Origin of the sequence: Gordonia sp. SMJS1, assembly GCF_029866425.1 — a bacterium.
GTDB lineage: Bacteria > Actinomycetota > Actinomycetes > Mycobacteriales > Mycobacteriaceae > Gordonia > Gordonia hongkongensis.
The window spans coordinates 285,876-343,546 of the sequence record NZ_CP123381.1; the positions used below are offsets into that span (position 1 = coordinate 285,876).

The 57,671-nt window shown below is 68.0% G+C and carries 33 protein-coding genes and 1 pseudogene (2 of these 34 cut by a window edge); 19 read left to right on the forward strand and 15 right to left on the reverse strand.

Going from position 1 to position 57,671, the window contains the following annotated elements:
* The 10 genes from QAD21_RS01340 to QAD21_RS01385 form a co-directional block, all read left to right on the forward strand.
* Nucleotides 1–310 carry the end of a decaprenyl-phosphate phosphoribosyltransferase gene (locus QAD21_RS01340; RefSeq protein WP_165629204.1) on the forward strand. It extends 602 nt beyond the left edge of the window, so 310 of the gene's 912 nt are visible here — the last part of the coding sequence; its start codon lies beyond the left edge, outside the window; its stop codon occupies nucleotides 308–310.
* Nucleotides 297–2,384 carry a flagellar motor control protein ZomB gene (gene zomB, locus QAD21_RS01345; RefSeq protein ID WP_165629203.1) on the forward strand — a complete coding sequence of 696 codons (2,088 nt, stop codon included), beginning with the start codon at nucleotides 297–299 and terminating at the stop codon, nucleotides 2,382–2,384. Before QAD21_RS01340 ends, zomB begins: the two co-directional genes overlap by 14 nt.
* Before the next feature lie 381 nt (nucleotides 2,385–2,765).
* Nucleotides 2,766–3,755, forward strand: a complete 990-nt coding sequence (locus QAD21_RS01350) for an alpha/beta hydrolase family protein (protein ID WP_165629202.1) — start codon at nucleotides 2,766–2,768, stop codon at nucleotides 3,753–3,755.
* Nucleotides 3,756–4,115: 360 nt separating this feature from the next.
* Entirely contained in the window at nucleotides 4,116–5,621 is a 1,506-nt protein-coding gene (locus QAD21_RS01355) for an alpha/beta hydrolase-fold protein (protein ID WP_280360404.1), read from the forward strand.
* Nucleotides 5,622–5,891: 270 nt separating this feature from the next.
* The gene (locus tag QAD21_RS01360; protein ID WP_065631375.1) at nucleotides 5,892–6,428 is read left to right on the forward strand and encodes a DUF732 domain-containing protein; all 537 of its coding nucleotides are present in this window, start codon (nucleotides 5,892–5,894) and stop codon (nucleotides 6,426–6,428) included.
* Nucleotide 6,429: 1 nt separating this feature from the next.
* Nucleotides 6,430–7,443 carry a cutinase family protein gene (locus QAD21_RS01365; RefSeq protein WP_058250936.1) on the forward strand — a complete coding sequence of 338 codons (1,014 nt, stop codon included), beginning with the start codon at nucleotides 6,430–6,432 and terminating at the stop codon, nucleotides 7,441–7,443.
* A gap of 233 nt (nucleotides 7,444–7,676) precedes the next feature.
* On the forward strand, nucleotides 7,677–8,687 hold the full coding sequence (locus tag QAD21_RS01370; protein WP_165629200.1) for an LLM class F420-dependent oxidoreductase: 1,011 nt from the start codon (nucleotides 7,677–7,679) through the stop codon (nucleotides 8,685–8,687).
* 258 nt (nucleotides 8,688–8,945) lie between these two features.
* The gene (gene fadD32, locus QAD21_RS01375) at nucleotides 8,946–10,847 is read left to right on the forward strand and encodes a long-chain-fatty-acid--AMP ligase FadD32 (protein ID WP_280360405.1); all 1,902 of its coding nucleotides are present in this window, start codon (nucleotides 8,946–8,948) and stop codon (nucleotides 10,845–10,847) included.
* A gap of 116 nt (nucleotides 10,848–10,963) precedes the next feature.
* A complete protein-coding gene (gene pks13 / locus QAD21_RS01380; RefSeq protein ID WP_280360406.1) occupies nucleotides 10,964–16,294 on the forward strand; it encodes a polyketide synthase Pks13 in 5,331 nt (1,776 codons plus the stop codon).
* A 50-nt stretch (nucleotides 16,295–16,344) separates the two neighbouring features.
* Nucleotides 16,345–17,895, forward strand: coding sequence for an acyl-CoA carboxylase subunit beta (locus QAD21_RS01385; RefSeq protein WP_058250940.1), 1,551 nt, complete (start codon nucleotides 16,345–16,347; stop codon nucleotides 17,893–17,895).
* 346 nt (nucleotides 17,896–18,241) lie between these two features.
* Here the strand turns inward: QAD21_RS01385 and QAD21_RS01390 are convergent, their stop codons facing one another.
* The 7 genes from QAD21_RS01390 to QAD21_RS01420 form a co-directional block, all read right to left on the reverse strand.
* Nucleotides 18,242–19,630 (reverse strand): IS1380 family transposase, encoded by a 1,389-nt coding sequence (locus QAD21_RS01390; protein WP_205333600.1) that lies wholly within the window; start codon nucleotides 19,628–19,630, stop codon nucleotides 18,242–18,244.
* A 199-nt stretch (nucleotides 19,631–19,829) separates the two neighbouring features.
* A complete protein-coding gene (locus tag QAD21_RS01395; RefSeq protein WP_277244294.1) occupies nucleotides 19,830–23,312 on the reverse strand; it encodes an arabinosyltransferase domain-containing protein in 3,483 nt (1,160 codons plus the stop codon).
* On the reverse strand, nucleotides 23,305–26,715 hold the full coding sequence (locus QAD21_RS01400; protein WP_277244295.1) for an arabinosyltransferase domain-containing protein: 3,411 nt from the start codon (nucleotides 26,713–26,715) through the stop codon (nucleotides 23,305–23,307). Before QAD21_RS01400 ends, QAD21_RS01395 begins: the two co-directional genes overlap by 8 nt.
* A gap of 303 nt (nucleotides 26,716–27,018) precedes the next feature.
* On the reverse strand, nucleotides 27,019–28,227 hold the full coding sequence (locus QAD21_RS01405) for a DICT sensory domain-containing protein (RefSeq protein WP_068970989.1): 1,209 nt from the start codon (nucleotides 28,225–28,227) through the stop codon (nucleotides 27,019–27,021).
* 323 nt (nucleotides 28,228–28,550) lie between these two features.
* A complete protein-coding gene (locus tag QAD21_RS01410; protein ID WP_058250943.1) occupies nucleotides 28,551–29,090 on the reverse strand; it encodes a DNA starvation/stationary phase protection protein in 540 nt (179 codons plus the stop codon).
* 165 nt (nucleotides 29,091–29,255) lie between these two features.
* A complete protein-coding gene (locus QAD21_RS01415; RefSeq protein ID WP_280360407.1) occupies nucleotides 29,256–32,567 on the reverse strand; it encodes an arabinosyltransferase domain-containing protein in 3,312 nt (1,103 codons plus the stop codon).
* Nucleotides 32,560–35,940, reverse strand: a complete 3,381-nt coding sequence (locus QAD21_RS01420; RefSeq protein ID WP_189340083.1) for an arabinosyltransferase domain-containing protein — start codon at nucleotides 35,938–35,940, stop codon at nucleotides 32,560–32,562. Before QAD21_RS01420 ends, QAD21_RS01415 begins: the two co-directional genes overlap by 8 nt.
* Nucleotides 35,941–36,382: 442 nt before the next feature.
* Between QAD21_RS01420 and QAD21_RS01425 the strand changes: the two genes are divergently transcribed.
* Nucleotides 36,383–38,086, forward strand: a complete 1,704-nt coding sequence (locus QAD21_RS01425) for an HNH endonuclease signature motif containing protein (RefSeq protein ID WP_205333294.1) — start codon at nucleotides 36,383–36,385, stop codon at nucleotides 38,084–38,086.
* A 55-nt stretch (nucleotides 38,087–38,141) separates the two neighbouring features.
* Here the strand turns inward: QAD21_RS01425 and QAD21_RS01430 are convergent, their stop codons facing one another.
* Nucleotides 38,142–41,570: an arabinosyltransferase domain-containing protein gene (locus QAD21_RS01430; RefSeq protein WP_277244299.1), complete on the reverse strand. Its 3,429-nt coding sequence runs from the start codon at nucleotides 41,568–41,570 to the stop codon at nucleotides 38,142–38,144.
* 134 nt (nucleotides 41,571–41,704) lie between these two features.
* On the opposite strand from QAD21_RS01430, the gene aroQ reads away from it, so the two are divergent.
* From aroQ to QAD21_RS01450, 4 genes are all read left to right on the forward strand, one after another.
* Complete coding sequence (gene aroQ / locus QAD21_RS01435; RefSeq protein ID WP_165629192.1) at nucleotides 41,705–42,163, forward strand: type II 3-dehydroquinate dehydratase; 459 nt, start codon at nucleotides 41,705–41,707, stop codon at nucleotides 42,161–42,163.
* 77 nt (nucleotides 42,164–42,240) lie between these two features.
* The gene (locus tag QAD21_RS01440) at nucleotides 42,241–43,494 is read left to right on the forward strand and encodes a DUF3500 domain-containing protein (protein ID WP_165629191.1); all 1,254 of its coding nucleotides are present in this window, start codon (nucleotides 42,241–42,243) and stop codon (nucleotides 43,492–43,494) included.
* Nucleotides 43,495–43,630: 136 nt separating this feature from the next.
* Nucleotides 43,631–44,113 carry an SRPBCC domain-containing protein gene (locus tag QAD21_RS01445; RefSeq protein ID WP_165629190.1) on the forward strand — a complete coding sequence of 161 codons (483 nt, stop codon included), beginning with the start codon at nucleotides 43,631–43,633 and terminating at the stop codon, nucleotides 44,111–44,113.
* Complete coding sequence (locus QAD21_RS01450) at nucleotides 44,106–44,423, forward strand: metalloregulator ArsR/SmtB family transcription factor (protein ID WP_065631241.1); 318 nt, start codon at nucleotides 44,106–44,108, stop codon at nucleotides 44,421–44,423. Before QAD21_RS01445 ends, QAD21_RS01450 begins: the two co-directional genes overlap by 8 nt.
* A gap of 194 nt (nucleotides 44,424–44,617) precedes the next feature.
* On the opposite strand, the gene QAD21_RS01455 is transcribed toward QAD21_RS01450, so the two are convergent.
* On the reverse strand, nucleotides 44,618–47,218 hold the full coding sequence (locus QAD21_RS01455) for an alpha/beta fold hydrolase (RefSeq protein ID WP_165629189.1): 2,601 nt from the start codon (nucleotides 47,216–47,218) through the stop codon (nucleotides 44,618–44,620).
* A gap of 331 nt (nucleotides 47,219–47,549) precedes the next feature.
* Between QAD21_RS01455 and QAD21_RS01460 the strand changes: the two genes are divergently transcribed.
* Nucleotides 47,550–48,227, forward strand: a complete 678-nt coding sequence (locus tag QAD21_RS01460; RefSeq protein WP_065631369.1) for a nitroreductase — start codon at nucleotides 47,550–47,552, stop codon at nucleotides 48,225–48,227.
* 24 nt (nucleotides 48,228–48,251) lie between these two features.
* On the opposite strand, the gene QAD21_RS01465 is transcribed toward QAD21_RS01460, so the two are convergent.
* The 4 genes and pseudogenes from QAD21_RS01465 to QAD21_RS01480 all read right to left on the reverse strand — a co-directional run bounded on the left by QAD21_RS01465 (nucleotide 48,252) and on the right by QAD21_RS01480 (nucleotide 53,508).
* A complete protein-coding gene (locus QAD21_RS01465; protein WP_137810779.1) occupies nucleotides 48,252–49,031 on the reverse strand; it encodes an MBL fold metallo-hydrolase in 780 nt (259 codons plus the stop codon).
* Nucleotides 49,032–49,036: 5 nt separating this feature from the next.
* The gene (locus tag QAD21_RS01470; RefSeq protein WP_275892281.1) at nucleotides 49,037–50,941 is read right to left on the reverse strand and encodes a galactan 5-O-arabinofuranosyltransferase; all 1,905 of its coding nucleotides are present in this window, start codon (nucleotides 50,939–50,941) and stop codon (nucleotides 49,037–49,039) included.
* Between the two features lie 316 nt (nucleotides 50,942–51,257).
* Nucleotides 51,258–52,018 (reverse strand): annotated as a pseudogene (locus QAD21_RS01475) (decaprenylphospho-beta-D-erythro-pentofuranosid-2-ulose 2-reductase).
* Between the two features lie 65 nt (nucleotides 52,019–52,083).
* Nucleotides 52,084–53,508, reverse strand: coding sequence for an FAD-binding oxidoreductase (locus QAD21_RS01480; protein WP_058250950.1), 1,425 nt, complete (start codon nucleotides 53,506–53,508; stop codon nucleotides 52,084–52,086).
* A gap of 178 nt (nucleotides 53,509–53,686) precedes the next feature.
* Between QAD21_RS01480 and QAD21_RS01485 the strand changes: the two genes are divergently transcribed.
* The gene (locus tag QAD21_RS01485; RefSeq protein WP_058250951.1) at nucleotides 53,687–54,595 is read left to right on the forward strand and encodes a diiron oxygenase; all 909 of its coding nucleotides are present in this window, start codon (nucleotides 53,687–53,689) and stop codon (nucleotides 54,593–54,595) included.
* Nucleotides 54,596–54,623: 28 nt separating this feature from the next.
* Here QAD21_RS01485 and QAD21_RS01490 read toward each other — a convergent pair whose 3' ends face one another.
* Entirely contained in the window at nucleotides 54,624–55,250 is a 627-nt protein-coding gene (locus tag QAD21_RS01490; protein ID WP_058250952.1) for a TetR/AcrR family transcriptional regulator, read from the reverse strand.
* A 196-nt stretch (nucleotides 55,251–55,446) separates the two neighbouring features.
* Here QAD21_RS01490 and QAD21_RS01495 point away from each other — a divergent pair, with 196 nt between their 5' ends.
* Complete coding sequence (locus tag QAD21_RS01495) at nucleotides 55,447–56,346, forward strand: arginase family protein (RefSeq protein ID WP_058250953.1); 900 nt, start codon at nucleotides 55,447–55,449, stop codon at nucleotides 56,344–56,346.
* Between the two features lie 76 nt (nucleotides 56,347–56,422).
* Here QAD21_RS01495 and QAD21_RS01500 read toward each other — a convergent pair whose 3' ends face one another.
* Entirely contained in the window at nucleotides 56,423–56,983 is a 561-nt protein-coding gene (locus tag QAD21_RS01500; protein WP_058250954.1) for a peroxidase-related enzyme, read from the reverse strand.
* A 264-nt stretch (nucleotides 56,984–57,247) separates the two neighbouring features.
* Here QAD21_RS01500 and QAD21_RS01505 point away from each other — a divergent pair, with 264 nt between their 5' ends.
* Nucleotides 57,248–57,671 carry the 5' portion of an MmpS family transport accessory protein gene (locus QAD21_RS01505; protein ID WP_223259011.1) on the forward strand. Its footprint extends 44 nt past the window's final position, so the window shows 424 of its 468 coding nt (coding positions 1–424); the start codon lies at nucleotides 57,248–57,250; its stop codon lies beyond the right edge, outside the window.

A 57,671-nucleotide genomic window follows, 5' to 3' on the forward strand; every position in this document is an offset into this window, starting at 1 on the left:
ACGCACGGGCGCCAAGATCCGCAAGGCCCTCGAGTACTACACGACCACCTACCTGCGCTTCGTGTGGACCCTGTCGGCCACCGCGGTCGTGATCTTCTACGGCCTGTGGGCCTTCGACAAGGGCGACACCAACGTCGCGTACGCCATCTCGATGGTGCCGTTCACCGTGGCGATCCTGCGCTACGCCGTCGACGTCGACGGGGGTGCCGCGGGCGAGCCCGAGGAGATCGCGCTCGGCGATCGTGTCCTGCAGCTGCTCGCCGTGGCGTGGCTGGTGTGTGTGGGTGTCGCGGTCTATGCAGTCAATTGACGGATCGCCAACCGGATTCCGGGCGCTGACGACCGGCCGCACCAAGGTCGCGGCCGTCAGTTTCGTCGTCGGGGCCGCCGTCGTCACGACGTTCTTCGCGATCGGTGCGTGGCAGCGCCGGTGGATCGCCGACGACGGACTCATCGTCCTGCGGACGTTGCGCAACCTCTTCGCCGGCAACGGTCCGGTCTTCAACGCCGGGGAGCGGGTCGAGGCGAACACCTCGACCGCCTGGACCTACCTGCTGTGGTTCTGGGCGTGGCTCACCGACGGTCAACTCGAGTACGTCGCGCTCTGGGTGGCGCTGGTGTGCTCGGTCGCCGCGATCCCGATCGCGATGTACGGCAGCGCGCGACTGTTCGGGACACGCATCGGCGGGCTCACCGGCGACGGCTGGACCCTGCTGCTGCCGTTCGGCGCGGTCATCTACATCGCCATTCCGCCCGCGCGCGACTTCGCCACGAGCGGGCTCGAGAACGGACTCTGCATCTTCTGGGCGGCCGTCCTGTGGTGCCAGCTCGTCGCCTGGGCGCGGCGCGGCGCGCCCACGAGCCGCAGGAGCGCGGCGGCCACGCTCGTACTCGCCTTCACCGCCGGTCTGGCGCCGCTGATCCGGCCCGAACTGACGATCCTCGGCGGCCTCGTGCTGCTGCTGGTGTTCTTCGCGCCCCTCGGCTGGAAGATGCGTCTGGGCGTCGTCGTGGTCGCGGGGACCCTGCCGGTCGGCTACCAGATCTTCCGCATGGGCTATTACGCCCTGCTGGTTCCCAATCCCGCGGTCGCGAAGGACGCCAGCGGTGCCAAGTGGGATCAGGGCTTCGCCTATCTGACCAATCTCTTCGGCCCCTACGTGCTCGTGCTGCCGGTCGTCCTGGCGGCGGTGGCCGGGGTGCTGCTGGTCGTCGGCGGCCGCATGCGGTCGAAGAGGGCCGATGCCACGGGTGCCGACGCGACCGCGGACTCGGTTGAGGCAACGGCCGACTCGACGACGGACACCCGGTCGTCGCGCCTCGCCGGATGGTCGCGCCGACTGCAGTCCTCGACCGCGGTCGTGACCGTCATGGTCCTCGCCGGCATCGTGCTGATCGTCTACTGGATGCGTCAGGGCGGCGACTTCATGCACGGCCGGGTGCTGCTCGTTCCGATCTTCATCACCCTGTTGCCCTTGATGGTCGTGCCGGTGACGATTCCCGCCCACGTCGGTGCGGCATTCCGTCGCCGGCCGTCGACGGACTCCGAGTCCGTGATCTCCGACCCGGTGGACGACGCCGCTCCACCGGTGACCGCACCCGTCCCCGCCGACCGCCGGCGCGCGCGGGCCCAACTGGTCGGCGCGGTCGCCATGAGCGCCATGTGGATCACCGTCGTCGTGTGGGCGGTCTCCACCCACGCCAACGTGCTGCCGAACGCGGGAATCGACATCGGCCGCAGCGGCATCGTCGACGAGCGCCGCTTCTACGTCACCAACATGGGCAACGAGAATCCCGTGACCGCCGAGGATTACCTCGACTACCCGCGCATGAGTGCGATGGTCGAGAAGATCGACGAGTACCGCGAGGACGGCGGCGTCATCCTGCCGTCGTTCAACTACGACGAGTGGTACGTGGCGCAACTTCCCGGCGTGATGCCGAAGGGCGCCGAGCGGCAGGTGACCGTCTACTTCCTCAACCTCGGCATGACGAGCATGAACGCCCCGCTGGATGTGCGCGTCATCGACCAGATGGGTCTGGCGTACCCGCTCGCCGCGCACACCGAGCGTCTCGAGGACGGCCGCATCGGCCACGACAAGATCCTGCCGAGCGAGTGGGTCGTCGCCGAGGCCGGGGCATACCCGCGCCGCCCCGTGCTGCCCGGTTATCTCGACGAGGACCTGGTCCGTCAGGCCCAGGTGGCGCTGCAGTGCCCGGAGACCAAGGACCGGTTCGCCTCGTTCGAGGCACCGTGGTCCTTCGACCGCTTCAAGCACAACCTGCGGCAGGCGTTCACCTTCAACAGCTACCGCATCCAGCGTGAGCCGGAGTACGAGATCCAGCGCTGCGGCCTGGAGATGCCACCGCCGGTGAACCCGCGCTAGGGACGCGCGCCCGGGCGCTGCACCCAACCACACGACACCAAGAGAATCCCGAGAAAACGCGGGGTCGAACCTGTGGAGTTGCCGTCGAACATCTCGGATCGGTAACGTCCCCGTGGGCGCGGCCGATAGAAAGGTCGTGACTGAGGCGTTCTGAACTGCTGGGACGCCGAAGTGACGGGGTTGTGATCGCGATCACATGGTTTGTCACGTTCGGGGGCATCGAATAGGCTCGCCGACGGTGAATCGCATGCGAGAACGACTCGTGAACGACGTCGCGCCGCGCAATGAGCCGGGGGACGAAAAATGTGTGACGCACAAGGACCGGTCGGCCACCGGGGACCAAGAGTTCCGGCCGATCGGCTGAAGAGGGAGATTCTGTACATGCGTGAAGCTGCCACCGAGGCGCCGAGGCCTGCGCGCAACCGGATGAGCAACCGGTTGATCGCCGCTGTCGTCGCCATCCTGACAGTTGTGGGACTGACCGGTGTCGTCGCCGGCCAGGCCAACGCCCGGATCGGCGGAACGCAGGTCGGCAAGCAGGAGTTCTGGGTCAACGGCTGCGGGATGCCGAACGTCAAGGTCCGCGCCTGGAAGAAGCCCGGCAACTACAAGACCGTCATCCTCCTCGATGGCATGCGCGCCCAGTACGACTACAGCGGCTGGGAGATCAACACCAACGTCCAGGAGATGGTGAAGTCCGGCGTCAACGTCGTCGAGCCCATCGGTGGACCGGCAAGCTTCTACACGGACTGGGACGCACCCAGCAACTTCAACCGGCAGCCCTACCGGTACCGCTGGAACTGCGTCATCAGCCGGACCCTGATCAGCGCGCTCGACGCCCGCGGCTTCCGCGTCGGACCGTCGAAGCGCTACGCCATCATGGGCCTGTCCATGGGTGGTAACGCCGCACTGGTCCTCGGTGCCCAGAACCGTCAGCACTTCGACCGCGCCGGCTCGCTTTCGGGCTACAACTTCCTGAGCGCTCCCGGCATGCGTACCGCGCTGCGCCTGGCGATGCTCGACGTCGACCCGAAGCCGTGGAACATCGACGCGATGTGGGGCCCGCCGTGGAGCATCCGCTGGTTCCAGAACGATCCCTTCTGGAACATCGGCCTGATGCGCGGAATGAAGGTGTTCGTCGGTTCCGGTAACGGTCTGTTCGGCCGATACAACGCACTGCCCAACGTGTTCGACGACCTGTTCAAGGGTTCGACCCTCGAGCTGCTCGCCTTCACACAGTCCAAGGCCTTCGAGGCCGCGGCCTTCGTCCAGGGCGTCCCGCTGATGACCTATTACGCCAACGGCACCCACGCCTGGGGCTACTGGCAGGACATGATCTGGAACGCCAAGAACCGCGGGTTCTTCCGCTGATCTGACATCGCCGGTCCGCCGGCCACACGACGCCCCGCCCGGGTTTCCGGGCGGGGCGTCGTCGTGCGTGGGCGCACCCTGCTCTGAGGTCCACGCTGAAAACCACCCTCCAGAGGGGCCCCAACGCCCTACGGTCCGCCGCCGCTGTATGGAGGGTGGTTTCCAGCGGACGACCGACCCCACAGATATCAACTGTCACACAAATCCCACGTGTCACAGCGTGGCGTGCGGACACGCCTCGCTGCGGCGTGTAAGAAACTCCTGAGGCGTTTGATACTCATGATGCACGTGTGACTGACGGGGAATCGGTCACGACGCTGCGGGCGCCGGCGTACAGGGGCGAAGGAGTTCTGGAGAGTGATGCGGCGAAACAGTGGTACAGGCAGGGTCGACGCGCGACCGGCTGACGCAGGACAGGGTGACGCGCGCCCGGCCGGTCGTCGGGCGACTCTTTGCCCGGTGACGGCGGCCGTGGTCGCGCTGGCGACCGCCGCGGTGCTCGTCATCGGCAACGGTCTCGCCGGCGCCGAGCCCGCTCCGGCCCCGCCCGCGCCCCCGGCGTCGCCGAGCGCTCCGGCGCCCGCGCCACCGAGCTCGCGCGCCCCGGTCGCTCCGGCGTCGGTGCCGGCCGCCCAGCCGGCGAGGGTGACGAACACCTACTGGTACACCGACCGGCGCGTGGCCCTGTGGGTCTACTCGCCGGCGATGAACACCAACATCCAGGTGCAGATCCTGCTGGCCCGTGACTGGCACGCGAAGCCGAAGGAGAAGTTCCCGCAGCTGACGATGCTCGACGGTCTGCGCGCGCAGGACGATCAGAGCGGCTGGATCATCAACACCAAGATCGTCGACTTCTACAAGGACAAGAACGTCAACGTCATCCTGCCGATCGGTGGTGAGTCGAGCTTCTACACCGACTGGAAGGAACCCGACCGCGGCAAGAACTACAAGTGGGAGACGTTCCTCATGCGGGAACTGCCGCCCATCTTGGAGAACGACTGGCGCTCCACGGACGTCCGCGGCATCGAGGGACTCTCGATGGGTGGATCCGCGGCGATGATGCTGGCCGCGCGCAATCCCGGCTTCTACAAGTTCGCGGCGTCGTTCTCGGGGATCCTGCAGCTGAGTTCGTTCGGCATGCCGCAGGCCATCCAGTTCGCGGTGCGCGACGGTGGCGGCTACGACTCGATGAAGATGTTCGGTCCGCCGTCCGATCCGGCGTGGAAAGAGCACGACCCCTATCTGATGGTCGACAAACTGCAGGGCACGAGCCTGTACGTCTCCTCGGGCAACGGCATGGTCGGGCCGCACGACAAGCCGTCGGACATCCCGATGCTCGCGACCAACTATTCCGGCGTCGGACTCGAGATGCTGAGCCGCGTGACCTCGCAACAGTTCGCGATCCAGTTGAATCGCAAAGGGATTCCGGGCCAGGCGAACTACCGGCCGTCGGGCACCCACACCTGGCCGTACTGGGAGTTCGAGATGATGCAGGCGTGGCCGCAGGCCGCCGCGGCCCTCGGACTGTCGCGCGACGCGGTCGCATGCCGCGTCGACGGCGCCTTCCGCAAGGTCTGGGACGCCAACAAGGCGACGCTCGGGGGCTGCCTCACCCCGTCGTACCCGGTTGCCGGTGGCAAGGCACAGGACTTCGCCGGCGGACGCATGTTCACCGGCCCGAAGGGTCCGAAGATCGTCACCGGCGCGATCGGTGGCGCCTACGTCGCTGCCGGTGGACCGAGCGGACGTCTCGGCAAGCCGACGACCGACGAACTCCCGACCCGCGACGGCAAGGGCCGCGTCAACCACTTCGAGCACGGCCGGATCACCTGGACGGCGAAGGACGGCACCAAGGTCCTGAAGTGACGGTCAGAAGGAGGGGACGGGGCGCCGACGGTGCCCCAACCTCGACCCCACGTGTGTACGGCCTGAAACTTCGCTGAGGAATCGGACCGTTACCGCAGGTGGTGCTGGTGCGGCGGCCGGAACGGCCTCGCGCGGACGGTAGCCTGACGTGGTGTGCGACGCAGGGTGCCCCTGCGTTGCGATCGGCCGCAGGCCGGACGTGAGTGTCGCCGGACGAGACCGTCCGGCGGTGCGTTGATCTCGACCCGAAAGGTTCGGCAGGAAGTGGCGATGACAACGAAGTGTGTGCGGCTGGTGCTGGCCGTGACGGGCCTCGCTCTCGCGCTCGGGTCCGTGTCGGCCTGCGCCGATGACTCGACGGCCAGTGCGCCGATCACCAACAACCCGGTCACGACGACGTCGCTGTATTCGGCCGCTCCCTCGACGAGCGCGTCGCAGGGTTCCACATCCGAGGAGACCACCCCGTCCACGCCCGGCGGCACGTCGGAGCTGCCGGCGACCGAACCGAACCCCAGCACGAAGGTCCCGGCCAGCTTCCCCGGACCCAGCGGCCAGCCGCTCGACGACAAGGCCCGCGCGTATCTCGCCGCGTTGAAGCAGCAGGACGTCACGTTCATGGGTGACAACGACAATTCAGTGGCCCTGACGATGGCGAAGTACGTCTGTGGTGCCAAGCAGAAGGGCACCGACCCGAGCATGGTGAAGGCCTTCGTCACCGCCTCTGTGGGTCCGGGGGCGGACAACGTCGAGGAAGCGAACTCGAAGGCCGACAAGGTCATCCGCGCGGCCGAACAGCACTACTGCTGACGTGGCCGCTCGACGCAACGCCGCGGGCCGCACCCGGAAGGGTCCCGTCCGGCGGCTCGGCGCTTTCGCGCTGCTCCTCCTCGCGCTCGCGGTCATCGCGATCGTGCTCATCGTCGTGCTGGTCCTGGTGTGGCTGGCTCCGGGACCCGCGCCGATCGGCCCCGGCGGGCCGTCGACGACCCCGCCGTCGAAAGAACGGCCGGATGCACAGCCTGCGGACTGCCCGGACGTTCTGACCGTCGTCGTGCCCGGCACCTGGGAGTCGAGCGCCGACGACGATCCGTACGCGCCGTCGGCGAATCCGAACTCGTTGATGCTGCGCGTGTCGCGTGCCCTCTCGAATGACTTCGACTCGTCCCGCAGCGAGATCTACACCGTTCCCTACACGGCGCAGTTCCGGAATCCGACCAACCTCGCCGACCGGCAGGCCGATTACAACGTGTCACGCACGCAGGGATACAAGCGCGCGGCGGGCAAGATCATCTCCACCAACGAACGCTGCCCGCTGACGAGCTACGTGATCATGGGATTCAGTCAGGGTGCGGTCATCGCCGGCGATCTGGCCAGCAACATCGGCAACGGCCGGGGCGTGCTCGAGGACGGTGACCAGGATCTCGTGCTGGGCGTCGGGCTGATCGCCGACGGTCGGCGCCAACCGGGTGAGCAGAACGACATCGAGCCGAGCCCGAACGGCGTGGGCGCCGAGATCGCGCTCGGCGGCATGGGCAACCTCGTTCCCGGCATCTCCATGACCGGCCCGCGCACCGGCGGTTTCGGCGATCTCCGCGACCGGGTTCAATCCATCTGCGCCCCGGGCGATCTCATCTGTGACTCGCCGACGATCGTCAACCCGCTGGCGGCGGTGTCGAAGCTGGCGAACGCGGCGTCGAATCCCGTCCACGCGATGTACGCGACCACCCGCTACTGGGAGAACGACGGTCAGACCGCGACCCAGTGGATGTACGACTGGTCCAAGGATCTCATCGAGGACGCACCCCAGCCGAAGCACAACTGACCGGCAATCTGCCGGTCACGGCTGACCGGATGGAAGCGTCTCGGACGCGACTCACCCGACCGGGCGCATCGTCGAACTAACCGGCCGGTAACCTCTTGTCGCGGCTGCGGCCGATTCGTTTGGCGGCGCCGTCACGCTGCATTAACGTGTTGGGCTGGCCCGAGGAACACCGCAGTGCGCCGCAGACGCCGCACGCGACCTCACCAGCCGGCGATCACGATGAGAGGACAGCGATGACGCAACCCCCGAGCGATGCCGGTGCCACCTCGGCCGGATTGCGGAAGTTCCGCTTCGGCGCGGGTGGTGAGGGCAACAAGGACGAGGGCGGCGCCCGCAAGTTCGTCAAGCTCGCGCAGACCGCCGAGGAGTACGGTTACGACACCTTCGCGGTGCCCGACCACCTCGGCAACCAGGTCGGTCCGCTCGCGGCGCTCGGCGCGTTGACGCAGGCCACCAGCACGATCCGCCTCGCGACATCGGTGCTGGCCAACGGCTGGCGTCATCCCGCCCTCCTCGCCAAGGAGGCCAACACCATCGACGTCCTGAGCAAGGGACGACTCGAGCTGGGCATCGGCGCCGGGTGGATGAAAGAGGAGTTCGACAAGGCCGGGATCGAATTCGAGTCGCCCGGCGTCCGCATCCGTCGCCTCGACGAGGCGCTGACCGTCCTCGACGGCCTGATGCGCGGGGAGACGGTGAACTTCGACGGCGAGTTCTACCAGATCAAGGGCCTCGAGGGCAGTCCGCGGCCGCGGCAGGGACCGCGTCCGCCGATCGCCGTCGGCGGCGGCGGACCCAAGATGCTCGCCCTGGCCGCCAAGCACGCCGACATCATCTCCGTCGCGCCCGGCACCACCACCGACGGCAAGATGAAGCTGTCCGACATGACCATCGAGAAGACCGCCGAGCGTGTCGACCGGATCCGGCAGGTCGCCGGCGACCGGTTCGACGAGCTCGAACTGAACTGGACGATCGCTGTCATCGTCATCACCGACGATCGGGTCGCCACCGCCGAGATGGCGCTGAAGGCGCTCGAACAGGGCTATCCGCCCAACATCGCGCACGACACCGAGTTCACCGTCGACGACGTGCTGACCTCGCCGTACATCGCGATCGGGAGCTTCGACGAGATCGCCGACCAGATCCGGGAGGTGCGCCGCCGCACCACCATGTCCTACGTAGGGGTGTTCCCCACGCAGATGGATGCTTTTGCGCCCGTGCTGGCGCAATTGAAGGGGGAGTAGGATGGCCGACGGTCTCGCGAGTCAACAGCGAGGTGACGGGTCGGTGAACCCGGCGGCGCGCGTCGAAGGGCGACGCGCGCTCATGCGAAGCCGAGCATGACGAACGCGAGTTTTTTCGTTGGGTAACTGGACGTGCGCTACCGTATCCCGCGGTCGGCACAGGACGTGGACAGCAGGACTGCGTGGTGGTGTCGCCAAGACCTCGCCGGAGAACTGCGCCCGCGTGGGGGAGTCCACGAGGGGGCACAGGAGTAATGAATGCTGAGTACTGAACTCGAAGACTTTCTCGATGAGACCGGGAACATCTCTTTCACCGAGGAAGCGACCCTGGTCGACTACGTCGAGCAGAACGTCCGCGAACAGGCCGACACACTGGCCTACCGGTTCATCGACTACAGCCGCGAACGCGATGGCGAGCCCCAGGATCTGACGTGGGCGCAGTTCGGCAAGCGACTCCGTGCCGTCGCAGCACGTCTGCAGCAGGTCACCAAGCCGGGCGACCGCGTGGCGATCCTCGCGCCCCAGTCGCTGGAGTACGTGATCGGGTTCTTCGCGGCGCTCTACGCCAGCAACGTCGCCGTCCCGCTGTTCTCCCCGGACGAGCCCGGACACACCGACCGACTGCACGCGGTCCTCGACGACTGCAAGCCGACCGCGATCCTCACCTCGACGAAGTCCGCCGAGGCGGTGCGTGACTTCTTCGCGCCGCTGCCGGCCAAGGAGCGTCCGCGCGTCATCGCCGTCGACGCCGTCCCGGATTCGGTCGGGTCGAGCTGGGTGGCACCGGTCGCCGGTCAGGACCACAACAAGGACACCGTCGCCTACCTGCAGTACACCTCGGGTTCGACGCGCGTCCCGGCCGGTGTGGAGATCACCTATCAGGCGGTCGCCGCGAACGTGCTGCAGATCTCCGACACCATCGGCATCGATCGCAAGGCCCGCGGCGTCACCTGGCTGCCGATGTTCCACGACATGGGTCTGCTCACCGTGATCCTGCCCGCGCTCGGCGGCCGCTACATCACGATCATGAGCCCGCAGGCGTTCGTTCGCCGTCCCGGTCGCTGGATCAAGGAGCTCGCCGCCGCCGCCGACGGCGCGGAGACCTTCGCCGCGGCTCCCAACTTCGCCTTCGAGCACGCCGCCGCGCGCGGTCTGCCGAAGGAGGGCGAGGAGCTCGACCTCTCCAACGTCATCGGTCTGATCAACGGGTCGGAGCCGGTCACGGTCAGCTCGATGAAGAAGTTCAACGAGGCGTTCGCGCCGTACGGGCTGCCGAAGACGGCGATCAAGCCCTGTTACGGCATGGCCGAGGCCACGCTGTTCGTGTCCGCGACGCAGCGCGAGAACGAGGCGAAGGTCGTCTATGTCGACCGCGACGACCTCAACGCCGGCACTTTCACCCTCGTCGACTCCGACGCGCCCAACGCGGTCGCGCAGGTGTCGTGTGGTCAGGTCGCGGTGAGCCAGTGGGCCACCATCGTCGACACCGAGACGGCGACCGAACAGCCCGACGGCCATGTCGGGGAGATCTGGTTGCATGGTCTGAACATCGGCGCCGGCTACTGGAACAAGCCGGAGGAGACCGAGGAGACATTCCACAACAAGCTGGTCACCCCGCTCCCGGAGAACAGTCACGCCGAGGGTGCGCCCGCGGACGCGATCTGGATGCGCACCGGCGACTTCGGGGTCTGGCTCGACGGTGAGCTCTACATCACCGGGCGAGTCAAGGACCTGGTGATCGTCGACGGCCGCAACCACTACCCGCAGGACCTCGAGTACAGCGCGCAGGAAGCCAGCGACGCGCTGCGCCCCGGCTTCGTCGCCGCGTTCTCGGTGCCGGCCAATCAGTTGCCGGGCGAGGTGTTCGAGTTCGCCGGCAGCGGTTTGAAGCCCGACGCCGACGACGCGTCCGAGCAACTGGTCATCGTCGCCGAGCGCGGACCCGGCCGCAAGGCCGACCCGCAGGAGGTCGCCGACACCGTGCGTGCCGCGGTGGCCCAGCGTCATGGCGTGATGGTCCGCGACGTCCTGCTGGTTCCGGCCGGCTCGATCCCGCGCACGTCGTCGGGCAAGATCGCGCGGCGCGCGACCCGTGCGGCCTACATCGACGGCAGTCTCCGGGGCGGCTACAAGCAGACGGCGTTCCCGGACGCCGAGTAGCGAATCTGCGGACCCGGGCGGGGTGAGTGCGTCGAGTTGCCGCGCCCGGACACCCCGCGGGCTGATAATGCACCCGGCACCAGTTCAGGTGCCCCGAGATCAGTAGTCTGGAAGCGATGTCTGAACTGAATACCGACGAGGCCCGCAGTATCGATTCCGCCGCGGCCGGCACCGACGGCGAGACCGCCGGTGACCTCACTGTCGACCAGCTTCGTGATTGGCTGCGCGAGTGGGTGTCACAGGCGACCGGGCTCCCCGTCGAGCAGATCGCCGTCGACCGTCCCATGGAGGAGCTCGGTCTCTCGTCTCGCGACGCCGTGGCGCTCGCCGCCGACGTCGAGGACAAGACCGGGGTGATCCTCACCGCGACGGTCGTCTACAACCATCCGACGATCGCCACGCTCGCGCAGCGCATCATCGAGGGCGATCCCGACGAGGGCGCCGACGGCGATGCGGACACCTTCTGGCGGCGCGAGCGCACCGCGGACGACGACATCGCGATCGTCGGGCTCTCGACCCGGTTCCCGAAGTCGGGCACGACGCCCGAGTCGACGTGGGACGCGCTCATCGCCGGCGTCGACGGTGTCTCGGACCTGCCCGCGGATCGGTGGTCGGAGTTCCGGTCCGATCCCCGGCTCGTCGAGATCCTCGACGCGGCCAACACCAAGGGCGGTTATCTCGACGACGTCCGCACGTTCGACGCCGACTTCTTCCAGATGAGTCCGCGCGAGGTCGAGATGGTCGACCCGCAGCAGCGTCTCGCGCTCGAGCTGACCTGGGAGGCACTCGAGCACGCGCACATCCCGCCGAGCGATCTCAAGGGTGCGCCGGTCGGTGTGTTCATCGGCTCCTCCACGAACGACTACCAGCTGCTGGCGACCCTCGGCCTGAGTGAGGGCGCCGAGGACACCGCCGCGTATGCGCTGACCGGCACCTCCACCGCGATCGTCGCGAACCGGGTGTCCTACTTCTACGACTTCCGCGGGCCGTCGATCGCCCTCGACACAGCGTGCTCGTCGTCGCTGGTGGCCGTTCATCAGGCCGTCCGCAGCCTGCGGACCGGCGAATCCGACCTCGCGCTGGCCGGCGGCGTCAACATGATCATCAACCCGGCGGCCACCCTCGGTTTCGACAAGATCGGCGCCCAGGCGGCGGACGGACACGTGAAGGCGTTCTCCGCCGACGCGGACGGATTCATCCGCGCCGAGGGCGGCGGATTGTTCGTCCTGAAGCGACTGTCCGACGCGCGTCGTGACGGCGACGACGTCCTCGCGGTCATCGCGGGCTCGGCGGTCAACAGCGACGGTCGCTCGAACGGCCTGCCGGCCCCGAACCCCGAGGCGCAGGTCGACGTCCTGCGGGACGCCTATGCCGACGCCGCGATCGATCCGCGCACCGTCGACTACGTGGAGGCCCACGGCACCGGGACCATCCTCGGCGATCCGATCGAGGCCGACGCCCTGGGCCGCGTGGTCGGTCGCGGACGCCTCCCCGGCTCGCCGATGCTGCTCGGATCGGTCAAGACGAACTACGGCCACATGGAGTCGGCCGCGGGCGCGGGTGCTCTGGCCAAGGTCGTGCTCGCGATGCAGCACGGCACCATCCCGGCGTCGCTGAACTACAGCGGCCCCAACCCGTACATCCAGTTCGACGCCAACAATCTCAAGGTCATCCCGGAGGCCACCGAGTGGCCGCGCTATTCCGGTCATGCCGTCGCCGGTGTCTCCGGATTCGGTTTCGGCGGCACCAACGCGCACGTCGTCGTCCGCGAGGTGCGGCCCGAGGATCTCGCGCCGGCGTCCGCGCCCGCAGGCCATGCGGGCGCATCCGAGTTGCCGGCGTCGGCGTCGCTCGTCGACGAACCCGATCTCGACGACGACGTCTACCTGACCGAGGCCGAGCGTGCCGTGCTCGCCGCGCAGGCGAAGAACGTCGATCCGGTGATCGAAGAGACCGCGTCGGATCCGGCCGCCGGCTTCGCACCGTGCGCGGTCGAGGGTTCGGTTGTGCCGCTGGTCATCTCGGGCTTCCTGCCGTCGCGTCGGCGCAAGACCGCCGCGGACCTGCTCGAGTGGCTCGAGTCCGACGAGGGACGGTCGACGCCGCTCGCCGACATCGGCCGCGCGCTGGCACACCGCAACCACGGACGCTCGCGCGCCGTCGTCATGGCCCGTACGCACGACGACGCGATCACCGGCGTCCGTGCGGTGGCCGAGGGCAAGAGCAATCCGCTTGTCTACTCGTCGGATTCGCCCGATGCCGCGTCCGCGGTCTGGCTGCTCTCCGGATTCGGTTCGCAGCACCGCAAGATGGCCAAGCAGCTCTACACCGAGAACCCGATCTTCGCCAAGTACGTCGACCGGGTCGACGAGCTGGTGCAGAACGAGCTCGGGTACTCGATCGCGGAGATGTTCGTCGACGACGAGCAGACCTACGGCATCGAGCAGAGCCAGGTCGGCATCTACACGATCCAGGTCGCGCTCGCCGACACCCTGCGGCACCACGGCGCCGAACCCGGTGTGCTCGTGCCGCATTCGATGGGCGAGGCCTCGGCCGCGTACATCAGCGGCGGCCTCTCGCTGGAGGACGCGACCCGGGTGATCTGCCAGCGCTCGCGCCTGATGGGCGAGGGCGAGTCGATGCTCCAGGGCGACGACATCCGCCTGATGGCGCTCGTCGAGTACAGCGCCGAGGACATCACCGACGTCCTCACCGACTACCCCGACCTCGAGATCTGCGTCTACGCCGCTCCGACGCACACCGTCATCGGCGGACCGGAGTCGCAGGTCGACGCCATCGTCGAGCGTGCCGAGAAGGAGGGCAAGCTCGGACGCAAACTGGCTACCAAGGGTGCGAGTCACACCTCGCAGATGGACCCCCTGCTGGGTGAACTGGCCTACGAGCTCACCGGTATCACGCCGCTGCGGCCCACCACCGGGTTCTACAGCTCGGTCGACCGCGAGGTCTTCTACCGCGCCGGCCACGAGCCCGTCCACACGATCGACTACTTCACCAAGGGCCTGCGCCACAGCGTGTGGTTCAGCCAGGCGATCGCGAAGTCGGTGGAGAACGGCCACCGCACCTTCCTGGAGCTCTCGCCGAACCCGGCCGTCCTGATCTCCGTTGCCGCGGTGACCTTCTCGGCTGGGCTGCACGACGCCGAGCTCATCGAGACGCTGCGGCGTAAGGAGGACGAGAGCTACGGACTCGTCAACGCGCTGATGAAGCTCTACGTGCACGGACATCCGGTCGACGTCGCGTCGCTGTTCGGTCGCGGTGGTCACGCGGCCATTCCGCGTACCCGCTTCGAGCGCAAGGAGTTCTGGCTCACCGCGAAGATCTCCTCGGGCGGCTCGGCCGGCACGGTCCCGGGATCGCACGTGGCACTGCCCGACGGCCGTCACGCCTGGGAGGTCAACGCGGCCGCGGTCACCGATCCGCGTGAACTGGTGCGTGCCGCGGCGGCCCAGGTCCTGGCGAATGCGGCTGTCGGGGCGTCGGTCGCGCACAGCGCCATCCCGGCATCGGGAACCCTCACGACGACGCTGAGCCCGCATCCCGGCGGTGCGGCGGTGACCGTGCACGCCAAGGCGGACAAGAACTTTCAGCTGCTGTTCGAGGCGGCGGTGACCGGTGACCTCGACGACACCGCAGGTGAGGTCACGGCCGCGCCGGCAGCTCCGGCACGGTCCGGTGCCGAGGTGTTCGCCGATGACACGGTGGTCGTCGAGGACGACGTCGTCGACGACATCGGCAACCGATGGAGTCCCGAATCCGGTGAGACGGTGGGTGATCGGCTCGCGATCATCGTCGGCGAGTCCATGGGCTACGACCCCGAGGACCTGCCGCGCGAGATCCCGCTGATCGAGCTCGGTCTCGACTCGCTGATGGCGGTGCGGATCAAGAACCGCGTCGAGTACGAGTTCGACATCCCGCAGCTGCAACTGCAGGCGATGCGCCAGGCGAACCTCGCCGACGTCGAGAAGTTCGTCGACTTCGCGGTGACGCATCGCGATCAGCTTGACGATCTCGCCCAGAATGCCGCCGGCGGTGGCGAACTCGACACCGCGGCGCTCAATGCCTACATCGACGAGCAGAACGCCGGCGGTGGTGAGTCGGCAGCCTCCGCACCGGCCGGTCAGTCCGACGAGCCCGGCGAGCAGTCGCCGGAGCCGAAGCGGCACATCGCCGAGGATCTGGCCGACGTCGAGCAGGCGGTCGCGAACTCGCCCGAACCGGAGGTGTCGTCACGCGAGGAGGCGGTCGAGGAGTCGGCCGCTCCCGCGGCAACCCCGAAGCCGGCCACCGACATCACCTCGCAGCGGGCCGTCGCCGAGGCGGCCGGCTCGGACGTGCCGCCGCGGGATGCCGCCGAGCGCTTGACCTTCGGCACGTACGCGGTGGTCACCAAGGTCTCGGCCGGCGGCATCTTCAACAAGCTGCCGGTGCTGTCGGAGGACGTGGCCCAGCAGCTCACCGATCGCCTCAACGAGCGCACCGGCGGGGATCTCGACGTCGAGGACATCCTCGACTCGGAGACGATCGAGGAGATGTCGAACTACGTGCGCGAGCATCTCGATGCCGGCGCGTCGACCGACGGGTTCCTGCGCTACCTGCGCCTCGTCCCGGACGGCAAGAAGGTCTATGACCCGTCCGCCGGCGATCCGACGCCGATCCTGCTGTTCCATCCCGCGGGCGGGAACACCTCCGCCTACGAGGCGCTGCTGAAGCGTCTGCCGGCGGACCGGCCCGTCATCGGCTTCGACCGTGGAGTCGAGGGATCGATCGAAGACCGTGTGCGCGAATACCTTCCGCGCCTGCGTGAGCTGCAGCCGAACGGCCCGTACGTGCTGGTCGGCTGGTCCTTCGGCGGTGCGCTCGCCTATGGCGTCGCGCAACTCCTGCGTGAGGCCGGGGCAGAAGTTGCCTTCGTGGGCCTCATCGACGTGGTGCGCCCCCGCGCGGACATGACGGAGACGCCGGACAGCAAGCGGGCGCGGCTCGAGCGCTGGAAGGAGTTCGCGATCCGCAACTACGACCTCGACCCCGATGTTCCGATCCCGATGGATCGGCTCGTCGAGGCCGACGACGAGGGGCAGTTCGCGATCATCATGGAGATGATGTCGATGTCGGGCACCAAGATCCCCGGCGGCATCATCGAACACCAGCGGACCTCGTTCATCGAGAACCGCGTGCTGAGCAGCATCGCGCCGGAACCCTACGACGGCAAGGTCGTGCTGTACCGGGCCGACAAGATGCACGCCGGCGCCGTCGAACTCGAACCGCAGTGGGCCGAGATCGACGAAGACGGCCGCTGGGGTGAGGTCGTCGACGACCTGGAGATCATCCACGTCGGCGGTGACCACCTCTCGATCGTCGACGAGCCGTACATCGCCAAGATCGGCAACGACCTGGCCGCGCGGGTCGGACGGCTCGATGAGCAGTAGCGGCACGGCTGCTCATTGTCAATCAGTGGTCGCGTAGAAAGTGAGACACCGTGGCTGACACCACCGCAGGCAAGCTCGCCGACCTCCGTCAGAAGTTGGAGGCCGCTCGCGAGCCGGGAGGCGAGAAGGCGCTCGCGAAACGCGCGGCGAAGGGGATCTGTTCTCCGCGTGAGCGTCTGAGCATGCTCTTCGATCCCGGGACCTTCGTCGAGATCGGTGCGCTGGCGAAGATGCCGGGTGCGGCCGAGAGTGGTTACGGCGACGGCGTGGTCACCGGACACGGGCTGGTGCACGGGCGTCCGGTGGCGGCGTTCTCCCACGACCAGTCGGTCTTCGGCGGAACCGTCGGTGAGATGTTCGGCCGCAAGGTCGCCTCGCTGATGGAGTGGGCGGGCAAGATCGGCTGCCCGATGGTCGGTATCAACGACTCGGCCGGCGCGCGGATCCAGGACGCCGTCACCTCACTCGCGTGGTACGCCGAGATGGGTCGCCGCAACGATCTGCTCTCCGGTCTCGCGCCGCAGATCTCGGTGATCCTGGGCAAGTGCGCCGGCGGCGCGGTCTACACCCCGGCCAACACCGACATCCTGGTGGCCGTCGAGGACAAGTCGTACATGTTCGTGACCGGACCCGATGTGCTGAAACAGGTGAACGGCGAGGAGATCTCGGCCGAGGACCTCGGCAGCGCGCACAATCAGGCGCGGTGGGGCAACATCCATCACGTCGCCCCCGACGAGAAGTCCGCGTTCGACTGGGTCCGTGAGTACCTGCAGTACATGCCGTCGAGTGCCTACGAGCGGCCGCCCGTCGTCAACCCGGGTCTCGAGCCGGAGATCACCGAGTCCGATCTGTCGCTCAACGACTTCATGCCCGACAACGACAACGCCGGGTACGACATGCACGACATCATCATCAAGCTGTTCGACGACGGCGCCTTCCACGAGGTGGGAGAGTTGTTCGCGCCCAACATCATCACCGGGTACGCACGGGTCGACGGCCGGTCGGTGGGTGTGGTCGCCAATCAGCCGAGCGTGATGTCGGGTGTGCTCGACACCGACTCGTCGGAGAAGGCAACGCGTTTCGTGCGCATCTGCAACGCCTTCAGCATCCCGTTGGTGTTCCTGGTGGACACCCCGGGCATCCTCCCGGGTCTCGCGGAGGAGCAGAAGGGCACCATCCGACGCTCCGGCCGCTTCCTGTACGCCTACGTCGAAGCCGATGTCCCCAAGGTGACCGTCGTGCTGCGCAAGGCCTACGGCGGCGCCTACGCGGTGATGGGCAGCAAGCACCTCGGTGCCGACGTCAACTTCGCCTGGCCCACCGCGAAGATCGCGGTCATGGGCGCCGAGTCGGCTGCCGCGGTGCTGACCCGACGTCAGACCGAAGGTCTCTCGGCCGCCGAGGCGGACAAGATCCGCCGCGAGTTCATCGACTTCTACAACACGATGATGGCCACTCCTTACCTCGCCGCCGAGCGTGGCTACGTCGACGCGGTCATCGAACCCGCCGAGACCCGGTTGCAGCTCCGGAAGGCGTTGGCGCAGTTGCGCGACAAGGAGGTCCTCAAGACCCCGCGCAAGCACTTCCTGATGCCGATCTAGCGGAGGACACCCCTCGCACCTGCCGGTCGCCCGCGAGCTCGCTCCTCAGTATGCGCGGCCTGGCGGCCGTCGTGGACAACGAAAGAACCACTGCTCCCTGAGGAGGCCGGAGCTTGCGGAGGCCGTCACGAAGGGTCCTGGTGACACGGGTCGCGAAGACCCTTCGTGACGCGCCCTCCGCAAGCTCCGGGCGCTCCTCAGCCTGAATCCGTGGAAGGGGTTCAGGTGGGGTGGGGTTGGGGCGCGTGATCGCCTGATTGTGTTGTGGGCGTGTGGTATTCGCTGACCTGTGTCAGCCTTTTCACTGGGGTTCCTTGGTGGTGGGTGGGCGGGTGTGGTTGGTAGGTCAGGTGGTGTTCACCGCGGCCCACAGCGCGGTGAACGCGTGTTGGGTGGGCCAGTGGCGGGGTAGGTGCAGGACCGGTGTTCGTGCTGGTCGCGCTAGTCGGGCGGGTATCGCGATGAGGGTGCGGCGCAGCGTAGCGCCCCGCGCGGCACGCAGTGCCGGTGCTGCGGTGAGTGCGGCGAGGGTACGCATCAGGTTGTGGCTGATCGCGGTCAGCGCCAGCCAGGCGGCGTTAGCACCGAACCGTCCGGAGGGCAGATGCGCCAGCGGTCCGTCGATGAGGTCGGCGAACACGGTTTCGATGATGGCGTGGCGGCGGTGAGTGAGGTCGGCGGTGACGGTGTCGTCGGTGGTGTTGGTGAAAAACGAGTGGTACCGCCACGCAGGCATCAACGTGTCGGTGCCGGCGGGGTGGTGGGCTTTGACCCGACGCACGATCAGTCGCGCGGTGACCGGCTGGGCGGAGTCCGGTTGCACGGTGTAGGAGGTCTCGGCGACTTCGGCATCAGAGATCAGTTCGCCGGTGACGGGGTCGGTGACCGCACCGGGATAGTGCACCGGCGTCCACGCGTCGTCTCCGATCGCGGTGATGGCGCGGGTGATCGCCGTGTTGGTCCGCAGGACCAGCGAGAACGTCGCTCCGAGGCGTTGACAGGTACGCATCACCGCAGCGGTGCCATACGCCGAATCGCCACGGACGGTGATCTCCCCGCTCGCTCCGCAACGGCGTGCGGTGGTCAGGGTTTCAGCGATCATTCTCGCTGCCCCGCTCCCGGAAGCGGTGCGGCCGGCGCGTAGCCAGGCGTTGCCGATCACCGGTGGATGCCCGGATGCGGACAGGGTGGCGATCAGCGGGGACAACCCTTTGCGCAGGAGTTCACGCCCAGCGATCTTGGCGTGCCCATAGGAGGCTCCGGCCTTGTAGTAGCCGTACACCGGGCGCAGCAGCGAGTCAATATCGACAAACACCCGGGACCCGTCGGTGGGCAGCAGACCCGCCGTGGCGCACATCGCCGGCAATGTCCGGGTCATCACCGCGTTGAGCGCTCGGGCGTGCCCGGGGGTGAACTCGCGCAGCATTTGCCCGATCGTGGCCGGGGCGTACACGCGGTCGAACAGGCGGGTGTGCCCACCAGTGCGGACCATCCCGAGGTCGTCGATACTGTCAGCGCCGCAACACAATCCGGCGATCACGGTCAACAGTTTCGCCTCGAGGTTGGCCCCGGCGGAGGCGACCTGGGTGGTACCGAGATCGACCCGGTCGCCCAGCGATGCGGCCAACCCGGTCGACTCGGCCACTCTCATGACCGGTACCAGCCCGGCGTGCGACACCAGGTTATCGTCGTCGAAGACCGCGGACTCGGCGGAGAACGTGTGCGATACTTTCACTGAAAGTGCCTTCTGAGCTGGAATGTTTTGTGTCTCAACACCACCAATCATTCCAGCTCAGAGGGCATTTTCACGTTATCGACACCCCGCACCCGTCCACGGATCCAGGCTCAGGGAGCAGGAGTAGACGCGCCCTCCGCAAGGTCCGGGCGCTCCTCAGGGAGCAGAGGGCGTGGTAGTGCGCGGGTAGCAGGACTGCCTAGTTCTTCACCGCCCGCATCGGTCCCGGTGTCCAGAGTCCGTGGTGGGTGTCGGTGGTGATGGTCAACTCGGCGTCGGTCTGCGGGAGGATCGGGGTGAGGCTCTGGAGCATGCCCCAGTCCTTGGCCCAGTCGTTGCGCAGGTACGACGGGTACACGCGCGGCCGCAACTCGTTCTCGATGATGCCGAGCGGGCCGCCGGAGTCGCCGGCCATCCAGCGCTGCGAGTTGACCCGTTCGCCTTCGCGGTCCGGCGAGATCCGCCACTCCGGTGTCTCCAGGACCCCGTACTTCACCTGGGCGGGACGCTGGCACGGGAAGGCGAGACCGGCCTCCCAGTCGATGAGCACCGGATCCTCGCTGCCCACCAGCGAATTCAGCGTCACCATCGACGAGACGCGCGGCGGGGTGACGGCCAGCCACTGGTCGCGCAGCGTCGAGGTGTCCTCGGCGAGAACGCGGACCACCGTCGCGCCCGGGGGCGCCTGGTCCATCGGGAAGCGCAGGTTGCGCCACTCGGGGGCACCACCGATGTCGAGCGGCACCATCTGACCGGCCGGTGCCACCGTGCCGTCCGGCGCGACGCGGCCGAACTGCAGTCGCACTCGCTGTCCGGGCCGGGTGACGGCGAGGTCGTCGATGTACTCGACCTGCCCCGCCACCGACATCGTGACGAGCGGCTGCTCGCCGGAGGGGTTCTCCGGCAACTGATACCAGTCGGACGTGAGGCGACCGGTGCCGCTGGGGGAGTTGTAGGTTCCGAGGACCGGGGTCTGGCTCGGTGACAGACCGAACGGCAGCTTCACGGTCGACCCGTTGACGCCGGCCTGGGCGGTCTGCCCACCGCTGGTGTCGCTGGAACCTGTCGTGGTGTCGGTCTCGGCGCTGGTTCCGTCCTCGGTCGGATCGGACTGGGTGCGGTCGACTTCCGCGGTCGAGGTGCCCGACGAGGACTCCTCGGCTTCCTCTTCGGTCTCCTCGGACAGGTCCGACGCCACTCCGTTGGGGTCGAACCCTTCCATCCCGGTTCCGGCCAGCGCGGCGCCCGGCGACGGGTTGTCCTGTCCCGCCACTCGCGCGGGTGACAGCAGTCCGGCGTTCGGATCGTCCTCCACCAGTACGGCATCGGCGAGTGCGCACGGCTGTCCTTGGAGCGCGTTGACGTTCGAGCTCAGCCACGACCACGAATTGCGCTGCGTCCAGTCCGCTTTCGCGAATGACACCAGGGTGAACAGCAACATGATGGTCGACACGACGATGATCGACGGGCTGCGGAGTCGGGCGAACACCGACCGCGACGTTCCGGTCCGGACGGCGTCGTCGACGTAGTCGTCGCGGAAGTGTTGCCACAGACCGAGGGCGGTCAGCGCCACCGCAACCGCGAGGATTCCGGTCCAGAGCGGGATGCCCCGGACATCGGGAACCGCGTCCCGCCAGGGGATTCCGTAGCTGCCGACGTACCACCACTGGTTGCGTCCGGAGAATGCGAGCGCCAGAACATATGCGCAGGCGGCGGCGAACAGGGTCCGGTTGCGGCGACGACGCATGATCGTGCGATCGGCGCAGGCGGTTGCCACCGCGGCGAGCGCGCCGCCGATCGCGGCGTACACGCCGAGCTGGTGGGTCCACTTGGTCGGCAGGAATGCCATCAGCACGGCCGAGCCGGCGACCATGGCGACCAGACGCCACGTGGGTGCGGTGGCGATGCCGGGCAGGCGGCGCCGGTTGAGCAGCATCACCACGACCAGGACGAAGCAGGTGAACACGATGAGAATGCCGAAACGCCGGGCGATTCCGCCATCGGCGGTCGGATTCATCAGCATGTAGTAGCGCATCGGCTCTTCCCACCACTTGTTGGTGGGGCCGACCTGTCCGTTGACCGACACCGCTTCCAGGATCGGTGCCAGCGGCTGGTCGGCGAAGATCTCGAACATCACCGCGAGCCCGGCGGCGAGAATCGGGAGAAGCAACGGCCACAGACCGTCGCGCTTGCGGCGCACCGCGAGACGTTTGATGAGCGGCCGGATGCCGGCGATCAGGGCGATCGAGGCGATGACGCCGGTGGGATGGATGGTGAGGGTGAACGCCGCGGAGATGATGCCGATCGTCAGCGGGAAGAACCGGCCGGTGGCGATCGCGCGCTCGACGCACACCCAGGTGAAGATGGTGCCCAGCGCGATGAGCGGCTCGACGCGCAGTCCGTTGTTGTACGGCATCCACACCGCCAGGAAGACCAGGGCGGCAGCCCAGATCGCCGGCGTCGACTCGCGGACGGCCCGCCCGAGACGGGGGATCGCCGCCCGGCTGATCAACCACCACGACGCCATCGCGAACAGGAACGGCAACAATCGCAACCACGGCGTCGCGGTGCTGATCTCCATCCACGCCGACAGGTAGTGGTAGTGCCAGCCGAACGGATCCTGCGGGACACCGAAGTAGCGGTAGTAGTTGTCGAGATAACCGGCCTCGCCGGCGATCCGGCCGACCGTCACCTGGTATCCGTCGTCGGCGGTGTTGCCGCCGACGAACAACCAGATCAGCAGCACCAGGGTGACGACTCCGTCGACCGGGCGTACGCGCCACCAGCCCGCCGGGAAGATCTTGTGATGGCCGCGCGCGTCGCGGGCGTCGAGGACCGCCAGCGCGGCAAGGGAGAGGATCGTCGACGCGATGCCGAGGACCAGCAGCCAGAACTTGAGTGTCGTGGGCGTGGAGACGAACCGGGTGTCGATGGTCGACCGGAAGGAGAGTCCGTCGGTGCTGACGTCGGCCGGAAGGCTCGAGTACACACCGATGATCTGCGGCCGGGCGTTGGGATCCCGCAGATCGAAGGACCGGACAGCGCCGGCCTCGTCGTCATTCGGCGCGCTCGCGCCGCTCCCGGCGCCGGCGGCGTTCTCCGGCAGGCCCTGGATCGACCCCCGCGTGCCCTCGGTGTCGGATTCGACGACGATCCGGCAGTCCGGCGCCGACTGTGCGGCCGCGCGAGGAGTGTTGAGCAGCACGACGTTTCGTTGCACGACCTGGAGCGAGTCGGCGGTGGCCCGGACGAAGAGGCCGACCTTGCCTGCCTCCGCGCCGCCTTCGGGCACCGTCGACAACAGCACTCCGCCGGACGAGGGCAAGGATGCGCCGAGTGCGCACGGAACCGTGACGTCCATCGAGACCGGGACGAACGACACGTTCGGTGCGGCGACGTTCGCCACCGAACCCTGTTGCGGCCAGGTCAGTTCGGCCTTGGTGTAGTCGACCGGCAGGAACGGGCTGAGCAGTGCGAGCAGGATGCCCACGATGCCCGCGGTGATCGCGACGATACGCGCGGTGCCGGCGTGGCGTTCGGCGAAGCCCGGGCGGCGGTCGCTCACGAATGGCGCGGTGTCGGCGGGACTTCGGGAAGAAGTGTCGGTGTCTGCCACGTCTGCCTGGTTCTCTCCGGGGTGCCGCGTCGCCGGTTCGGCGTGCGAGTGGTCGGGGTCAGTCATCTTCGGGCACCACCCTGATCGGGCCGGGGCGCGACCATCCCCAGGTGGTCGACGTTCCCGTCTGCACGTCCGCGGGTCGCGCCTGCGGCACCAGCGGGGTCAGGCGCTGCAGGTTGCCCCACTCGCGGTACCAGTCGTCGTCGAGGTAGGTGGCGAGGGTCGACGGCCGCGTGAGCGCCTCCACCGGCGCCAGCAGGCCGCCGTCCTCGGTGGCCATCCAGGTCTTGGACTGCGAGTTGGCGATCCACGACTCGGGCAGGATGCGCCACTGCGGGAGGTCGAAGACGCCGTGGTGGGCGGTCATCGGACGCTGGCACGGGAACACCGCGCCGGCGGCGAAGTCGATGAGCACGGGGTCGGTGGAGCCGACGACGGTCTGCAGGGTCTGCAGCACCGGGGCCCGCGGCGGGGTGATCGCGAGCCACTGGTCCGGGTCGAGGTTGTTGTCCCGGGCGACGATTCGCATCACGGTCGCGTCAGCGGGAACGCGGTCCATCGGGATGCGCAGGTTTCGCCACGGGCGGTTGGTCCGCTCGGGGTCGATCGGGATCGCGGGCGCGCCGACCTCCTCGAACTGTCCGTTGGCAGGAACATTCGGCCCGCTCGCTTCGCTCCCGGCGCCGGCTTCGGGCTCCCTACCGAACTGAACCTCCAACGCCTGCCCGAAGTTCGGGACGCCGTCCCGGTCGAGCGTGAAGACCGCGCCGGCGGCGGTGATGACGATCAGCGGTGAGGAGTCGCGGGCGGGCAGGCGATACCAACCGGTGGTCAGAGTGGCCTGGCCGCTGTTGGTCTCGTGGCTGCCCAGCACGGGTGTGGTCGCCGGATCGAGGCCGAATGGCAGTGCCGCGGTGCTGCCGTTGACGCCGCGAGGCCCGACGCCGCCGGTGGTTCCCGGGTTGCTGCCGTAGACGATGAATGTCTTCGACAGGTCCGCGGAGGTGTTCATCGCGCCGGGTTTCTGGGCGCCGGCCTGCGGTGTGAGGTCCGGCTTCACCCCGTCGGGACGGAATCCCTGGGACTGACCCTGCAGCGTCGACGACGCCGTGCCGCCGTCCGCCGGCGTCAGCATGCCGCGATTGGGATCGGGTTCGACGAGCACGGAATCGGCCATCGCGCAGGTGTTTCCGCGCGCGGAGTCGAGATTGGCGGACAGCAACGTGAAGGTGTCCGCGCGGCTGGTCGCGGCCTTCGCGAACACCGCGAGTTCACTGACGACGATGAGGACGGCGATCACCGCTATCGGTGCGGACGCGACCCCGATGCGCCAGCCGGCGGGCGCGGCACCGCGGTCATGGGCGAGGCCGGTCTCGTCGACGAAGTCCATCCGGAGGTGTTGCCAGATGGCGAACAGCAATGCCACCACCGCGAGCGCGAGGAGCACGGTCGACACCTGGATCCCGGCGACGACAGGTGCCTTGTCGAACCAGGCGATGCCGAAGTTGTAGGGCCACGGCCAGGCGTTCTTGCCCGCCGCCGCGGCCGCGCACGCCACCAGCAGCCCGGCGACCAGGATCGACAGGTTGCGGAGCGTGCGGCGCGCCGCCTGCCCGATCGCCACGCAGGCGACGGCGGCCAGCGCCGCGCCGAGGCCGGCGAAGATGCCGAACTGGATGGTCCACTTCGTCGGCGTGAACGACAGGAACAGGATCGTCAGCAGGGAGGCGCCCAGTGCCCGCCACACCGCGCCCGGATCGAGGCCGTCGATCCGCTTGCGGCGCAACATGATCGCCAGGACGACGAACATGGACACGGCGAACAGGAGCACCGGGATGCGGCGGGCCAGGGCGCCGTCGGTGGTGTTCACCGCGAGGAAGTAGTAGCGCAGGAGTTCCTGATACCACGCCAGCGTCGGACCGACCGAGTAACGGATCCGCAGGGCCTCGAAGACGGTCGCCAGGGTCTGGTCGCGGAAGACGATGATGACGACCAGCGCCACACCCGCGAGAAGGGGGGCGAGCAGCGGCAGGAGCCCGTCTTCGGCGCGGCGTCGGACCAGGATGCGGAGCATGGGCCGGGCGCTCGCGATGAGCAGGGCGAGCGCGACGAGACCATGCGGGGCCAGGGCGAGCGTCAGCGCCGCGGTGAATGCGGCGATGACGGCCGGCAGCATTCGTCGCGTCGAGACCGTGACCTCCACCGCCCACCAGGTCGCCAGGGTGCCGAGGACGATGATTCCCTCGCTGCGCAGCCCCGAACACATCGGGAGCCAGAACGCGAGGAAGACCGCCGCGCCGGTGAGCATCGCCCACTGTGACCGCCGCACGGCGCCACCCAGGCGGGGCAGGAGAACTCGGCTGAGGATGAACCAGGCGGCCAGGCCCGCGAAAAGCGACGGGAGCCGCATCCACAGGCCGGTCGTCGAGATGGTCGACCAGTACGCCAGGAAGTTGTAGTACCAGTCGAACGGCGCTTCGGGGATGCCGTAGAAACGGTAGTAGTTCGCGAGGTATCCGGCGTCGGCGGCGTTGCGCCCCATGTTGAGGATGTAACCGTCGTCGGGTGACCCCGCCCCGAGGAAGTGCCAGACCACCAGCGTCACCGTCACGCCGATGTCGGTGGGGCCGGGCCGCAGGACCCGGCGCCACCGGAGGCGCCGGCCGACTCGTCGGTGATAGCCGTGGATGCGGTCGAGGCGTCCGACGGCCACGAGCGCGACGATCGCGGCTCCGACACCGACGACCATCACCACCCACTTGAGGATCGACGGCGACGAGTCGAAGCGATCGTCGATCTCGAGGCGGACGTCGACACCCGGGGCGGCCCGGAGCTGTTCGGGCGTGAGGTCGGTGAAGATGCCGGCGATCTGCGGGTTCGACGCCGGTTCGGCGAGGCCGACGGCGCCGCCGCCCGCGATCGCCGGTCCCGGGGGCAGGCCGACGAACTGCGCGCCGGTCGTCGTGGCGTCGGAGAAGATGCGGAGTTCGGTACAACCGGCCAGCGCGTCCCGCGGCACCGAGGCGAGCGTCTTGTTGCGGTTGGTAACAGATACGCCGTTCGCGTCGGCGACGACGAACAGCCCGTTGTCCCGCGCCTTCGCCGCGGCCGCGGGCATCGTCGACAGCACGACGGTCGACGTGTCGGCGGGGGTCGTCGACAGCATGCGACACGGGATCGAGATGTCGACGCTCCGGGCGGTCTGCGCCACGAGCGGAGCCGTGACCGATGCCGAAGTGTCGGTCTGTTGTGGCCACGTGATCGACGCCGTCGAGGTGCTGACGGGCAGGAACGGGGTCAGGATGCCGGCGACGACGGCGATGAGCCCGGCGACCGCGGCGACGAGCGCGACGGTGCGGGACTGCGGTGCGCCGGACGCACGCTGGGCAGCAGCTCCAACGGTGGTGTCGGCGTTGCCAGCGGACACTTCAGGCGACTTCGGCACAGGCGCATCGTAGTCAGCCATGCTGTGACAAACCCAAATCCCCTGACCGGATAGCTCGATGTGGCTTGGGTGGCTTCGACACGGCTCCTCGCTGCGCTCGTCACCTGCTCAACCAGCGGGAGAGGCGAGGCCGCCGGATCCCCTCCTGCTGGCCGAGCAGCGTCGTCCGAGCGCAGCGAGGCAGCCGGCTCCCCGCCCGCTGGCCGAGCAGCGTCGTCCGAGTGCAGCGAGGCAGCCGGCTCCCCGCCTGCTGGCCGAGCAGCGTCGTCCGAGCGCAGCGAGGCCGCCGCGTCCGTCGAGGTCACGTCCCGCGCGCGACTCGGATCAGGAGAACCGCATGAGGATCGAGTGCACGGCCTGGGTGACGGTCATGCGGTCGTAGGTCTGCACGAACTCGAAGGTGCGCTCGAGATCGGGACCGGCGTCGTGCTGGTCGCGCGCCGAGAGCAGCGCCGCGAAATGCGGCCCGAGGACGGCGACATTCCACTCGTTGATCAGGTCGTCCTCCGCGTCGAGCGGCGCGCGATGGACGTTCCCGTCCCGGATGTCGGGCAACCCGACACCGTAGACCCCGGCCAGACCGGTCTTCTCCGACATCTCACGCCACCGCTTGGCGGTTCGCGAGGTGAAGTGTTCGGCGAACTGGAAGGTGCCCAGCACGATCGCGGCACCACCGATGGCCGCCTGCTCCTCGAGTGCCTTGCTCATCTCGATGAGCAGGCGTTTGTTGCCCATACGCGGCGGGATCGAGGTCGACGCGATGCGGTACGGCGTCGACTTGTCCGGGCCGGGGGTGGTCCACACCGGCATCTCGGGCAGCGGCACGACGGTCCGGCTGGCGAGGACGGACGGGTCGGTCACGGCGGGATACAGGTCGCCGATACCGAAAGCGGCGCCCATCGTCTGGGCGGTGATCCGGGTGGCCTCGTCGTCGACGCCCTCGGCGATGACGACGGCATGGCTGCGTTCGGTGTGCGCGGCCAGCGCGTGGGCGAGGTGCGCGGCGTCGGAGCTGGTCTGCGACGTGAGCAGTTCGGCACCGGTGACGATGATGTCGGGTTCGACGAGGGAGAGCAGCGTGGCCGCGTGCTCGCTGCGGACGAGCCCGTCGACGCAGATGATCTTGCCGGCCGCCCGGGCGCGGGCGACGCGGGCGAGTGTCCGCTGCGGGCTGCGTTCGACGGCGTCGGGGAGGATGACCATGACGTGACGTTCGAGGCTGCGCGCCGTCTCGTCGTCGAGGTTGTCGATCAGGTCGAGATCGAGGGAGACCAGCAGCGGCAGGATCTTGGCCAGCGACTGCGCACGTTGGGACGCGGCCATCTTGCGCTTGCGCTCGTCGAGTACAGGGTGTTCTTCGACGAGACGGGCGGCGCGTTTGAGGGCGGCGGCGGTGGCGAGCCGGGTACCGGCCGGCCCCCGGAGCTGCAGTTCGACGGCGGCGAGAGCGCCATCGGACAGCCGGCAGACCGGCGCGAACTGCATGTGGAGCTCCAGATCATCGAACAGGGTGAATGATCGCGTTTCGGACACACGTGCCTCCCCGTCAGAGCGGAAAAGCGCTCCGATCGATCTGGTGGACGCGGTTTGCTTCACATCCTGTTCGCGGCATCAGCCTGTGGTCAGCGTAACAAACCACGAACCGTGGACATGGTCGAGAAGCCCTTGGTCCCTGAGGTCCCAAGCGGCGCAAGGTATTCGGCTGTGTATCCGGGTGCGGGTGTCAGTGCCTGTTCGTAGTTGGTGGGTACAGAGAGGTGTTACCGCGGCCGCGACCAACGGGGCGGAAGGTCGCGACCGCGGCTCCGGGCGGGTCCGGGGGTGTGGTGACCCGCTACTCGGTCTGTTGCGCCAGGTCAGCGGGCTGCGTCGGCCGCTGCCTTTTCGCCGCTGGCGCCGGCGTGGGTGAGCTCACCGGTGTAGCTCTCGAGGTGTGCGCGGACGAACCACTGGAACTTCTCGAGTTCGGCGGTTTGTCCGATGAGGATGTCCTCGGTGATCGGATCGATGTCGCCGATCTTCTTGATGCCGTCGCGGTGCGAGGTGATGAACCCGTCATAGACCAGGTCGAGCGCGCCGAGGTGTGCCTGCGCGGTGTCGCGTCCGATGGAGTAGTCGTTCCACGAGCGGTCGTTCTCGATCGCCTTGGCGGTGCCCTTCGGCGACGCTCCGAGCGTGGCGATGCGTTCGGCGATGGTGTCCGCGTAGCCGCGGACGAGCTCGACCTGCGGGTCGATCATCTCGTGCACGCCGATGAAGTTCGCGCCGACGACGTTCCAGTGGATGTGCTTGAGGGTGAGGTGCAGGTCGTTCAGCGCGCTGAGGCGCTCCTGCAGGATGCCCACGACCTCGTTGGCGGCTTCGTTGCTGAGTCCAGGTGCGGTGAATGAAGGCATGACTCGAAATTAGGCCGGTACCGGCGGCGTGACGAGGGCTGCCGGCCATGAGTGACGGAACCGAGACAGCACATCACAGTGAGATAACGAAGGCCTCGAGCGTGTTTGCCGCACCGACCGTGGGGAAAAGGGAAACCCCAGGTCGGCGCGGTGTCAGACACCAGGTCAATACCCGCTGGAGCGCATCGGCGCGGGGTCGTACAACCCTGAACGGCGAGCCGTCCCGAGGTCCAGTTCCGCAGCCGGCGCCGGGATGATCTCGGTGAACTTCTGCAGGCCGCCCCAGTCACGTCCCCAGTTGTTCCGGAGGTACGTCGGCAGCAGGGTGGGTCGCAGCATCGCCTCGGTGATGCCGAGCGGACCGCCCGCGGTGCCCGACATCCAGGTCTGGCTGTTCTTCCGGGTGGCCTCGGCGTCGGGCATGATCCGCCATTGCGGTACCTCGAGGACGCCGTTGCGCACCTTCATCGGCTGCTGGCACGGGAAGACCATTCCGGGCAGCCAATCGATGAAGACCGGGTCGGTCTGGCCCACGACGTCGTTGAGGGTGGCCAGGGTGCTGACCCGCGGTGGCGTCACCGCGACCCATTCCGACGGTGCGGCCGCGGTGTCGGCGACCTCGACCCGGACGACATCGGCTCGGAGCGGTGCGTCGGCGAGCGGGAACCGCAGGTTGCGCCAGGTGGGGGTCTCGCCGATGTCGATCGGGAACATCCGGCCGAGCGCGCTCACCCGCCCGTCGGCCTCCACGCGGCCGAACTGCATAGTGACCTTCTGGCCGGCGTGCACGACCCCGATGCCGTCGACCGCCTCGACCGATCCGGCGACCGCCATCGTCAGCAGCGGGGTGTCGTCGGAACGTTCGGGCAGCTGGTACCAGTCCGAGGTCAGCGAGCCGGTACCCGACGGCGAGCCATAGCTGCCCAGGACGGGGGTCTCGGCGGGGTTCAGGCCGAACGGCAGACGCACTGTCGACCCGTTGACGCCTCGTGCGCCCTGGCCGCCTTCGGTGCCGCCCTGCGCGGACGAGCTGTCGCCGGATTCGTCTGAGCCGGCGCCGGTCTGGGCGCTGTTCTGCGCGCCGGAGGTGGTCGACGACTCGGTGTCCTCGGTGGCGTCGACGGACAGGCGATCGGGTACGCCGTTCGGGGAGAAGCCCGTCGTGTCCGGTCCGGCCAGCGCCGCGGCGATGCCGGGGGCGGGCCGACCGTCGACCGCCGCGGGCTGCAGCAGTCCGGCGGTCGGATCGGCTTCGACGAGGACGTCGTTGGCCAGCCCGCACGAGTTCCCGGTGAGAGCGCGTGCGTTGGACTTCATCCACGACCACGAATCACGTTGCTCGTAGGCGCCTTTCGCGAACGAAGCGACCATGAACAGCACCATCAGCCCGGAGATGACCGGCAGCGGCGAGAACTTGAGCTTCGAATACCACTTGTCGGCCCCGCGCGTACGGGTCTGTTCGTCGACGAAGTCGTCGCGGAAGTGGAACCACAGGCCGGCAAGTGCGGTGGCGACCGCGGCGGCGAGGATGAACCATGCGATGTTGATGCCGCCCACCGTCGGTGGGCGATCCCACCACGGGACGCCGTAGCTGCCGACGAACCACCAGCCGTTGGTGCCGGCGAAGGAGATTCCGGCGATCGCGAGCACCGCGGCGGCGAAGAAGCTGCGATTGCGTCGCGACCGCAGCACGGCCGGCGCCATCATGGCGCCCGCCGCGGCGGCGAGGCCCGCGGCGATGCCCGCGTACACACCGAAGTGGTGGGTCCACTTGGTCGGCGTGAAGGCGATGAAGAACATCGTGCCGAGGGTGACGGCGACCAGTCGCCAGATCGGTGCGCGCGCAATGCCGTTGGGATGCTCCCGCCGAAGTAGGCGGAGCAACACGACGAACAGGCACAGGATCATCGCCAGCACGCCGAAGCGTCGTGCGAGCGTGCCGTCGGCGGTCGGCAGGATCAGGTAGTAGTACCGGATCGGTTCCTGCCACCACTCCAGCGTCGGGCCGACGTCGGAGGCGACCTTGTTACCCGCGATGAGCGGCGCGAGCGGCTGATCGGCGAAGATCTGGAACAGTACCGCGGTGCCGGCCGCCAGGATGGGCGCGAGCATCGGCAGCAGGCCGTCCCGGGACCGGCGCGACACCAGGGTCTTCACGATCGGTCGGATCCCGGCGAGCAGTGCGGCGACCGCCATCAGACCGCCGGGCGCGAGCGCGAGGGTGAAGGCGGCGGTGACCACCGCGACGGCGTAGGGGAGCAGTCGGCGAGTGGCGATCGCGCGTTCCACGCAGCACCAGGTGAGCAGAGCGCCGACGGCCTCGGCCGGTTCCGGACGCAGACCGTTGTTGAACGGCAACCAGATCGCGAGGAAGACGAACGCGGCCGACCACACCGCCGGCGTGCTGTGCCGCACCGCGCGGCCCAGGCGCGGGATGACCTCTCGGCTGATGAGCCACCAGCCCAGCAACCCGAGGAGGAAGGCCGGTAGTCGCATGAACGGTGCCGCGACGCTCACGTCCGTCATGGCCGAGATGACCTGGAAGTGCCAGCCGAACGGGTCCTGCGGCACACCGAAGTAGCGGAAGTAGTTGTCGGCGTACCCGGCGTCTCCGGTGATCCGGCCGACGATGAAGTTGTAGCCGTCGTCGGAGGTGTTGGCGCCCGCGAACCACCAGAAGGCGAGAATCGCGAACACCGCGACATCGGGCGGCCGGATCGTGAACCAGCCCGACGGCAGGAAACGCTTGTGGCTGCGGCCGTCCCGGCGGTCCAGGATGCCGAGCGCGATCAGCGAGACGATCGTCATGAGGATGCCGAGCACGATCGCGGTGAGCTTCAGCAGGGTCGGGGTGCTGACGTAGCGGGTGTCGATGGTGGCGCGCAGCGACAACCCGTCACGAGAGACATCGGCGGGCAGATCGCTGTAGACGCCGACGATCTGGGGACGCATCTCGTGGTCGGCCAGCGCGAAGCCGTGCGCGGCGCCGGAGTCCGCGGCCGGTTCGGGCAGGCCCTCGAATCGTCCGCTCACCCCCTCGCCGTCGGCCCGGAAGACGATGCGACAGTTCGGATTCGATTGCGCAGCCGCTCGATCGGTGTTCAGCAGGGCGACGTTGCGGTCGGTGAGGGTCAGAGCGTCGGACGTCGCCCGGACGAAGAGCCCGCGGGCCCCGGCGTCCTGGCCGCCTTCGGGGATCGTCGACAGCAGTACTCCGCCCTGGTCGGGCAGGCGGGTGGCGAGTGCACATGGCACCGACGTCTCCATGTCGATCGGCACGAAGGAGACCAGCGGGGCGGCGACATCGGAGACGTCGCCGCCCTGCGGCCACTGCAGTTCGGCGGTCGACTGGTTCACCGGCAACAGCGGGGTGAGGATCGCCAACAGGAATCCGAGCAGACCGGTGACGGTCGCGACGATCTTCGGGTTGACCGTGGTCGCCAGACGGGACGTACGAGGCGTACGGGACTCACTCATCGGATTGGGGCTCCACCCTGATCGAGCCGGCTCGTGACCAGCCCCATTGCGTCGTCTGTGCCGTGTCGATCCGCGCATCCGGTGCGTCGGACACGAGCGGGGTCAGCTTCTCCAGTGCGCCCCAGTCGCGCACCCAGTCGTCCTGCAGGTACGTCGAGACCGCCGACGCGGACGTGGCGGCCTCCGAGATCCCCAGCAACCCGCCGTCCACGCCGGCCTGCCATGTCTTGGACTGGGAATTGGTCAGCGGATAGTCACCCAGGATGCGCCACTGCGGGACCTGGGCGACGCCGTGGGACACACCCATCGGCCGCTGGCACGGGAAGTGCGACGCCACCCCGAAGTCGATGAGGGTGGGTGCCGTCGAGCCGACGACCGCCTGCAGCGTCTGCAACTGCGGTGCGCGCGGCGGGGTGATCCCGATGAACTGCTTCTCGCCGAGGTTGTTGTCCTGCAGCGACAATCGCATCACGGTCGCGCGCGGCGGGGCGGCCGACATCGGTACGCGCATGTTGCGCCAGGGCATGTTCAGGATCACGGGACCGGGGTCGATGGGCAGGATGTCGGGGCCGACCTGTTCGAAGTTCCCGTCCGCACCCGGGCGGCCGAACTGCACCACCATCTTTTGCCCGAAGTTGCGTACGCCGAAGGTGTCGATGGTCGAGACGGCGCCCGCGGTGCTGAACACCAGCAGCGGTGACGCCGCGCGGTCGGCGGGCAGGTCGTACCAACCGGTCGTGAGCCGGGCCTCGCCCGGATACCCGTAGCTGCCCAGGACCGGCGTGGTGGCGGGGTCGAGCCCGTACGGCAACTTGGCGGTGGAACCGTTCACGGTTTCCAGTCCGCGCCCGCCGGTGGTCCCGGCGCCCAGCCCGCCGGTGATCGCGAACGGGCGGGCCATACTCGCCGACACGTTCATCTGTCCGGGGCGCTGGCTACCCGGCTCGGGCTGGAGGTCGTCGGGAATCCCGTTCGGGGAGAACCCGACCGGGTTCTCGCCGCGCAGCGCCTGCGTCGTGGTGGCGCCGCCGGCCGGGGTGAGCATGCCGGCGTTGGGATCGAGTTCGACGAGGACATCGTCGGCGAGGCCACAGCTGTTGCCGCGCAGCGTGTTCAGGTTCTCGGCGAGTGCGGTCGACGCCGGATACCGGGTCACCGCGGCTTTGGCGAACAGCAGTAACTCCACGATCACCAGCAGACCGGCGATCACCGCCAGTGGTGAGGAGGCGAGAAAGAGCCGTCGGCGATCGGCTCGGGTCTCGCCGGGCCCGGTGTCGGCATGTGCGAGACCGCGATTGGTCACGTAGTCCAGCCGCAGGTGTTGCCAGACCGCGACCGCGGCCGCGATCACGGCGAGGATGAGGAACAGCGTCGACGCCTGGTAGCCGGCGATGACGGGGGCGCGGTCGAACCAGGAGATGCCGTATTCGTAGAGGAACGGCCACGAGTTGTAACCGGCCATCGCGGCGGCCATCGCGAACAACAGTCCGGAGACGAAGACCGTCAGGTTTCGCGCCGAACGCGCCGCCGACTGGGCCACGGCGACGGTGGCCGCCGCCGCGATCGCCGCCGCCAGCCCGGCGAGCACGCCGAACTGGATGGTCCACTTGGTCGGCGTGAACGCGAACAGGAGGAGGGTGACCCCGACGGCGCCGATGAGACGCCAGACGGGTCCCGGGTCGACTCCGCGAATCCTCGTGCGCCGCAACATGACCGCGACCGTGACGAACAGGCCGGCGAGCAGCAGGAGCAGCGGTACGCGACGGGTGAGGGCGCCGTCGTCGGTGACGACCGAGATGAAGTAGTACCGCAGGAACTCCTGATGCCAGGAGATGACCGGCCCGACCGAGTAGCGCAGCTTGATCGCTTCGAGGACGGTGGCCAGGGTCTGATCGCGGAACACCACGATGAGCACCACCATGCTGGCGGCGGCGATCGGCGCGAGGAGGGCGAGCGTTGCCGCCCAGCGGGATCCGTCCATCCGGTTCCGTCGGTCGATGAGGATGTGCAGCAGTGAGCGGGCCGCCACCAGCAGGATGGCCACGCCGACGACGCCGTGCGGGGCGAGCGCCAGGGTGAAGCCCGCGACGAGGGCGGCCAGTGCCGCTGGCAGGAGCCGCCGGGTCGCGATGGCGTATTCCGCTGCCCACCAGGTCAGTAGCGAACCGAGGACGATGATCCCCTCGCTGCGCAAGCCGCTGCAGAACGGCAACCAGAACGCGGTGAACGTCAGGGCGCCCGCCCAGATGGCCCACGAACTGCGCCGCACCGCGGGGCCGAGGCGTGGCAGCAGCACCCGGCTCAGGACGAACCACGACACGAGTCCGGCGACGAGTTGCGGGATGTGCATCCACAGCACCGACGGCGAGACCGACGACCACGCCGCAAGGAAGCTGTAGTACCAGTCGAACGGTGCTTCGGGGATGCCGTAGAAGCGGTAGTAGTTGGCGAGGTAGCCGAAACCGTCGGCGGTACGGCCCATGTTGAGGATGTAACCGTCGTCGGGCGAACCGGCCCCGAGGACGCTCCAAACCAGCAGGATCGCGGTGACGACCAAGTCGCTGGCCCGGGGTTTCAGTGAATGCCACCACGAGCGGGTGCGCGCGCCGATCCGCCGGTGGTACCCGCCGATGCGGTCGAGCAGCCCGAGCGCGACGACGGCGACGAGTACCGACAGCGCGGCGAGCACCATCACGATGATCTTGAGGATCGACGGGGACGACTCGTACCGGTTGTCGATGGCCACCTGCACGCGCAGGCCGTTACCAGCGGCGTCGCGTGCCTGTTCCGGGCTGAGGTTGCTGAAGATGCCGTCGACCTGCGGGCGGCGGTCCGGCGGCAGGGTCGTCGACTCGCCGAGCCCGACGAACTGCGCACCCGGGCCGGTGGGGGCGGAGAAGATGCGCAAGTCCGAACATCGGCTCAGGTCGGCGCGGGAGGCGGTCGCGGCGAGACTGTTCCGGAAGGTCACGGTGATCGCGGCGTCGGTGGCGGTGACCCACAGCGACGACGACTTCGAGCGTGGTGCATTGGTCGGCATCGTGGCGAGGACCACGCCGTCCGGTGCCGACGCCAGCGTCGCGCACGGAATGCGGGCGTCGAGGGTCTGCGGGGTCTGCGCGATGAGCGGCGCCATCACCGACGACGTGTCGGCGTTCAGATCCTGCCCGGCCGGCCACTCGAAACCGGCGTCGACGGCCTTGACCGGCAGCAGCGGGGTGAGGGCACACAGCACGATGCCGGCGATCCCCGCCACGATCGCGATCCACCGGGCGGTGCCCGCGGAAATCCTGGTCCCGTGCCCCGACGATTCCGGCCCCGACGAGGACGGTTCGGCGGAATCCTCAGGCGAGGTCGGGGCTGTCACAGGCACGGTGCCTCATCGTAAGCGACGTCCCCCGGGGTACCTAGGGCCCACCCCGCGGCTCTGGAGGTTGGTGACGGCCTCCGCAGGCTCCGGTCTCCCTCTGGGAGCAGTAAGTGGGCCCGCTCCGAGCACAACAGTTCTTTCGCAGTCCACGACGGCCGTCAGGCCACAGCTGCTGAGGGGCGGCCGGAGCTTGCGGAGGGCGCGTCAACCCCCTGCTCCCTGAGGAGCGTCCGGAGCTTGCGGAGGGCGCGTCACGAAGGGTTCCGCACTGCAAAGACAGTTCTCGCCGCGGCGGACGACTACCAGCAACCACCGACAATTTAAGGTGGCAACTCCGCGCAGCAAAGATTCTGTTGGACAACGTATTTCGAGCTGCCGTTTACCCTTCTTTCGTGTACAGTCGAACGTACATTCGCAGCACGGGTTCTCGGGGGAGGTGACCGTCATGTTCGATTCCCAGCAGGTCGTCGGCACCGACGCGCCTTCGCCTCGTGTGGTCGAGTTGGTGGCCGATCTCCACCGCACCCTCGACAAGTTGCAGACCGTGGATCTGTCGCCGTGTACCGATGCCGAACTCGCTGAGGTGGCCGCGGAGACCGAACGCGCCATCGCTCGTCTGACCGTTGCCGGTGACCGGCAGATCGATCAGGCCGTCGCTCGCGACCTGCCCCGCAAGGCCGGCTGCCGCACCCTCATGCAGTACATGACGCACCAGCTACGAGTGTCGAACCCGATGCGCCGCCGTAAGCAGATGGACGCCACCGCCCACCGGACCAGCCTCGGCGGCGAGGTCCTCCCACCCGAATACCCCTGCCTCGCCGAAGCGTTCGCACACGGCGCGGTCGGCACCGCGCACGTGCAGGCCGCATTGGATGTCCTCGACCGCATCCCGGTCGCCGTCGACCACGACATCAAGGTCGCCGCTGAGCGGCAGATGGCCGAGATCGCCACCGACCACACCCCCGCTGAGATCACCCAACTCGGTGCCCGCCTGCTCGCCCACCTCGACCCCGACGGCACCCTGACCGACGACACCGACCAGAAACGACGCCGCGGCCTGTGGATCGGTCGGCAACGCGCCGATGGCACCGCCAAGATCTCCGGCACCCTGACACCCGCACTCGCCGCCCGACTCACCATGATGTTCGCCGTGTGGGGCAAACCCGGACTCAACAACCCCGACGACCCCGCCTCGCCCAGCGGGCCGGCCGGTGCCGCCGACCCCGACGCCCTGGCCACCGCAGCCGACCGCGACGGCCGCACCCTCGCCCAGTCCAATCACGACGCGCTCGACGCTGCACTCGCCGCAGGTTTCGCCGACGGCGCACTCGGCACCTCGCACCGCGGCCTGCCCGTCCAACTGATCATCAAAGCCGACCTCGGCGACCTCGTCCGCGAAGCCGGACTCGCGACCACCGCCACCGGAACCCTGCTGCCCATCCGGGACTTGATCGCGATGGCCGGTGACGTCCAGCCGTGGTTGGCGATCTTCAAAGACGCCACCACTGTGCCGCTGCACTTCGGGCGCGGCAGACGTCTGGCCACCCGCGAACAGCGCCTCGTCTCTTTCGCCCGCCCCGACGGGGAAGTGTGCTCGGCACCCGGGTGTGATCAGCCCGCCACCCAGGTCGACATGCATCACGCCCACAGGGATTGGGCCAAGGGCGGTCTCACCGACATCGACGACCTCGCCCCGGCCTGCCCGCGACATAACCGGATGGTCGGTGACCAGCCCGGGCAGTACACCACCCGCATCGCCCGGTCCGGACCCGACGAAGGCCGCTGCCTGTGGCGGTTGAACGCCGAACCTGGCGCACCGCCCAACCCCGAGCGCCTCAACCGCCGACCCGACATACCCCGGCGGTTCGCAGAACACCTGAACACCGTGCGCAACGACATCCACGGACCTGCCACCAGGCCCGGCGATGAGTCACGCCCGACCCTTCGTGACGCGCCCTCCGCAAGCTCCGGGCGCTCCTCAGGGAGCAGCGGGCGCCCCGACGCCGTCGGCTACGGCGACCGCGGCCTCCGTCTCGAACTCGCTTATCGCGAACTGGTCCATCCGCGAACACCGCCGGAGCACCTCACCAGCCCACCGCTGACCCCGGTCGAAGCAGAACTCGCACGCATACTCACCGACCACCGGTGACGGCAAAGCAGATCGCCGCGCCGACTACCACCGCGGCGACCGGGCCGTCGAACCGTCAGTGCCGCAACGGCGCGGGACTCCACAGTCCGCTGCGGGTGGCGGTGCCGGTCTCGATCTCGGCGAGCGTGTCGACGTCGCCGTATGGCTCGTAGCGTTCGAGGGCGCCCCAGTCGCGTCCGATGTCGGCCATCAGATAGGTCGGCACCGCCGTCGCCTGCTGGGAGACCTCGAGCCAGCCGAGGGGGCCGCCGCCGAAGCGGTTCTGCCACGCCGACACCGCGGCTGCCAGGTCTGAGCCCGGCTTGATGCGCCACTTCGGGATCTCCGCGACCCCGACGTCGTGGGTGAACGGGCGCTGGCACGGGAACGCCAGGCCCGAAGTCCAGTCGATGTGGACCGGATCGGTGCTGCCGACCACGTCCTGCAGGGTGTCCATCTGCGGGATCCGTGGCGGGGTGAGCACGATGAACCGGTCCTCGGCGAGGTTGTCGTCGGTCGCGACGATCCGCACGGCGGTGGTGTCGGACGGCAGCTCGTCGGTGTTGTAGCGCAGGTTGCGCCACGACGGGCGCGGGCCCGGGTCGATGAGTTCGGTGTCGCCGGCGGCCTCGAGGTCGGCATCGCGGGTGTCGGGACCGATCGGGTCCGCGGTGTACTCGAGCATCACGTTCGGGTTGTCGTACTCGCCGGCCACCGACATCGTGAGCAGCGGACGGTCCCGCCAATCCGACGGTAGCGCGTACCACCCGGAGGTGAGGCGGGCCGGGACCTGGTCGAGCTTGGAGTAGCTGCCCATGACCGGCGTGGAGGCGGGATCGAGGAAGAACGGGAGCGCCGCGGTGCTGCCGTTGATCCCGGGTTCGGCGATCTCGCCGCCGCCGGTACCGCCGGGGTTGGAGTTGACGATGTCGGGGGACTGCCAGACGTCGCCGGACAGGACACCCAGCGACCCCTCGCTGGCCGTCGACTCGAGTGCTGTCGGCACACCGTTGGGGAAGAATCCCGAGGTGGACGGCACGCTGCCCGGTGCGGGCGGTGGCCCGCCGAGAGGATTGGGCAGCGTCGGGTCGACCGGGCGGAGCATGTCGCGGTCGGGGTCGGACTCCACCCAGACCTTGTCGGCCATCCCGCACGGGTTGCCGGCGACGGCGGCGAAGTTGGACCGGGGTACCGAGTACGACGAGCTCTGGTGGATGCCGGCGAAGATCGCGGTGACGATCTGGAAGACGACCACCGCCATCGCCAGATAGGCCAGCGGGGCGGCCGCCATCGAGGCGACCAGTCGTCGGTACCACCGCTGATGCGCGGCGTCGGCGCCGGTGGATTCCTCGACGTGCGGATCGGTCCCGGTGAACGGCTCGCGGAAGTGGAACCACAGTGCGACCAGCAGCAGGGCGAGCGCGGCATAGAGCAGCACGCTGCCGAGCATGATGCCGCCGATCTTGACCTGCTCGACGCCCCACGGCATGCCCCACGCGGAGTAGTAGTAGTACGAGTTCGGCGCGGTGAAGGCGAGTCCGCCGATGAACAGGACGAGCGCGCAGAACAGGGTGCGGTTTCGCCTCGAGTGCATGGACTGCTGGCTGGCGGCGATGGCCGCGATCGCGGCGAGGGCGGCCGCGATACCGGCGAAGACGCCGAAGTGGTGGGTCCATTTGGTGGGGGTGAACATGAGGAACACCAGCGATGCGAAGGTGATCGCGACGATGCGGCGGGTCGGGCCGATGGCGGTGCCGGGGATGCGGTTCTTGCGGACCAGCACTGCCGCCGAGACGACCAAGCCCAGGATCATGGCCAGTACCGCGAACCGACGGGCGATGGAACCGTCGGCGGAGAAGGCGAAGAGCGCCGAGTAGCGACCGATCTCGTTGTACCAGCTCATCGACGGCCCGAGCGCCGACTTCATGCTCGACGCCTCGACGAACGACCGCAGGGTCAGGTTCGAGAACACGACGAAGACGACGAAGGTCCCGGCGGCGAGGATCGGCGCGATGAGCGCCACGAACGACCAACGCAGCGAGCGTTTGCGATCGCGGTCGGCGGTCTCGGGATCGCCGGATGCCGATCCTGCGGATTCGGTGTCTGCGGAGGAGAGTTCGGCGACGACGCGGGCTCGCTTGATGAGCGCCATGATCATCGGGCGTGCGCCGGCGATCAGTGCCGCCACCGCGAGCAGGCCCGTCGGGCCGGCGGCGATGCTGAACGCTCCGATCAGGCACGCGACGGCGGCCGGCAGCATTCGACCGGTGGCGATGGCCCGCTCGACCGAACACCAGGTCAGCAGGGCACCCAGGCAGATGATCGGTTCGGGCCGTAGGCCGTTGTTGAAGGGGAACCAGCACGCGAGGAACGCGAACGCCGCCGTCCAGGCGACCATCGGGCGGGTCAGCGCGGCACGTCCCAGGCGGGGGAGAACCTCGTGACTGACGATGAGCCACACCAGGATTCCGCACAACAGTGCGGGCAGACGCATCCACGGACTGGCCACCGAGATGTGGCTGAGCAGTCCGAAGACCTGGTAGTACCAACCGAACGGCGCCTCGGGCGCGCCGTACCAGCGGAAGTAGTTCGCGGTGTAGTCGCTGTCCTGGGCCACCCTCGACATGGTCAGGAGGTAACCGTCGTCGGAGGTGTTGGGCCCGATCATGTGCCACACGATCAGCGCGCCGATCACCACATAGTCGCGCGCATTGAGTCGCCACCACCGTGCCGGGAAGATCCGACGATGCCGTCGGCCGTCGGTCGAGTCCAGTGCTGCCAGGGCGGACAGAGCCAGTAGCGTCGACGCCACTCCGACGATCACGACCAGCCACTTCGAGATGGTCGGCGCGGTGTTGTAGCGCGAATCGATGGTGACGTGGGCGTCGAGTCCCGCGATGTCGGCCGCCGGCCCGGCGAGATCGGTGAAGAGGCCGGTCACCTGGGGGCGCTGGTCGGACGAATACTTGAAGGCCTCTTTGTCCTCGGTCGTGCCGGCGAGTGGCTCGTCCTCGCCGTCCTCGTTCCGGATGCCGCTCGTCATGCCGACGAATTCGGCGGTCACCGCGTCGGAATCGGCATGCACGACGATCTCTCGGCACCCCTGGTCGCGCATGTCCTGCAGCGTCGCCGACACCAGCGAGACGTTGCGGATGACCACCTCGACGCCCTGCCGGTCCAGGGGCGCATCGGCAGCACCGGTCTTGCGGATGAACAGGCCGCGCTCACCGGACTTCGGTGCCTGCTTGGGAGTCGTCGAGAGCAGCACCGACCCGCCGGGCGGCAGGGCGTTCACAGCGGTGCAGGGAATCGAGACGTCGAGGTCGACGGGCGTGTAGCCGATCAGCGGGGCCGACACCGAACCGATCTGACCGTTCTGCGGCCAGTCGATCTCGGCCGTTCGCTGCGACACCGGCATGAGGGGAGTCGCGAGTGCGAGCAGGAATCCGAGTAGACCGGTGACGATGGCGACGATCCTCGCTCGTCGAACGGTCTGCGCTGGCACAAAGAGAGATGGTAGCCGTTGGGATGTCTCGCCCCCGTCGGCGGCGGTGCGGGCACGACGGGCGGGTGCTCACGGTCGCGCCGCGGCGACGCAGGAACGCCGATCGCCAGGTCAGGGCCAGTAAGGTGAACGCCATGTCCGACGCCGAGGTGCCCGACCGTCTGCCGATCCTGCTGCTCAACGGCCCCAACCTGAACACTCTCGGCACCCGGGAGCCGGCCGTCTACGGCTCGGACACCCTGGCCGACGTGGTCGACCTGGCCAAGCGCACCGCCGCCGAACTCGGTTTCGGTGTACGCGCGGCGCAGACCAATCACGAGGGGCAGATGCTCGACTGGATCCACGAATCCGTCGGCGAGATCAGCGGCATCGTCATCAACCCCGGGGGATGGACACACACCTCGGTCGCCCTCGCCGATGCGCTGGTCGTCCCCGATGTCCCGATCCTCGAGGTGCACATCAGCAACGTCCATCGGCGCGAGGCATTCCGGCATCACTCCTATGTGTCACCGATCGCCGCCGGGGTCATCGCCGGTTTCGGCATCCGCGGTTACGAATTCGCGGTTCGCCGACTCGTCGATCTGGTCGGCTGACCAGAGCGGCACGGTTCCCAGGAACCGTCCAGGTTTCTCCCAGGGAGGGAGCAGTGGGCGCCGATAGCTTTCGTCGTATGCACAAGCGAACCTCTGCCTCTGCCCCTGCCTCTTCTCCTCGCCGCGTGCGCGTCGCCATCGTGTCGGCGCTGCTGGCCGGGGGCCTGCTCCTCGGTGGCTGCACCACCGACGCTCCCAGCACGTCATGGGCCTCGACCTCTGCGTCTTCGTCCGTGTCCTCCTCGATCACCACCGAAGACGCGTCAACCACCGCCACCACGATCTCGTCGTCCGCCGAAGCCGCTCAGGCGTTCCTGGCCACCCTGTCCGATGAACAACGCGAGCAGGTCCTCTACGACTACGACGACGAGACCAAGACGACGTCGTGGTCGAACTTCCCGGTCACCTTCGTCGACCGCGCCGGGGTGAACCTCGCAGATCTGTCCGACGAGCAGCGGGCCGCCGCGATGAAGGTCCTGGAAGCGCTCCTCAGCGACGAGGGCTACGCCACCGTCACCGGAATCATGGGCGGTGACGAATATCTTCATGAGAAGAGCAGTTCGACGGAGGAGTCGCTCGGCCAGTACTACATCGCCTTCTTCGGCGATCCGTCTGATTCGAGTGCCTGGGAGATCCAGTTCGGCGGGCACCATCTCGGCATCAACGCCACACTCGATGGCGCGGCCGATGAGATCACCTTCGCTCCCACACATCTGGGAATTCAGCCGGCGGTGTACACCGATTCCGACGGCAACGAGGTCCAACCGTTCGACGGCATCTACACCACGGCGTTCGCGTTCTACGACAGCCTGACCGACGAACAAAAGGCAACCCTGTACCAGGGGTCGACCGTCGCGAACATGGTGTGCGCTCCCGGAAGCACTTGTGATTACCCCACGGGGACAGGAATTTCGGGCGCTGATCTGACCGATGAGGAGAAGAAGCTGCTGCTCGACGTCATCGCGAACTGGGTGGGCCTGTCCGACGAGGAGACGACCTCCGAGGCGCTCGCCGAGATCGAAGCGACGCTCGACGAGACCTACATCAACTGGTCGGGAGCCACCGTCTACGACATGACACAGGGTGATGGTATCTACTTCCAGATCTCCGGCCCCGACGTGTACATCGAATTCGCCGCCCAGCAGGGTTCCGCCGGTGCCGATGTCGAGGGCGTCACGACGTCGGGCTGGGGACACGTCCATACGATTTATCGCGATCCCGGCAACGACTACGCCGGCAGCGTGACCCAGCAAGCCGCCACCGGCATGGCCGGAGGAGCGGGCGGTCCCGGCGGGCAGGCTCCGGCTGGATCTCGCCCCGCCAGTGGTTAGTTGTCAGCCTCGGGCAGCCGCCGTCACGCGACTCGCGAGTCCAGAACTCATCGACTAGCGCAACCGTAGGGTTGCAGAACCTCCGGACTACTGCAACTATGGAGTTGCAGCAATCAACTTAGGCGAGGGAGTATCGATGAGCGAGAACACAACCACACATGACGTGAACGATTCGGCGACAGGAGAATTCGACCGGATCGAGCGCGAGATCGCGATCGACGCACCCGCCGACCGGGTCTGGTCTCTGGTCAGCGAACCGGGATGGTTCATCAACGACAAGGCGATCACCGAGCACCGGATCGAACGCGACGGCGACCTGTCGACCATCCACGACCCGGTCCACGGCGCCTTCACCTTCCGCACCGTCGAACTCGACGAGCCGCGTTACGCGGCGTTTCGATGGCTCGCCGATGCCGCTGATCCGCAATCGGATTCGACGCTCGTCGAGTTCTGGATCACGCCGGCGGACTCCGGCGTGCTCCTCAAGGTCGTGGAGTCCGGTTTCTCGTCGCTGCCGGGAACGGAAGCGGAGCGACGCGCACGGTTCGACGGCAACAACGAGGGATGGACCATCGAACTCGAGCTGGCCCGAACACATCTCGGCGGCGTGCATGCCTGACGTCGCTCCCGTCGAGGTCTTCGCCGCGCTGTCCGACGAGAGCCGATGGCAGATCCTCACGCGACTGGGTTCGGAACCCGCGTCCGCGTCACATCTCGCGGCCGAACTCCCGATCAGCAGGCAGGCGATCGCGAAACACCTTCGGGTCCTCACCGAGGCGGGGCTGGTGACGTCCTCACGTGTCGGCCGCGAGATCCGTTACGAAGCCGTGGGGGCACAGCTGTCGCGGGTCGCGCATCGGCTCGACACCATCGGCCGTAGTTGGGATCGCCGTCTGGCCGACATCAAACTCCGCGCCGAAGAGGGCTGAGCCGCACGACAACCCTCCATGATCCGAAAGAAGCGACACCCATTGCTCCCTGAGGTGCGAGGAGCGATAGCGACGAGCCTCGAAGGGTCCTGGTGAGACGACTCGAGAGACCCTTCGTGACGCTCGCAAGTTCGCTCCTCAGGGAGCAGAGGGGGCGTCGACTCGCTCCCTCAGCTCAGAGAGCGCAGGGCTCCTCACGGGGCGGCTGTAGCGGAGGGAGCGGCGGAGCTGATCACCTCGTCGATCGCCCTGGCGGTGTCGGCGGCGTGGGGTGCGCGGATCATCGAGATGTGGTCGCCGGAGACGTCGTGAAAGGTCACGGCACCGGTCGACATCCGCCGCCACAGGTCCGGGTCGTCGGGATTGGTGCGGGCGCGGATGACGCCGACGGGACCCGCGTACTCCCGGGGTCGGTACCGGCGGATCATCCTGGTGCCCAACCGGAAGAACACGATCCACTGCACCGGCGTCGGGAGCTCGACCATCCCGGCAGTGGGGACGAGGACGGCCAGCGCGAGCTCCTTCACGATTCGCTGGGGGAGTGGTTCGCGGGCGGGCGTGGGGTCGTCCCCGGTGCGGTCGGGCAGGGCGGTGTCGCGGGTACCGCCGCGCAGCGCACGCAGGCGTCCGACGATCCCGACCTTCTCGCCACGAACACGCTTGGCGAGTGCCGGGTCGAAGAGCGAGTCCAGCACGACGACTGGATCGCAGTTCTCGCCTGCCTTGGTCAGCTGCGCCGCGACCTCCATCGCGACGAACCCGCCCAGAGAGTAACCGCCGACCTGGTACGGACCGTCGGGTTGCACCGATCGGATGTCGGCGATCGCCCGCCGTGCCGCGGCGCGCACGGAATGATCAGCGCGGCCGCGCTTTTCGACGCCCCGCGACTGGATCGCGTAGACCGGCCGATCGGTCTGCAGTGCTCGGACGACCGGGGTGAGGCTGGTCGCCAGGCTACCGGCGCCGGCCACCAGGAAGATCGGCCGGCCCGTGCCCTGTCGCAGCGGGATGAGGGTGGCCCCCGACGCGTTCGCCGACCGCTCCTTCGCAGCCGACTCGATGCGCTGGGCGAACAGCGCGATGGTCGGCGCCTCGGCGAGCATCGCGGTGTTGACGTCCAGTTGGAGGTGATGCTGCACCTCGGCCAGCATCTTCGCGGCGGCCAGCGAGTCGCCGCCGAGTTCGACGAAATCCTCGTTCCGGCCGATGGATTCGAGGCCGAGGATCTGGCACCAGAACCGGTGCAGCGCCATCTCGGTCATCCCACGGGGCGGTTCGTGATCCGGACGTGCGGGCGGCGGCAGGGCCGCCCGGTCCACCTTGCCGCGCTCGTTGCGCGGGAGTTCGGCGAGCACGATGATGTCGCGCGGAATCATCCACGGGGTCAACGTCTTCCCGAGCTCCTGCCGGATCTCGGCCGGGGAGGGTGACCACTTCTCGGGGTCCACGGCGACGTGGGCGGCGAGCCGTGCCTCGTCGCGGTTGGCGGTGACGACCGCGTCGGTGGTCCAGGCCAGCGCGCGGATGGCGGCTTCCACCTCGAGCGGTTCGACGAGGTACCCGCGGATCTTGATCGCGTCATCGCTGCGGCCGAGGAGCGCGAGTTCGCCGGACTCGTCGAAGCGTCCGAGATCACCGGTGCGATAACGTGTCCGGCCGTCGTGCAACCCGATGAAGCGCGTCGCCGTCAGCTCCGGATCCTGGTGGTAACCGGACGCTACATGTGCGGATTCGACGATGACCTCGCCCGTGCTGCCGACCGGCAGGTCGTTCCCGTCCGCGTCGACGATCCGGACGTGCTTGTCCGACGCCGGCACGCCCACGGGGATGGCGCCGGGCTCTACTTCCCGCTCGGGCGGGAACAGGTTGAAGGCCAGGTTGCCGACCTCCGATGCGCCTGCCCAGCAACAGAAGACTCCGTCGGCCAGGATCGTGTCGCGGGCCAGCTGGATGTCGGCGCGGTGGGTCGGCTCACCGCAGGTGGACAGCAGTCGCAGGGAGTCGACGGCATCGTCGGCCGACAGTTCACCCAGCCAGGATCGCAGCAGCGACGGGGTGCAGTGCGCGGTGGTCGCCTCCTGCGCGACGAGCCAGTCCCGGAGCCCGGTCGTGGTGCGGCGGCGGACATCCCAGAGCAGCATGGTCGACCCGTTGAGCAAGCTCATCGCGAGCGCGTCGAGGCCGCCGCCGAAGCTGAGGGGCAGCAGGACGACGGCGCGGTCGTCGGGTCGCATGCCGAGGAAGCGACGGCCGTCCCGGGCGTGGTTGACCGGCATCTTCTGCGCCAGCACCACGCCTTTGGGGGTGCCGGTCGAGCCCGAGGTGAACAGCAGGACCGCCGGATTGTCAGGGCCGGGCTGGTCCGCGATACGCGTCTGACCTGGTTCTGGGGCATCGGCGGCGGTGTCCAGGACATGGGCACCGGATCGTTCGAGCACGACGTCGCGTCGGTCCGGCGGCAGGAACGGGTCGAGAAGGACGAGGGGGCGTCCCGAACACAGCACCGCCAGCATCCCGATCACCGAGTCGATGTCGGATTCGATCTCCACCGCCACGGGTCGGCCCGGATCGGTGGTGGCGACGATCGTGCGCGCGAGGTCGTCGACCCGGGAGGCGGCGTCGGCGAACGTGATCGACTGCTCGGGGGTTTGGAGTGCGATGGCCTCGCCACGTACCGCGGCGACGGCTCGCCAGCGGGCCGCGGCGGTGTCGGCGGCGTCGACGCCCGGGAGGTCGGTGACTGCCGTGGCGCCGGTGGGAGTCACACGGACTTCGGGAGGGTTATGGCTGTTCATGTCCTCAAACTTCCGCGGAGGCGGGAAACGTCGACGGTCATGGACGGGCCACGGAACTCTCAGCCCGGGCAACAGTGCCACGCCGCGCGGGACTCGGCCCCTCCTCCGGCCCCGACAGCTTGCCTGGCGAGCCTACCCTTAGTCGCGCGAAGGAGCGCGATCGGTGCGGGTGGGAGCACGTGGAAGCGGCCTGGTCGGCTGGGCTTGACCCAGGAGGCGCAGACATCCGCCCGGCCGGCGGTAACGTGTTCACCGGTCGTCGGACGGTGTGGTCGCTGGATCGCTATCCGCGACGACGGGGTTGTTCGAGGCGTGCGAGGAGAGATCGACGATGCAGTACGACGAAGTGGTCTTGGGACGTCGCAGCACCCGCGGGTTCACCTCCGACCCCGTGCCTCGGGAGCTCATCGAGGAGATCCTCACCCTCGCCATGCGAGCCCCGTCGTCGATGAACACACAACCGTGGAACTTCCACGTGATCACGGGCGAACCGTTGGATCGCATCCGCGCGGGCAACACCGAGCGCAACCTGGCCGGCGTTCCCCATTCGCGAGAGTTCCGGACGGGCGCGGAGAAGTTCACCGGAACGCACCGCGACCGTCAGGTCCAGGTTGCGAAGCAACTGTTCGGCGCGATGGGCATCGCCCGAGAGGACATGGAGATGCGGCAGGACTGGGTGCTGCGGGGGTTCCGTCAGTTCGACGCCCCGGTCTGCGTGATCGTGACCTACGACCGCATCCTCGACGGCAGCGACGACACCCCGTTCGATTGCGGCGCGGTCTCGAATGCGCTGGTCAACGCCGCCTGGTCGCGCGGTCTCGGCGCGGTCATCAACAGCCAGGGCATCATGCAGTCGCCCGTGGTTCGCGAGCACGCCGGGATCCCCGACGATCAGGTGATCATGAAGAGCATCGCGCTCGGCTGGCCGGATGAGACCTTCCCGGCCAATGCGGTGGTCTCCGAACGCAAGTCGGTCGCCGAGGCCGCGACGTTCGTCGGCTTCGAGTAGCGGTGGGGCTGATCCTGCCGGGGCTCAGCGTGACAGCGCCGCACGCGCGGCCGCGGCCACGCCCCCGTGATGAATCGGGCCGTGGCCCGGGAGCAGGATGTCGGCGTCGAGGTCGGTGAACCGTTCGACGCTGCGTCGCGCGGTGGGTTCGTCGTGCTGGAAGAGCGACGGGATGCACTGCGGGCCGGTGATCGACGAGATCTCGTGTCCGCTCACCAGTGCGTCGCCGGACACCAAGGCGCGGCCGTCGGCGACGAGGTAGGCGCTGTGGCCGTCGGTGTGGCCGGGGCTCGCCACGGGGACCGGTGCGCCCGGGAGGTCGAGCGGTCGGTGCCCATCGGTGGAGAACCCCGACGCCCGCGCGAGACCCGCGCGGCTGAGGACGCCGAGCGGAGTGGTCTTGGCCAGCCACGCCCACAGGCGGGGATTCGCCACCTGCGGGGCGAGATCGAGCGCGTTCGCCTGCTGGAGGTGATGGCGCAGCGCGTGATCCACCTCGACCGGGTCCATGTAGACGTCGAACCCGTACTGCGCCTGCAGCTTGACGAGACCACCCAGGTGGTCGACGTGAGCATGGGTGAGGAGCGCGCCACGTACGTCCTCGGGCTTGCGGCCGATCCGTTCGATGGACTCGACGACCTGGGCGGCCTGGCCCGGATAACCGCCGTCGATGAGCGTCAGCTCGCCGTCCTGCTCGAGCAGCACCCAGTTCACGACGTCGGTGGAGACGAAATGGGTTGTCGACGAATCGCCGTCGACCCGGGTGATCGTCATCGGTCGCGCGGTACGGAACGGGAGTCGCATCATCATCACTTCCGGACGACGAGGACGAACGGACCGCGCTCGGTGACCTCGAAGCGCGGGTCGTCGAACACCGCCGGGTCGAATGTGACCGTGTAGCGTTTCACGTTCGGATCGTTGGGATAGACGTCCTCGGCGAGGCGGAGCGTGTAACCGTCTGCGCTGTAACGGAACAGGAAGACATTCGGCGGGGTCCAGGGGGATCGGTCGAGCGCGTCGACGAGCTGGTCGGCGTTCTCGCTCTTCGCCCAACGCTCGATCGCGGCTGCGCGCTTGTCGAACTCGGCCAGAGGGTTCGCGTAGTGCGAGGTGAGTCCCTGGAATCCCCAATACGGGTAGATCGACAGGAAACCGAAGTCGGCGGTGAGGACGACGTTTTCGGTGCGCGGCCGGCCGGTCTGTTCACCGATCAGCTTGTCCAGCTCCGCGAAATAGGATTCGGCACCCGCCGGGCGGGCGTCGGCGCGTTCGCCGTATCCGTCGGTGTCGGTGTAGGCGGTGGTGATCTCGGTGGCGAGATGACCCGGGATGCTCTGTGCCATCGCGATTGCCGAGAGGACGGCGAGTGCGCCGACGACCACACGAACGTCGCCGAAGCGCCGTACCGCCGCATGCGCGAGGTCGACGACACCGAAGACGCCCGCCGCGCTCAGTGTGGCCACCAGGATCGGCTCGAGACGGAACGAGAGCAGGGTCGTGCCCAGGGCGGTCATCAGCATCGACAGCAGGCAGAAAAGATAGACCGTCACCACCGTGACGCCCATGGCCAGTGCGACGGTGCGGGTGCGGAAGCGCAGCAGAATCCAGAGGAGGCCGATCATCGTGATCGCGCCCACGAGGTTCAGCCCGAACATCGGCAGCGGCAGCACCGAACCGCGTTCGGGCAGATAGTGTTCGGCGGTACCGCCGCTGGCGGGCGTGTTGGTCAGGCGTGCCCACAGGTAGGGCGCCCACACCAGCAGGGCGATCAGGCCGGAGATGACCCCGACGGCGACCAGACGACCGATCACAGCGAGCACGACACCGCGCCGGCGGCTGGTCACCGTGGCCGACGGAGTGGCCTTGTTCGACGCGCTCAGCCAGCCTTGGACGGCGAAGTAACCGGCCAGCAGGACAGCTGAGAGGGCGAACAGTCCGGTGTAGAGCGTGTAGGTAGCGGCCGAGATCCCCAGGAACACACCGGACGCCGCCACCGCAGGCCAACTCGTCGCGCCGAAGAGCGGACCCACGGGTCCGTCGGCGGCTCGGGTTCGTCCGCGCAGCGCGTAGGTCAGCGTGATCAGCATGGGTACGCCGATCAGCACCAGAATGGCCGCGTACGGTTCCGGCGAGGCGTACAGCAACGTGACGGTGGTGACCGCGAGGCCCAGCGCGACACCGCGATCGGCGCCGAACATGCGGATGAACAGGATGACGCCGACCGCCGCGGCCACCGCCATCGACACGATCGCCCAGGTCTTGTAGGCCTCCCAGCCGGGCTGGCCGAGCAGGTTCGCGAACCGGCCGCCCCACCAGAACCAGCCGGCCGGGTAATAGGGCGGCAGATCGGTGTAGGTCATGTCCGCGAGGTGCGGGCTCGACGTCATGCGGGTGAGGTATTCGGTGCGGAACTCCTGGTCGACCGAGAGTCCGAAGAGGTAGAGACGTGTCGCGCCCAGCGGCATTCCGATGGTCACCGTGACGAAGCCCGACATCGCGGCCGCCGACAGCACCGGCACCAGCAGTCGGCCTTTGCCGTAGCGATAGAGCAGTGCGGCGATCACCAGGATGGCGATCGCCAGCACCTGTCCGGCGGTCGTCAGCGACCGGGTCACGTTGGAGGAGTTGAACGCCGGCCACTCGACGGTTCCGATGGCCGTCAGTCCCGCCATCGACACCAACCCGCCGACCACCACGGCGATCAGCAGCGACAGAACGGCCCGCCCGTAGCCTGTTGTACTTCGAAGGTCGGCCGGCGAGGCTTCCCCCGCTCCCTGAGGTGCGGTTGGCGACTCTCCCCCGGCTCCCTGAGGTGCGGTGGGCGACTCTCCCCCCGCTCCCTGAGGAGTCCCGGAGCTTGCGGAGGGCGCTTCGCCTTCCGCTCCGTGAGGAGTCCCGGAGCTTGCGGGGGGCGAGTCCTCTTCCGCTCCCTGAGGAGTCCCGGAGCTTGCGGAGGGACGTCTCGAAGGGTCAGGTCGGTTCATCACGTCCACTCAGACTCTGCTGTTCAGCGATTGGGCGATTCAGCGATCAGATCGGCAACTTGCGGAAGATCGGACGCGGGATGTGGCGGAGCACCATCATGATGTAGCGGAACGGCCCCGGCACCCAGACGATCTCCTTGCCCTTGGTGGCCGCGGCCACCGCCAGGCGACCGACGTCCTCCTTGTCGACCGTGAGCGGCGCTTCCTTGACATGCGCCGACAACCGGGTGCGGACCTGGCCGGGGCGGATGACGAGGACGCGAGCACCGAAGGGGCGCAGCGCCTCTCCGAGCCCGAGGTAGAAGCCGTCGAGTCCGGCCTTGGTAGAGCCGTAGACGAAGTTGCTGCGGCGGACACGCTCGCCGGCGACCGAGCTCATCGCGATGATCTGTCCGTGTCCCTGTGCCTTGAACTTCTCGCCCAGCAGCACCCCGACGGAAACGGCTGCGGTGTAGTTGATCTCGGCTTCGGCGACCGCGAGGCCGTGGTCCTGCCACGCCTGCTCGTCGTCACCCTGGATGCCGAAGGCGACGATCGCGACGTCGACGTCACCGTCGGCGAACGCCTTGTCGATGACCGCCCGGTGGGTGTCGGTGGCGCGGGCGTCGAAGTCGATCTGCGTGACCTCGGTGGCGCCGGCGTTCTTGGCCTTCTCCACCGCCGCGGCGGCGGTGGGGTCACCCGGCAGGGTGGCGAGGATGACCCGCGCGGGCCCTTGCTGAGGTACTCCGCGGTGATGGCGAGCCCGATCTCGGAGCTGCCGCCCAGGACCAGGATGGACTGTGGGACGCCCACGGCGTTGATCATTATGTACTCGCTTTCGGTGACGTACAGGTCGGGTGCGCGTGCGGCGCGTCGAAAAGGGCAGTCGGTCAGGCGAGTTCGAGGCGCCGACCCATGTCCGACATGAACACCCGGTTGGGGTCGATGCGACGACGCGTCGCGATCCAGTCGCCGATCTCCGGGTACATGGCGTGGAAGTTCTCGGCCGAGGTGCGCGAGTCCTTGGCGGTGTAGAGGCGGCCGCCCATCGCCATGACGCGGCGGTCGAGCTCGTTGAGGAACTCGGCGAGGCCGGCCTTGACCGGGAAGTCGAGGCAGACGTTCCAGCCCTTGAACGGGAAGCTCAGCGGCGCCCGGTTGCCCTCGCCGAAGAGTTTGATGACGTTGAGGAAGCTGACATGGCCCGACGCCTGGATGTCCTCGATGAGCGCGGTGAACTCGCCCTCGTTGCCGGTCGGCACGATGAACTGGTACTGGCAGAAACCACCGCCGCGTCCGTAGGCGTTGTTCCAGTCACCGAACACGTCGAGCATGTGGTAGAACTGCGCGAGATTTTTGACCTTGCCCTCACTGGGCGGTCCGATCCGGTAGTACGCCTCGCCGACTGCGGAGAAGCTGAGCTTGTTCGCCAACCCGCGCGGGAAGATGTCGGGGAACCGGACGAGTGGCTTGTTGTTGAACGACAGCGGGTTGTCGCGGTACTTCTCCGGCAGTTCGTCGACGCGGGCGAGATTCCCCCGGGAAAACGTGCCGCGACCGAGCTTCGGCGGCGCGCTGATGGTGTCGAACCAGCCCGAGGCGTATTCGTATCCGTCCTCGAATCCGTCCTGGAGATGCAGGTCGAGGGTCTCCTGCAGCGAGCCGGTGCGCGCGGTGTCGGCGATGAAGTAGGCGCTTTCGGTGCGCTTCATCTGGATCTTGGCGCGCAGCACGATGCCCGTCAGTCCGATGCCGCCGATGGTCGCCCAGAAGAGTTCGCCGTTCGGGTCGTCGGCCGAGCCGCCCGGGGTGAGGGTGAGGATGCGGCCGTCGGCGACGAGCAACTGCATCTCGACGACGTGGTTGCCGAAGCTGCCCTGGCTGTGGTGGTTCTTGCCGTGGATGTCGTGGGCGATCGCGCCGCCCACCGTCACCTGTCGGGTACCCGGGAGCACCGGGACCCACAAGCCGTGGGGGAGCGCCGCCTGCATGAGCGTGTCCAGGGAGACGCCGGCGTCGACGTCGACCGTGGCCGACTCGTCGTCGATCGCGTAAATCCTGGTCAGTGGGGTCATGTCGATCGTGAGGCCGCCACTGTTCTGGCCCGACTCGTTGTACGAGCGGCCCAGTCCGCGGGCGATGACGCCGCGCTTGAGGTAGTCCGGCTTGTCCGCGTTGTCGTCAGCCACGCGGGCCACCGCCTCGGCGATGACCTCTGGGTACGGCGTGGACAGGACGTGACCCTCGATCGGGGTGGTGCGAGACCAGCCCACCAGCTTGCGGGTCGTGATCGGCAGCAACTCTTCAGTAGACATCGCTAGAGAGGTTACCTGGGCGGGGTTCACAGACCGACCGTCATGCCGGGGACGCGGAGTCGTACCCATGACCTCCAAGCGCTCGTCGATGCCATCGAGAAACGCACCATTGACTGATGGCACGATACGTGGTGGCATGCATCACAGACGTACTACCGCGCACGACGAGGAGCCCGGCATGGAAGCGCTCAGAGATGTGACCCGTTCCGACGACGGAATCGACGAGGTGTCGCAGCGCTTGCTGGCATCTGCCGCGCGGTTGTCGCGCAATGCGCTGACCGAGATCGACTGGGATGCGCCGCTCGAGAAGGACAAGTACGGCTGCAGCCCGGAGTGGTCGACTCTGTATGGAACGGCCTACTGGAATGAGATGACCGAGCAGCAGCGGATCGCCCTCACCCGGCACGAGACGGCGTCGATCATGAGCATCGGCATCTGGTTCGAGATGATGCTGCAGGAGATGGTGATCCGCGATCAGTACCTCGGCGACTACCATCGCCCGGAGTTCCAGTTCGCCCTGACCGAGGTCGCCGACGAGTGTCGGCACTCGCTCATGTTCGCCAAGACGTCGCACAAGCTGACCGGGACCAGCTACACGCCGCATCCGCGCCTGGGTCGCTTCGGCAAGTTGTTCATGCGGGTCGCGGGCAGCGAAGTCGCCTACGCCGGAATCCTTGCCGCCGAGGAAGTCCTGGACGTGCTGCAGCGTGGCTGCATGCGTGACGATCGGGTGCTGCCGCTCGTGCGCACCGTCAACGAGATCCACGTCCTCGAGGAATCTCGCCACATGCGTTTCGCGCGAGAGGAGGTGCGCCAGTCCATGGCGGACGCCAGTTGGATTCGGCGACAACTCAGTTCGGTGATCACCGCGATGGCCGTGTCCTACATCCTCGTCAGCCTCGTCCGCCCGAAGGCCTACGCCGACGCCGGTCTGGACCACCGTCGGGCGGTCGGAGAGATGCGCCGCAACCACCATTTCCAGTCAATGGTCCGCTCGGGTTGCGCGCACTTGATGGGCTTCCTCGACGAGGTGGGTCTGCTCACCCGGCCCGCGGCGCGGATCTACCGCAAGGTGCACATGCTCTGACGGGCCGATGCCGAACGTCCCCCGGCGATCACGAATCCTGGTGCGGGGGAGTGATGATCACGGCGTTGACCAGCGAGAGCAGGTCTTCGATGCCGGTGCCGTCGGGCAATTGGTCGGCGAAGTCGGTCTCCAGTGCGGCCAGGCCGTGCGCCATGGCGAAGGTTGCGACGGCGATGAGTTTGCCGGGCACGCCGCCGCCCCAACCGTGGTCGGCGGCGTCGGAGACGGTGCGCGTGTGCAACTCCCATCCGCGCGCCCGTGCCGCGACCAGGTCGGGCGCCTTGTTGTCGACGAGTCGTGAGCCCATCATCAGCGTGACCGTGGCGCGGTTGTCACGCGCGAATCGGACGTAGACCTGCCCCAGCGTGGCGACGGCCTCGCCGAGCGGGGCGTCGTCCGGCAGTTGCTCGAGAGCACGCATGTGTTCGGTGTGGAGGTTGTCGAAACCGCGGACCGCGACCGCCGTGAACAACGCCCGACGATCGGCGAAATGGTGGGCCACCGACTGATGCGTGATACCCACCCGGCGGGCGATCGCACGCAGGCTCGCGTTCTCGGGTCCGGCCTCGTCGAGTTCGGCGACAGCCGCGACGAGCAGAGCTTCTCGGACCTCGGGCGCGGTCCGGCGTCGGATCGGGCAAGCCGGCTTCTGCATGCTCGCGATTATGGATCACGGCGTTCGTGACGTGGCCCGACCTCGCCCTCATGTGCGAGCTGGGCGGCGGGTCGGCCAGGACGTCGGCTTCGGATCTTCATGGTCTGCATTCCGATCTGGGCGGCCAACAGGCGATTGGTTCTGCGACGATGGGTGCCATGGAGCCAGCTCACGCCAGCTCAGTCGACGGCACTCGATGAGAACGACGGTGCTGGGTGTGCCCAGTAGTGCCGGCGCCTACTGCGTGGGTGTAGAACGAGCGCCCGGCGCGTTGCGAGCTGCCGGCCTCGTCGAACAGCTGCGGGCGTCAGGCACGGACGTCGTCGATGCCGGCGATCTGACGACACGGCTGTGGTTTCCCGACCGTGAGCGACCGTTCGCGCAGAACCTCGGCGAAGAGGCGGATGCACTCGTCGAGCTTTCCACCGCTGCGGCGAGCCTGCTCGCAGCTGACCAACGTCTGCTCGTGCTCGGCGGAAGCTGCACAGTCGCCTTCGGACTCTGTGACGCGATGGCACGTGCCGGAGAACGGCCCAGGCTCGTCTACATCGACCGGCATCTGGATCTCAACACCCCCCGCTCGACGACGGAGGGCTCGCTGAGTTGGATGGGGATGGCGCACGCGCTGGGTCTCGAGGGGGCCGCGCCGGAGTTGGTCGATCTGATGTACCGCACACCGTTGTTGCGGCCGTCGGAGCTGGTCTACCTCGGCGTTGATCTGAGTCGAGAGACAACTGATTGGGAACGCGGACAGGCTGCAGAACACAGAATCGCGGTCGTCGATCAGACCGCGCTCTGCGACGACCCCCGTCGTGCGGCCGCCGACGCCCGCCGGATTCTGGCGTCCGGACCGTTCCTGGTGCATCTCGATGTCGACGTACTCGACTTTCTGGACGCGCCGATCGCCGAGAACGTGAACGGCCGAAACAGCGGGCCGACCATCGCGATACTCGGACAGGCACTCGGCGCGCTGCTAGAAGATCCCGACTGCTGGGGAATGTCGATCGGGCAGCTCGACCCGGCGCATGCGTCGGCAGATCGAACCGCGATACCCAGGCTCGTGTCGGTGCTCGTTTCGGCACTGAGCTCCACCTAGCCTCGTGTGGTGACACCCGCTCACTCGTGTCTGTACCGGCTCGATCCGCGGTGAGCTGATCCGGCCGTGTCCCGAGTCACCGACCCATGGAATAGAACTCGTGATTGGGTGCCACCGCCGTCAGGTGTGCGAGTCGGTTCGACGCGGCGAAGAACGCAGTGATCGCCCCGACGTCCCAGATCTCGTCATCGGTGAGCCCCGCTTCCCGGGCGCGGGCCATGTCGCTGTCCGCGAACAGTTCTGGGGTCCTGGTCAGGGCGAGGGTGAGATCGACGATTGCGCGCTGACGCTCATCCAGGACCGCTCCGGCAGGGTTGGTTGCCACGTGATCGGAGAGGTGTGCGTCCTTGGATCGCACGCGCAGGATGGCGCCGTGGGCGACGACGCAATAGATGCAGCGGTTCGCTCCGGACGAGGCGACGACGACCAGCTCGCGTTCGGCTTTCGACAGCGGACCGGGGCCCTCCATCAGGACGTCGTGGTAGTCGAGAAAGGCTCGCAACTCGTTCGGGCGGTGACCCAGTGCGCGAAAGATGTTGGGGACGAAGCCCGACTTCTCCGCAATGGGTTCGATGCGTTCACGGAGGTCAGCCGGTAGGTCGGCGAGTTCGGTCAAGGGGAATCGGCTCGTGGTCATGGCAAGGCCTTCCGTCACAGGGGCGCACCCTGCTCGCTTCGCGAGGAGCCCATGGTCGCGCCTCGCGACGTGACTCACCACCCCCGGAAGAAGGGGTCACGGCCATCACGCATGGAGTTCATGGCGGAGGTCCGCGTCGGATGGCTGTCGAGACAAGACGCGGGCGTTCGGTGGACCTTGCCAACGTGCGATGTCACATATAGAGTCCCTGCCACTGGCAGGCTGAACGCGGCTCGGCAGGCATAAGGCCAGGTCGAGACGCGGATGTCTGATGTCGATGGGGGTCCGATGAAGAAGTCCGTCGCGTACGCAGGCTCGTGGTGGGTCGTTCTGGTGGTCATCGCGGTGATGTCCGTGTCGGCGTTCTACGTCGGCAAGCTGCGCCTGAGTGAGATCCCCGACCGGGCGATCGGCCACTCGCCGGCGGCGCCTGAGGCGGGCGTCGTGCGCGACAAGTCGATCGAGTACGTGGTGACCGGCCCGGCGGGCTCGTCAGCGCGGGTGTCCTACATCGAGCCCGGGGGACGGGTCGTCGACGACAAGGTGTCCGTTCCGTGGCGAGTGATTCTCCGTACGCGGGAACTGACGTCGTCTGTCGGTGTCCTGACCCAATCGTCCGGTCGAGGAGCGCTGTCATGTGCGGTGCGGGTCAACGGATTCGAGCGGGTACGTCAAACGGGGTCGGGCT

Coding starts and splice junctions, on each gene's coding strand:
- QAD21_RS01360 (WP_065631375.1), top strand. CDS start 5,892: ATGACAACGAAGTGTGTGCGGCTGGTGCTGGCCGTGACGGGCCTCGCT.
- QAD21_RS01465 (WP_137810779.1), bottom strand. CDS start 49,031: ATGCGACTCCCGTTCCGTACCGCGCGACCGATGACGATCACCCGGGTC.
- QAD21_RS01480 (WP_058250950.1), bottom strand. CDS start 53,508: ATGTCTACTGAAGAGTTGCTGCCGATCACGACCCGCAAGCTGGTGGGC.
- QAD21_RS01355 (WP_280360404.1), top strand. CDS start 4,116: ATGCGGCGAAACAGTGGTACAGGCAGGGTCGACGCGCGACCGGCTGAC.
- QAD21_RS01500 (WP_058250954.1), bottom strand. CDS start 56,983: ATGACCACGAGCCGATTCCCCTTGACCGAACTCGCCGACCTACCGGCT.
- QAD21_RS01400 (WP_277244295.1), bottom strand. CDS start 26,715: ATGGCTGACTACGATGCGCCTGTGCCGAAGTCGCCTGAAGTGTCCGCT.
- QAD21_RS01415 (WP_280360407.1), bottom strand. CDS start 32,567: ATGAGTGAGTCCCGTACGCCTCGTACGTCCCGTCTGGCGACCACGGTC.
- QAD21_RS01490 (WP_058250952.1), bottom strand. CDS start 55,250: ATGCAGAAGCCGGCTTGCCCGATCCGACGCCGGACCGCGCCCGAGGTC.
- zomB (WP_165629203.1), top strand. CDS start 297: ATGCAGTCAATTGACGGATCGCCAACCGGATTCCGGGCGCTGACGACC.
- QAD21_RS01445 (WP_165629190.1), top strand. CDS start 43,631: ATGAGCGAGAACACAACCACACATGACGTGAACGATTCGGCGACAGGA.
- QAD21_RS01440 (WP_165629191.1), top strand. CDS start 42,241: ATGCACAAGCGAACCTCTGCCTCTGCCCCTGCCTCTTCTCCTCGCCGC.
- QAD21_RS01495 (WP_058250953.1), top strand. CDS start 55,447: ATGAGAACGACGGTGCTGGGTGTGCCCAGTAGTGCCGGCGCCTACTGC.
- QAD21_RS01450 (WP_065631241.1), top strand. CDS start 44,106: ATGCCTGACGTCGCTCCCGTCGAGGTCTTCGCCGCGCTGTCCGACGAG.
- QAD21_RS01395 (WP_277244294.1), bottom strand. CDS start 23,312: ATGACTGACCCCGACCACTCGCACGCCGAACCGGCGACGCGGCACCCC.
- pks13 (WP_280360406.1), top strand. CDS start 10,964: ATGTCTGAACTGAATACCGACGAGGCCCGCAGTATCGATTCCGCCGCG.
- QAD21_RS01425 (WP_205333294.1), top strand. CDS start 36,383: ATGTTCGATTCCCAGCAGGTCGTCGGCACCGACGCGCCTTCGCCTCGT.
- fadD32 (WP_280360405.1), top strand. CDS start 8,946: ATGCTGAGTACTGAACTCGAAGACTTTCTCGATGAGACCGGGAACATC.
- aroQ (WP_165629192.1), top strand. CDS start 41,705: ATGTCCGACGCCGAGGTGCCCGACCGTCTGCCGATCCTGCTGCTCAAC.
- QAD21_RS01455 (WP_165629189.1), bottom strand. CDS start 47,218: ATGAACAGCCATAACCCTCCCGAAGTCCGTGTGACTCCCACCGGCGCC.
- QAD21_RS01410 (WP_058250943.1), bottom strand. CDS start 29,090: ATGCCTTCATTCACCGCACCTGGACTCAGCAACGAAGCCGCCAACGAG.
- QAD21_RS01460 (WP_065631369.1), top strand. CDS start 47,550: ATGCAGTACGACGAAGTGGTCTTGGGACGTCGCAGCACCCGCGGGTTC.
- QAD21_RS01370 (WP_165629200.1), top strand. CDS start 7,677: ATGACGCAACCCCCGAGCGATGCCGGTGCCACCTCGGCCGGATTGCGG.
- QAD21_RS01485 (WP_058250951.1), top strand. CDS start 53,687: ATGGAAGCGCTCAGAGATGTGACCCGTTCCGACGACGGAATCGACGAG.
- QAD21_RS01350 (WP_165629202.1), top strand. CDS start 2,766: ATGCGTGAAGCTGCCACCGAGGCGCCGAGGCCTGCGCGCAACCGGATG.